The 56979-nt window shown below is 71.7% G+C and carries 51 protein-coding genes and 1 pseudogene; 28 read left to right on the top strand and 24 right to left on the bottom strand.

Features of this window, described 5'->3' with window-relative positions:
• Window positions 1-118 precede the first annotated feature (118 nt).
• The 7 genes from AB0F72_RS30945 (at window position 119) to AB0F72_RS30915 (ending at window position 9506) form a co-directional block, all read left to right on the top strand.
• Window positions 119-1783 (top strand): WxL domain-containing protein, encoded by a 1665-nt coding sequence (locus tag AB0F72_RS30945; RefSeq protein ID WP_360438466.1) that lies wholly within the window; start codon window positions 119-121, stop codon window positions 1781-1783.
• A gap of 76 nt (window positions 1784-1859) precedes the next feature.
• On the top strand, window positions 1860-2831 hold the full coding sequence (locus AB0F72_RS30940; protein WP_360438463.1) for a DUF916 domain-containing protein: 972 nt from the start codon (window positions 1860-1862) through the stop codon (window positions 2829-2831).
• Window positions 2828-3907, top strand: a complete 1080-nt coding sequence (locus AB0F72_RS30935) for a hypothetical protein (protein WP_360438460.1) — start codon at window positions 2828-2830, stop codon at window positions 3905-3907. Before AB0F72_RS30940 ends, AB0F72_RS30935 begins: the two co-directional genes overlap by 4 nt.
• A complete protein-coding gene (locus tag AB0F72_RS30930) occupies window positions 3904-5238 on the top strand; it encodes an ABC transporter substrate-binding protein (protein ID WP_360438457.1) in 1335 nt (444 codons plus the stop codon). Before AB0F72_RS30935 ends, AB0F72_RS30930 begins: the two co-directional genes overlap by 4 nt.
• Before the next feature lie 4 nt (window positions 5239-5242).
• Window positions 5243-5959, top strand: coding sequence for an ABC transporter ATP-binding protein (locus AB0F72_RS30925; RefSeq protein WP_360438454.1), 717 nt, complete (start codon window positions 5243-5245; stop codon window positions 5957-5959).
• A complete protein-coding gene (locus tag AB0F72_RS30920; protein ID WP_360438451.1) occupies window positions 5956-8802 on the top strand; it encodes an ATP-binding cassette domain-containing protein in 2847 nt (948 codons plus the stop codon). The genes AB0F72_RS30925 and AB0F72_RS30920 overlap by 4 nt, the downstream gene beginning before the upstream one ends.
• Before the next feature lie 23 nt (window positions 8803-8825).
• Window positions 8826-9506, top strand: a complete 681-nt coding sequence (locus AB0F72_RS30915) for a neocarzinostatin apoprotein domain-containing protein (protein WP_360438448.1) — start codon at window positions 8826-8828, stop codon at window positions 9504-9506.
• A gap of 619 nt (window positions 9507-10125) precedes the next feature.
• On the opposite strand, the gene AB0F72_RS30910 is transcribed toward AB0F72_RS30915, so the two are convergent.
• From AB0F72_RS30910 to AB0F72_RS30870, 9 genes are all read right to left on the bottom strand, one after another.
• The gene (locus tag AB0F72_RS30910; RefSeq protein WP_360438445.1) at window positions 10126-10869 is read right to left on the bottom strand and encodes an arylmalonate decarboxylase; all 744 of its coding nucleotides are present in this window, start codon (window positions 10867-10869) and stop codon (window positions 10126-10128) included.
• Window positions 10866-11519, bottom strand: a complete 654-nt coding sequence (locus tag AB0F72_RS30905; protein WP_360438442.1) for a hypothetical protein — start codon at window positions 11517-11519, stop codon at window positions 10866-10868. Before AB0F72_RS30905 ends, AB0F72_RS30910 begins: the two co-directional genes overlap by 4 nt.
• Window positions 11519-12277, bottom strand: coding sequence for an SDR family oxidoreductase (locus AB0F72_RS30900; protein WP_360438439.1), 759 nt, complete (start codon window positions 12275-12277; stop codon window positions 11519-11521). The genes AB0F72_RS30905 and AB0F72_RS30900 overlap by 1 nt, the downstream gene beginning before the upstream one ends.
• Window positions 12274-13197 (bottom strand): hypothetical protein, encoded by a 924-nt coding sequence (locus AB0F72_RS30895; RefSeq protein WP_360438436.1) that lies wholly within the window; start codon window positions 13195-13197, stop codon window positions 12274-12276. Before AB0F72_RS30895 ends, AB0F72_RS30900 begins: the two co-directional genes overlap by 4 nt.
• The gene (locus tag AB0F72_RS30890; protein WP_360438433.1) at window positions 13197-13886 is read right to left on the bottom strand and encodes a hypothetical protein; all 690 of its coding nucleotides are present in this window, start codon (window positions 13884-13886) and stop codon (window positions 13197-13199) included. The genes AB0F72_RS30895 and AB0F72_RS30890 overlap by 1 nt, the downstream gene beginning before the upstream one ends.
• Window positions 13883-15082 carry an aromatic ring-hydroxylating dioxygenase subunit alpha gene (locus AB0F72_RS30885; protein WP_360438430.1) on the bottom strand — a complete coding sequence of 400 codons (1200 nt, stop codon included), beginning with the start codon at window positions 15080-15082 and terminating at the stop codon, window positions 13883-13885. Before AB0F72_RS30885 ends, AB0F72_RS30890 begins: the two co-directional genes overlap by 4 nt.
• A gap of 5 nt (window positions 15083-15087) precedes the next feature.
• Window positions 15088-16044 (bottom strand): dienelactone hydrolase family protein, encoded by a 957-nt coding sequence (locus AB0F72_RS30880; RefSeq protein WP_360438428.1) that lies wholly within the window; start codon window positions 16042-16044, stop codon window positions 15088-15090.
• A complete protein-coding gene (locus AB0F72_RS30875; protein WP_360438425.1) occupies window positions 16044-16853 on the bottom strand; it encodes an oxidoreductase in 810 nt (269 codons plus the stop codon). The genes AB0F72_RS30880 and AB0F72_RS30875 overlap by 1 nt, the downstream gene beginning before the upstream one ends.
• Before the next feature lie 120 nt (window positions 16854-16973).
• The gene (locus AB0F72_RS30870) at window positions 16974-18539 is read right to left on the bottom strand and encodes a nitrilase-related carbon-nitrogen hydrolase (protein WP_360438422.1); all 1566 of its coding nucleotides are present in this window, start codon (window positions 18537-18539) and stop codon (window positions 16974-16976) included.
• Between the two features lie 104 nt (window positions 18540-18643).
• Between AB0F72_RS30870 and AB0F72_RS30865 the strand changes: the two genes are divergently transcribed.
• From AB0F72_RS30865 to AB0F72_RS30855, 3 genes are read left to right on the top strand one after another with little or no spacing between them, the layout of a single operon-like run.
• Entirely contained in the window at window positions 18644-18922 is a 279-nt protein-coding gene (locus AB0F72_RS30865) for a Dabb family protein (protein WP_360438616.1), read from the top strand.
• A 58-nt stretch (window positions 18923-18980) separates the two neighbouring features.
• Entirely contained in the window at window positions 18981-19625 is a 645-nt protein-coding gene (locus AB0F72_RS30860) for a hypothetical protein (RefSeq protein ID WP_360438419.1), read from the top strand.
• A 4-nt stretch (window positions 19626-19629) separates the two neighbouring features.
• Complete coding sequence (locus AB0F72_RS30855) at window positions 19630-20295, top strand: hypothetical protein (RefSeq protein ID WP_360438416.1); 666 nt, start codon at window positions 19630-19632, stop codon at window positions 20293-20295.
• Between the two features lie 1105 nt (window positions 20296-21400).
• On the opposite strand, the gene AB0F72_RS30850 is transcribed toward AB0F72_RS30855, so the two are convergent.
• The 6 genes from AB0F72_RS30850 to AB0F72_RS30825 are packed head-to-tail and all read right to left on the bottom strand — an operon-like array spanning window position 21401 to window position 28564.
• Complete coding sequence (locus AB0F72_RS30850; RefSeq protein WP_360438413.1) at window positions 21401-22807, bottom strand: aldehyde dehydrogenase family protein; 1407 nt, start codon at window positions 22805-22807, stop codon at window positions 21401-21403.
• On the bottom strand, window positions 22804-23958 hold the full coding sequence (locus AB0F72_RS30845) for an NAD(P)/FAD-dependent oxidoreductase (protein ID WP_360438410.1): 1155 nt from the start codon (window positions 23956-23958) through the stop codon (window positions 22804-22806). Before AB0F72_RS30845 ends, AB0F72_RS30850 begins: the two co-directional genes overlap by 4 nt.
• Window positions 23955-24827, bottom strand: a complete 873-nt coding sequence (locus AB0F72_RS30840) for an isocitrate lyase/phosphoenolpyruvate mutase family protein (protein WP_360438407.1) — start codon at window positions 24825-24827, stop codon at window positions 23955-23957. The genes AB0F72_RS30845 and AB0F72_RS30840 overlap by 4 nt, the downstream gene beginning before the upstream one ends.
• Window positions 24824-26257 carry an aldehyde dehydrogenase family protein gene (locus AB0F72_RS30835; protein ID WP_360438404.1) on the bottom strand — a complete coding sequence of 478 codons (1434 nt, stop codon included), beginning with the start codon at window positions 26255-26257 and terminating at the stop codon, window positions 24824-24826. Before AB0F72_RS30835 ends, AB0F72_RS30840 begins: the two co-directional genes overlap by 4 nt.
• Complete coding sequence (locus AB0F72_RS30830) at window positions 26254-27540, bottom strand: acyl-CoA dehydrogenase family protein (RefSeq protein ID WP_360438401.1); 1287 nt, start codon at window positions 27538-27540, stop codon at window positions 26254-26256. Before AB0F72_RS30830 ends, AB0F72_RS30835 begins: the two co-directional genes overlap by 4 nt.
• A 4-nt stretch (window positions 27541-27544) precedes the next feature.
• Window positions 27545-28564, bottom strand: coding sequence for a flavin reductase (locus AB0F72_RS30825; protein WP_360438398.1), 1020 nt, complete (start codon window positions 28562-28564; stop codon window positions 27545-27547).
• Window positions 28565-28748: 184 nt separating this feature from the next.
• Here AB0F72_RS30825 and AB0F72_RS30820 point away from each other — a divergent pair, with 184 nt between their 5' ends.
• Entirely contained in the window at window positions 28749-29570 is an 822-nt protein-coding gene (locus AB0F72_RS30820) for an IclR family transcriptional regulator (RefSeq protein WP_360438395.1), read from the top strand.
• 109 nt (window positions 29571-29679) lie between these two features.
• Here AB0F72_RS30820 and AB0F72_RS30815 read toward each other — a convergent pair whose 3' ends face one another.
• Window positions 29680-30375: a hypothetical protein gene (locus AB0F72_RS30815; protein WP_360438392.1), complete on the bottom strand. Its 696-nt coding sequence runs from the start codon at window positions 30373-30375 to the stop codon at window positions 29680-29682.
• A 53-nt stretch (window positions 30376-30428) separates the two neighbouring features.
• Here AB0F72_RS30815 and AB0F72_RS30810 point away from each other — a divergent pair, with 53 nt between their 5' ends.
• The 13 genes and pseudogenes from AB0F72_RS30810 (at window position 30429) to AB0F72_RS30750 (ending at window position 42595) form a co-directional block, all read left to right on the top strand.
• Complete coding sequence (locus AB0F72_RS30810) at window positions 30429-30896, top strand: MaoC family dehydratase (RefSeq protein ID WP_360438389.1); 468 nt, start codon at window positions 30429-30431, stop codon at window positions 30894-30896.
• Window positions 30886-31896 carry an LLM class flavin-dependent oxidoreductase gene (locus tag AB0F72_RS30805; protein ID WP_360438386.1) on the top strand — a complete coding sequence of 337 codons (1011 nt, stop codon included), beginning with the start codon at window positions 30886-30888 and terminating at the stop codon, window positions 31894-31896. Before AB0F72_RS30810 ends, AB0F72_RS30805 begins: the two co-directional genes overlap by 11 nt.
• On the top strand, window positions 31893-33092 hold the full coding sequence (locus AB0F72_RS30800; protein WP_360438383.1) for a CoA transferase: 1200 nt from the start codon (window positions 31893-31895) through the stop codon (window positions 33090-33092). The genes AB0F72_RS30805 and AB0F72_RS30800 overlap by 4 nt, the downstream gene beginning before the upstream one ends.
• The gene (locus AB0F72_RS30795; protein ID WP_360438380.1) at window positions 33089-34363 is read left to right on the top strand and encodes an MmgE/PrpD family protein; all 1275 of its coding nucleotides are present in this window, start codon (window positions 33089-33091) and stop codon (window positions 34361-34363) included. Before AB0F72_RS30800 ends, AB0F72_RS30795 begins: the two co-directional genes overlap by 4 nt.
• Window positions 34360-35331 carry a RidA family protein gene (locus AB0F72_RS30790; protein ID WP_360438377.1) on the top strand — a complete coding sequence of 324 codons (972 nt, stop codon included), beginning with the start codon at window positions 34360-34362 and terminating at the stop codon, window positions 35329-35331. Before AB0F72_RS30795 ends, AB0F72_RS30790 begins: the two co-directional genes overlap by 4 nt.
• Complete coding sequence (locus AB0F72_RS30785; protein ID WP_360438374.1) at window positions 35328-35786, top strand: MaoC family dehydratase N-terminal domain-containing protein; 459 nt, start codon at window positions 35328-35330, stop codon at window positions 35784-35786. The genes AB0F72_RS30790 and AB0F72_RS30785 overlap by 4 nt, the downstream gene beginning before the upstream one ends.
• Window positions 35773-36153 carry a MaoC/PaaZ C-terminal domain-containing protein gene (locus AB0F72_RS30780; protein WP_360438371.1) on the top strand — a complete coding sequence of 127 codons (381 nt, stop codon included), beginning with the start codon at window positions 35773-35775 and terminating at the stop codon, window positions 36151-36153. The genes AB0F72_RS30785 and AB0F72_RS30780 overlap by 14 nt, the downstream gene beginning before the upstream one ends.
• A complete protein-coding gene (locus tag AB0F72_RS30775; RefSeq protein ID WP_360438368.1) occupies window positions 36150-37265 on the top strand; it encodes a thiolase in 1116 nt (371 codons plus the stop codon). Before AB0F72_RS30780 ends, AB0F72_RS30775 begins: the two co-directional genes overlap by 4 nt.
• Window positions 37262-37591: an OB-fold domain-containing protein gene (locus tag AB0F72_RS30770; RefSeq protein ID WP_360438365.1), complete on the top strand. Its 330-nt coding sequence runs from the start codon at window positions 37262-37264 to the stop codon at window positions 37589-37591. The genes AB0F72_RS30775 and AB0F72_RS30770 overlap by 4 nt, the downstream gene beginning before the upstream one ends.
• Window positions 37592-37593: 2 nt before the next feature.
• Window positions 37594-38757, top strand: coding sequence for an acyl-CoA dehydrogenase family protein (locus AB0F72_RS30765; RefSeq protein ID WP_360438362.1), 1164 nt, complete (start codon window positions 37594-37596; stop codon window positions 38755-38757).
• Complete coding sequence (locus AB0F72_RS30760) at window positions 38754-39638, top strand: CoA ester lyase (protein ID WP_360438359.1); 885 nt, start codon at window positions 38754-38756, stop codon at window positions 39636-39638. The genes AB0F72_RS30765 and AB0F72_RS30760 overlap by 4 nt, the downstream gene beginning before the upstream one ends.
• A 207-nt stretch (window positions 39639-39845) precedes the next feature.
• A pseudogene (locus AB0F72_RS30755) lies at window positions 39846-39929 on the top strand (pentapeptide repeat-containing protein); the annotation flags it as partial.
• Between the two features lie 101 nt (window positions 39930-40030).
• Window positions 40031-42595 (top strand): M14 family zinc carboxypeptidase, encoded by a 2565-nt coding sequence (locus tag AB0F72_RS30750; protein WP_360438356.1) that lies wholly within the window; start codon window positions 40031-40033, stop codon window positions 42593-42595.
• A gap of 71 nt (window positions 42596-42666) precedes the next feature.
• On the opposite strand, the gene AB0F72_RS30745 is transcribed toward AB0F72_RS30750, so the two are convergent.
• The 3 genes from AB0F72_RS30745 to AB0F72_RS30735 form a co-directional block, all read right to left on the bottom strand.
• Window positions 42667-43077 (bottom strand): RDD family protein, encoded by a 411-nt coding sequence (locus AB0F72_RS30745; RefSeq protein WP_360438353.1) that lies wholly within the window; start codon window positions 43075-43077, stop codon window positions 42667-42669.
• Between the two features lie 1173 nt (window positions 43078-44250).
• Window positions 44251-46257, bottom strand: coding sequence for an ABC transporter ATP-binding protein (locus AB0F72_RS30740; RefSeq protein WP_360438613.1), 2007 nt, complete (start codon window positions 46255-46257; stop codon window positions 44251-44253).
• A gap of 2 nt (window positions 46258-46259) precedes the next feature.
• Window positions 46260-48032 (bottom strand): ABC transporter ATP-binding protein, encoded by a 1773-nt coding sequence (locus AB0F72_RS30735; RefSeq protein ID WP_360438350.1) that lies wholly within the window; start codon window positions 48030-48032, stop codon window positions 46260-46262.
• 65 nt (window positions 48033-48097) lie between these two features.
• Between AB0F72_RS30735 and AB0F72_RS30730 the strand changes: the two genes are divergently transcribed.
• The gene (locus tag AB0F72_RS30730) at window positions 48098-48994 is read left to right on the top strand and encodes a lamin tail domain-containing protein (RefSeq protein ID WP_360438347.1); all 897 of its coding nucleotides are present in this window, start codon (window positions 48098-48100) and stop codon (window positions 48992-48994) included.
• Here the strand turns inward: AB0F72_RS30730 and AB0F72_RS30725 are convergent.
• The 5 genes from AB0F72_RS30725 to AB0F72_RS30705 form a co-directional block, all read right to left on the bottom strand.
• On the bottom strand, window positions 48985-49647 hold the full coding sequence (locus AB0F72_RS30725) for a thymidine kinase (RefSeq protein WP_360438344.1): 663 nt from the start codon (window positions 49645-49647) through the stop codon (window positions 48985-48987). The two genes, AB0F72_RS30730 and AB0F72_RS30725, sit on opposite strands and share 10 nt — an antisense overlap.
• 54 nt (window positions 49648-49701) lie before the next feature.
• Complete coding sequence (locus AB0F72_RS30720) at window positions 49702-51057, bottom strand: NAD(P)/FAD-dependent oxidoreductase (protein WP_360438340.1); 1356 nt, start codon at window positions 51055-51057, stop codon at window positions 49702-49704.
• Between the two features lie 192 nt (window positions 51058-51249).
• The gene (locus tag AB0F72_RS30715) at window positions 51250-52242 is read right to left on the bottom strand and encodes an FAD binding domain-containing protein (protein WP_360438337.1); all 993 of its coding nucleotides are present in this window, start codon (window positions 52240-52242) and stop codon (window positions 51250-51252) included.
• An 80-nt stretch (window positions 52243-52322) separates the two neighbouring features.
• The gene (locus AB0F72_RS30710) at window positions 52323-52754 is read right to left on the bottom strand and encodes a MarR family winged helix-turn-helix transcriptional regulator (protein ID WP_360438334.1); all 432 of its coding nucleotides are present in this window, start codon (window positions 52752-52754) and stop codon (window positions 52323-52325) included.
• Window positions 52755-52796: 42 nt separating this feature from the next.
• Window positions 52797-53642 (bottom strand): alpha/beta fold hydrolase, encoded by an 846-nt coding sequence (locus tag AB0F72_RS30705; RefSeq protein WP_360438331.1) that lies wholly within the window; start codon window positions 53640-53642, stop codon window positions 52797-52799.
• Between the two features lie 52 nt (window positions 53643-53694).
• Between AB0F72_RS30705 and AB0F72_RS30700 the strand changes: the two genes are divergently transcribed.
• From AB0F72_RS30700 to AB0F72_RS30690, 3 genes are read left to right on the top strand one after another with little or no spacing between them, the layout of a single operon-like run.
• Entirely contained in the window at window positions 53695-54027 is a 333-nt protein-coding gene (locus AB0F72_RS30700) for an L-rhamnose mutarotase (RefSeq protein ID WP_360438328.1), read from the top strand.
• A gap of 55 nt (window positions 54028-54082) precedes the next feature.
• Window positions 54083-56215, top strand: a complete 2133-nt coding sequence (locus tag AB0F72_RS30695; RefSeq protein ID WP_360438325.1) for a hypothetical protein — start codon at window positions 54083-54085, stop codon at window positions 56213-56215.
• A gap of 38 nt (window positions 56216-56253) precedes the next feature.
• Complete coding sequence (locus AB0F72_RS30690) at window positions 56254-56814, top strand: helix-turn-helix domain-containing protein (RefSeq protein WP_360438322.1); 561 nt, start codon at window positions 56254-56256, stop codon at window positions 56812-56814.
• Window positions 56815-56979 lie beyond the last annotated feature (165 nt).

Below are 56979 nucleotides of genomic sequence, written 5' to 3'. Positions count from 1 at the left end.
GAAAACAGCGTTTCCCTGTGGGAAACGGTTGGGGAACCGGATGTGTACCGCGCGCACGAGCGCCGCCGCCGGCAACGGCGGGGCGCGCCCATCTGACAGAGGGGACGCGGCAGCACCCATGAAACGCATCGTTCGAAGAGCCCTGGCCGTGGCGGCCGGGTCGGCGCTGGCCCTGGCCGGCGTCGTGGCCGTCCAGGCGCCGGCCGCCGCCTACGGGCCGACCGCCAACTCCCTCGGGTGCCGGATCTACTTCAGTGACGCCGGCACCGGATCCTCCCCGTCCGCATGGGCGGACACCTTCACCCTGACCACGAATCCGGCGTCGCCGAAGCCGGGTCAGAGCGTCACCGTGTCGCTCACCGCGGTGGAGGGCTCCACGAACGGCCCGGTTCCGCTCACCGCGGGCTCGGTGCCGGTGGCCGTGACGGTCGGGATCTCCGGAGCGCAGACCGGCACGATCACGCTCAACCAGTCCACCTACCCGGCGGGCGCTGTCGCGGCGTACGCCAAGCTCGGCGGCTTCACGGCGACCGGCTCGTTCGTCGCCGGCGCGCAGGGCGTCGTCGCCCTCACCGTCAAGCAGGTCAAGTTCGCCAACTCCACGGCGTCCACGTACTGCTCGAACTCCGGCGACCGGGACCACAAGGCCTCGCCGGTCGACACCACGATCGTGCACAACGCCACCGTCTTCGACGGCGGCGCGACGATCACGTCGATCACCGGCCAGACCGGCGTCACCGCGGCCCGGGCCACCAACACCATCACCTACTCGGTCACCGGGCTGGAGGCGAACGCCACGCTCACGGCGTCGCTGAAGGACAGCTCCGGTGGCGGCGCCGGCGAGGGCAGCGGCACCGGGTCCACCGGCGCCGGCGGCTCGGGCACCGGGACGCTCGTGGTGCCGGCGAGTCCCACGACCGGCACCCGGACCCTCGCGGTCACCGACGGCGCCAGCACCGTCCTGGTGTCCATCACGATCCTCGGCACGCCGACGGTCACCATCACGCCCTCGGGCGGCGGCGCCGGCACGGCGATCTCCGTCAAGGGCACCGACTGGGACCCGGGCAGCACGGTCACGGTCCGGGGATACCGGGCGCTCACCGGCGCTCCGCCACCTCCGCCGACCGGTGACGCGGCGGTCACCGCCACCGCGACGGCGACCGGCGGGATCAGCGCCGCCTTCACGGTCAACGACACCACCACCGCGTACATCGGTGCGGTGTCCGGCCGGCTCTTCGCCCTGGCGCCCTGGACCGCGTCCGCGGACGCCTGCACGGCGAAGGAGGGCACCGCGGCGACGGGTGACTGCGACCTCACGTACGAGCTCTCCGAGACCGTCACGGGCGGTTCGCTGTCGATGTCCCGGGGCACCGGCTCCAGCACGATCATCTTCACCGGTGTGACGCTGAACGGGTCGGCACAGACCGCGACCGGCTCGCTCAAGCCGATCAACGTCACCGACAACCGGGGCAGCACCCTCGGCTGGGAGCTCGCCGCGGCGGTCACCGACTTCACCGGCGTCCCCGGCGGCACCATCCCGGCCAGCGCGCTGACCTGGACGCCGGCCTGCGCCGACCACACCGGGGCCAGCAACGCGACGGCCGCGGTGGCGGGCTCGGCAGCCGTGCCGGTCAACGAGGCGACCCTGTGCGCAGGGCCGGCCAGCGCGGCCGGCACTGTCACCGGCGGCTCGTACGACGCGTCGGCCGAACTGTCCCTCGCGGTGCCGGCGATCCAGCTCGCCGGCACGTACACGGCGACGCTCACGCTCACGCTGAGCTGACCCGTGGCCTTCTGACAGTGGATGCGGGGCGGTGTGCCACCGCCCCGCATCCACCCCCTTGGAGAGGGAAGCACCAATGCGCAACCTCGCGGCCGCCCTGGTGATCGCCGTGCTGGTCCTGCTCATCCCGGCGCCCGCCGCCGCCACCGGCAACGGGGAATGGGCCGTCACGCCGACCCCGGCCAAGAACCCCGGCCCCACACCGCGGCTCTACTTCTTCCTGGATGCCAGGGCCGGTGAGCGGGTCTCCGAGTCGGTCCGGGTCACCAACCTGACTGCCACGCCGCGGTCGTTTCTGATCTACGGTGCGGACGCGTACAACACCGCCCGGAACGGCGGGTTCGCCATCCGGACCCGTACCGATGCTCGGAAAGATCTCGGCTCGTGGGTGAAGTCCCAGGTCAGCGCCGTCGAGGTGCCGGCGCGGACAAGCGCCGACATCCCGTTCACCATCACCGTGCCGGCCAACGCCACACCGGGCGACCACGTCGGCGGGATCGTCGCGATGGAGGCGTCGGCGAGCAGCACGGCACAGGCCGGCGGCGCCACCGTGAACATCCAGCGCGCCGTCGCGGCCCGCGTCTACCTGCGCGTCGCCGGCGCCGTCGTGCCCGGCCTCGGCGTGCCGGAACTCGACCTGAACGTCCGCGCGCCGCTGCTGCCTGCGATCACGGGCGGCGACCTGGAGTACACCGTCGCCAACGTCGGCAACGTCCACCTCGTGCCGTCGGCCACCGTGACCATGACCGGGCTGTTCGGCCACCGCATCACCGTCACCGGGGCCACCCCGGCCAGCGACATGATCCCCGGCGCGGAGGGCGCCTTCGCGATGAGGGCCGGCGGGATCTGGCCGCTCGACGTGGTCACCACCTCGGTGGCGGTCCGTGCCGAGGGCGGCGTCTTCGCCCGGCGCTCGGAACGCACGCTCGTCGTCTCCTGGACCGCCGTGCTGCTGCCGGCGCTGCTGATCACCGGCATCGTGCTGCTGGCCCGGCGGCGCCGCCGCGCCCGCGAGCTCCGCCCGCGCGGCCTGGTGGCCGCCCGATGACCAAGCCGGCCCTGGTCGTGGCCGCCGTCGCGCTCGCCGTGCTGGCGGCGGCGCCGGCCGTGGCCGCCGGCCGGGTCGCCACGCTCTCGGCAAACGTCGCGAAACCCGGCGAGACGGTCCGGGTCACCGGCCAGGGCTGGGTCGCCGGCACGCTGCTCCAGTTCGTCACGTGCGGCGAGGGCGGCCTGACCGGCTCGGCCGCCTGCGACACCCGGGCCGCGGTGGCCACCCCGGTCCGGGCGGACGGGACGTTCGTGGTCGACCTGCGGGCCGGCGCCCCGCCCAAGCCGTGCCCGTGCGTCGTGCACATCGCCGAGGTGCAGGGCAGCGCCCTGCCGGTCAACCTGCCGATCTCGATCACCGGGCATCCGGCCGGGACGATCCCGGCCACGGCTGCCGCCGCCCGGGAGCTGACCGTGCAGGAGTTCGCGCTCACCGGCGGCACCGCGGCGGCCTGGTTCGGCGCGCGGGACCGGCTGACGCTGACCTACACGGTCCGCAACCCCACCGCCGTCACCCTGACCAGCGCGACAGCGCAGATCCGGCTCGGCGGCGGTGGCGACGACAACATCTTTCACCAGGAGGTCGTCGCGGATCTCGGGCCGGGGCAGAGCCGGACCTTCACGGTCCCGGTGGAGCTGCCGCTCGCCGCCTTCGGCCAGTACGTGGTGAGCGCCGACGTCAGTGGCCTCGCTCCGGTCCGGGTGCGCCATGACGCGTACCCCTGGGGTCTGATTCTGATCAATGCTCTCGGTGTCGCGCTGATCGTCTGGGGACTGCTGCGGCGGCTCGGGCGGCGGCGTGCCCTGCGCGATCTGGACCCGGCGGACGCGCTGCTCCCCGCCGTGGTCCGGCTCGGCAGCCTCGGCGCCTACCTGGTCTTCGACGACGCGCCCGGCTCCCGGCGGCTGCACCGGCACGCCGGCGCCCAGCTCAGCCTGGACAACCTGCGCGCGCTCATCGGCGCGGGCGCCGGGCCCGGCACCGGCGACTCGGTGCTCGACCTGGACGCTCTCGGGCACGTGCTGGCCCGGCGGTACCCGCGCTCCATCTCACTGCTCGAGGAGAACGAATGACCCGCCGGAACCTCGACGGCCCCCTGCTGATGCGGCTCGGCGCGGTCCTGCTCGTCGCGGTCGTCGCCTACACGGGGTGCGGCGCCCTGATGCCCGGCGGCAACGGCGCCGCCCCGGCGTCGGCCTCCGGGACCGGACCGGGCGTCACCGAGGAGAGCGTCACTGTCGTCTTCATCGGCACCGATCTGACCAAGACCGCGTCGCTCACCGGGTTCGCCAACGCCGACGTCGGCAAACCCGCGGAGCAGGTCGAGGCGCTGGCCTCCTACGTGAACGCGAACGGCGGGATCGCCGGGCGCAGGCTGGAGGCGGTGTACCGGGAGTACGAGGCGAGCAACGACTCGCCGGCCGCCGAGACCACGCTGTGCAGCCAGATCACCCAGGACGACAAGGCGTTCGCGGTGGTGCTCACCGGCCAGCTGCAGTCCAACGCCCGGCCCTGTTACGCGCAGCGGCAGACGCTGATGCTCGACGCCACGCTGATCGCCAACGGCAAGTCGACGTTCGCCGAGCTGGCGCCCTATCTGTGGACGGCGTCGTTCCCGGAGTACGACGCGTTCGCGACGTCGTTCTTGTCCGTGCTGACGTCCCAGGGCTTCTTCGACGGGCGGGACCGGGCCGGGCTGGTGGCCGCGGACACCCCGGCCAACAAGGCGGTGTTCGACGACATCGTCACGCCTTTCGCCGCTGAATCGGGCATCGACGTCACGGTCTCCTGGATCGACACCACCTCGCTCGGCACGCTGAACTCCGGGCTCACCCAGGCGGCCGTCAACTTCCGGGGCAAGAGGATCGACCGGGTGTTCTTCCTCGGCGGCGCCCGGATAGCGCCGTTCTTTATGACGTCGGCCGCCGCGAACAGCTACACCGCGCGGTACGGGATCTCCACCTTCGACAGCCCCGGCTTCATGGTGTCCAACCCGGGGACGATCCCGCCCGCCGCGCTGAAGGGCATGGTCGGCGTCGGGTTCGCGCCCGGTTACGACGTGCCGGACAGCCAGATGGCGTTCCCGGGCAGCGAGGCCGAGAAGACCTGCCAGAAGATCTACGCGGACGCCGGGATCACGTTCCCGGCGCGGGAGAACGCGCGTGTCGCGTTCGCCTACTGCGACGCGGCGCTGCTTCTCCAGTCGGCCGCCGAGGACCTCGGTCCGAACCTCAACGCGACGGCCTGGGCCACGGCGGCGCGGTCCGCGGAGTTCGCGACGGCGACCGGACTGGGGGAGTTCGGCGGGGGCCACGCGGCCGGCACCGCGTACCGGGTGCTGAAGTTCGACTCCGGCTGTGGCTGCTTCACCTACGAGGGGCCGGTGACCAGCCTTGGACGGTGACGTCGTGCTCCGTGTCGACGGGCTCTCCGGCGGCTACGGCTCCATCCAGGTCCTCTTCGGCATCGACCTGACGGTCCGCGAGGGCGAGACCGTGGCGCTCTGCGGGCCCAACGGGGTCGGCAAGTCCACTCTGGTCCGGATGCTCAGCGGGCTGAGCCGGCCGCGAACCGGGACTGTCACGCTGCTCGGCCGGGACGTGACGGCGCTCCCCGGCCCGAAGCGGGTCAGGCTCGGCATGTCCACGGTGATCGGGCAGCAGGCGTTCGGATCGTTGTCGGTGCGCGACAACCTGAGGCTGCACGCGTACCCGAACGGCAAGGACGACGACCGGACCGGCGCCGTCGTCGACGGCGCCCTCGCCGTCTTCCCCCGCCTCGCCGCCCGCGCCGACCAGCCGGCCGCCAACCTCTCCGGCGGCGAACGGCAGATGCTCGTCCTCGCGAAGACCCTGATCCAGCGGCCCCGCCTGCTGCTGATCGACGAGTTCTCCCTCGGGCTCGCGCCGGTCGTCGTCGGCGGCCTGCTCGAACTCATCCGCCGCCTCGCCGCGGCCGGCGTCGCCACCCTGGTCATCGAGCAGTCGGTGAACGTCGCCATGGCGATCGCCGACCGGCTGCTCTTCATGGAACACGGCACGATCATCGCCGAGCACACCCCGGAAGAACTGCGCGCGACCCCCGATCTGGCGAGGCGCCTGGTGCTCGGAGGTCACGCCGGATGAGCTACTTCGGGTACGACCTCGGGTTCGACCGGCTCGCCGTCGGACTGTTCACCGGCCTCACCTACGGCCTGCTCGCGATCGGCATCGTGCTGGTCTACCGGTCCAGCAAGTTCGTCAACTTCGCCCACGGCGCGACAGGTGTCTTCGGCGCGGCGGTCCTCGCCCGGCTGACCGACGGCATCGCGTTCTGGCTGGCCTTCCCGCTCGCCATCGTGGTGGCCGGCGCGCTCGGCGCGGGCATCGAGATGTCGGTGGTCCGCCGCCTGCACGGCCGGCCCCGCGTGATCGGCATGATCGCCACCCTCGGCCTGGCCCAGTTCATCCTGGTCCTGGCCCTGCTCGTGGACCGGGACAGCTTCTCCGGCTCGACCTATCCGAAGCCGCCCGGCCTGCCCGCGTTCAGCATCGGCACCACCGCGGTCGGCTCCTCGCTCACCGCCATGCTCCTGCTCACCCCGGTGCTGCTCGCCGCGCTCGCGTTCTTCCTGCGCCGCACCAAGTACGGCATCGCCGTCCGGGCCGCCGCCGACCACCCCGACGCGGCCACCGTGAACGGCGTCCCCGCGCCCCTGATGACCAGCCTCGCCTGGGCGGTCGCGGGTGGCGTGGCCGCGTTCTCGGCGATCCTGCTGACACCCACCCAGGGCGTGCAGTCGATCGAATCGCTCGGCCCGCAACTGCTGCTGCGCGGCCTGGCCGGCGCGGTGATCGCCCGGATGACGTCGCTGCCGATCGCGTTCGGCGCCTCGATCGGCGTCGGCGTCCTCGAACAGGTGCTCCTGTCGAGAGAGAGCAGCGGATTCGTCGACGTGGTGCTCGGCCTCGCGATCCTCGTCGCGCTGCTGCGGCAGCGCTCCGGCGGGCGCAACAACGAGCAGAACGCGTCCTGGCCGCGCTGGGACGCCAGCCCGCCGCCCGGCGCGCGGATCGGCCTGGTGCTGCTCGCCGGGATCGGGGTCGGCCTGGCCTACGTGGTCAGCAACTCCACCGCCTCGATCCTCACCATGATCTGCGGGTACGCGCTGGTCGGCCTCTCCGTCATCCTGGTGACCGGCATCGCCGGCGAACTGTCGCTCGGCCAGTTCGCGTTCGCCGGCATCGGGGCGGCCGCCGCCATCCAGGTCGCCCAGCTCACCGGCAACATGCTCACCGGCGTCCTCGCCGGATGCGCGGCCGGCGCCCTCGCCTCCACCCTGGTCGGCATCCCGGCGCTGCGGCTGCGCGGCGTCGCCCTGGGCGTCACCACGCTCGCGTTCGCGCTCGCCACCAGCGGCTGGCTGCTGCGCCAGTCGTTCCTGCTCGGCGACGGGCTGACCACCCCGTACCCGATGTGGCGGGACTACGTGGTCAGCGTCGCCACCGACTACTACCTGTTCGCGCTGCTGATGCTCGCCATCGGGTGGGCCGTCACCGCGCGGCTGCGCCGCGGCGGCTTCGGCCGACTGCTGCTCGCGCTGCGGGACAACGAGGAGGCCGGGCGTGCGCTCACGGTGGCGGCGCCGGTCCGCAAACTTCAGGTGTACGGGGTAGCGGGCGCCCTGGCCGGACTCGGCGGCGTGGTGATCGGCTTCGGTCAGGCGCAGCTGAGCATCAACAGCTTCCCGGCGTCCGCCAGCATCGACGTGGTCGCGATCGCCGTGGTGGGCGGGTTGTCCCGCACCGGTGGCGCGCTGCTCGGCTCGATCGTCATCGTGGGGTTGCCGGCGCTGTTCCCGCTCGGGATCGCCGGGCAGGCGGTGCTCACGCTGGGCTGGCTGCTCGTGGTGATCTTCCTGCCCGAGGGGCTGGGTGGGTTGCTGGCGGGGCTGGCGGGGCTGGCGGGGCTGGCGGGGCTGGCGGGGCGGATGCCCGCTTTCCCGGTGGGGCGGATGTCTGCTTTGTCGGTGGGGCGGCGGCGGTCGCGGGCGGCTGTCGGGGACGGGGATTCTGCTGGTGGCGGCGGTGCTTCGGGCGTACCCCCGCAAGCGGGGCCTGAGCCGGCGCCGGATCTCCTGGCCGGGCCCGCGCGGCCGGGGCAGTGGCGGGTGCGTCATCTGCCGGCCGAGCGCCTCGCGCCGATGATCGGGACGGCGCCGCTGCTGGAGGTGGCCGGGGTCCGGCGGTCGTTCGGCGGTGTCAAGGCCGTGCAGGACGCCACGTTCACGATCACTGAGGGTGAGATCGTCGGCATCATCGGGCCGAACGGCGCCGGTAAGACGACGCTCTTCGAGATCCTCGCGGGTTTCACCTCCGCCGACGGTGGCATGGTGCGCTACCAGGGACGGGACATCACCGGCTGGACCCCGGAGCGGCGTGCTCGCGACGGGCTGGTGCGATCGTTCCAGGACGCGCGGCTCTTCCCGGCACTCACCGTGTGTGAGGCTTTGATGGTCGCCGGAGAGAAGCGCATCCCGTCGAGTCTCGTGATCGACGTCCTGGGCGACCCGCGTCCCTCCCGGGCGAAGGCCGCGCGTGCCCTCGCGGCGCTGCGCGCGATGGGGCTCGAGGACCTCGCCGATCGGACGGTCGGCGAGCTCTCCACCGGCACCCGGCGGATCGTGGAGCTCTGCTGCCTGCTCACCCTCGAACCCCGGCTGCTGCTGCTCGACGAGCCGTCGTCCGGGCTCACCCAGGCCGACGGCGTCGCGCTCGGCGAGCTGATGCTGCGGGTCCGCGGCGAACTCGGCACCACCGTGCTGGTCATCGAGCACGACCTGCCCCTGCTGTCCCGGGTCGCCGACCGGCTGATCGCGATGGACGCCGGAACCGTCATCGCGGCCGGTCCGCCCGACGAGGTGCGCTCGCACCCCGCCGTCGTCCTGTCCTATCTCGGCACCGACGAGGCCGCCGTGGCTCGTTCCTGATCGTTTCTTCTGGGAGGTATGTCGTGCTTGTCAAGCGTCTCGCCGCCGCGACGGCCGCTGGGCTTCTCTGTGCCGCTGCGACGCTGTTCCTGGTGTCCGGCCCGGCAGCGGCCAAGGCGACCCTGAAAGTCTCGAAGACCACCGGGCTCAAGGACGGCGACTCGATCACCGTCAGCGGCACCGGGTTCACCAAGAATCTGACCGACCTCGCCCTCGGCCAGTGCGTCAAGAACCCGAAGGGCCCGAGCGACTGCAACCTGGCCGGCGGCGCGGTCTTCGCCAAGACCGACGGCAGCGGCAAGACCGGCACGGTGACCCTCAAGGTGGCGAAGTCGTTCAGCGGCAAGGACTGCGGAACCGGCGGCTGCGTGATCGCCGCGCAGCTGCTGCCGTCCAGCCACGACGCCGCCACGGTGACGGCCAACGCGGTGTCCGTGAAGATCACCTTCGGTGGTGGCGGTGGAGGCACGACGGCGACAACCAAGCCGGCGACGACCACCCAAACGGCGACCACCAGGCCGGCGTCCAGCACGTCGACCGCTGCCGCCGCGGCGACCACCGCTGACGACGAGGCGCTGCCGAAGACCGGCCCGGGCCTGGAGTGGGCCACCGTCGTACTGATCGGAACCGGTCTGCTGCTGCCCGGCTTCGGTCTGCTGGCGATGCTCCCGGCCCGCCGCCGCCGGATGGCCGGGTTCCGGTAGTCGTCCCTCCGGGATCCAGGGGCGGTTCAGGGGTGTGGGGCCGGCTTTGCGCGGGGCAGGTCCCACACCTCCGATCCGTTGCCGCCAGGCGATCTGCTTCCGTCCGCCGCGAACCGGCGCTTGCAGCGGGGCCGCGCGCGTTTCTCGCAGATCTGGCCGGACGCAACCTACCGGGCGATCGGCCCCAGAGACTCCGCAGCGGCGGGTGCCGGTGCGAGAGGGATGACGGCGGGACACGGCGGCCCGATCGAGGGTTGTCAGGCCGCACGATGACGTCGGGCAGCGGCAATCAGGCCGCACGCTGACGTCGGGCAGCGGCAATCAGGTCGCACGATGACGTTGCGTGCGACCTGGTCACTGCTATCGCGTGGGTGAGGACGCACGTAGCGCGATTGTGCGACCTGGTCACGCCCGCTGCCGATCACGCCTGCTGCCGATCACGCCTGCTGCCGATCATCCCTGCACCACCGCCGGCGGCTCCGCCGAGGGTTCCTGCGCTGGCTACGGCTCGGGCCCGTGAGCCGTCGTGGTGGGCACCAGTCGCCAAGATCGCGGTCGAGCCGGCTGCGGCGCGGAGAGCCGGTCAGTAGTCGCGGAGCCGGCTGCGGCGGAGAGCCGGTCAGTAGTCGCGGAGCAGGCTGCCGGCTCCGTACACCTTGTCCTTGATGCCGTTCTCGCGCAGCGCCATCCACCACGTCGCCGCGTTGATGGCGATCACCGGCTTGCCCAGCCACCGCTCGGCCTCGTCCGCGAGCCGGACCATGGAGAGGTTCGTGCCGCACTGGACGATCGCGTCGACGTCCGGCCGGTTCACGGTGAGGATCGCCGCGCGCAGATCGTCCTCTGTCACATGCGCGATCGACACCGCCGTCGGGCACTTGAGGCCCTCGATGGCGGTCACCTCGAAGCCGATCTCGCCGAAGAAGCGGACCACGTTGGCGTCACCCACCGGCTGGTACGGCGTGACCACGCCGATCTTCCGGGCGCCGTAGAGCTTCAGCGCCCGCTCGCACGCCTCCGCGCCGGTGGCCACGTCGAGGCCGGTGATCTCCTTGATCTGGGCGACGAATTCGCGGTTGCCCTCCACGCCACCCCAGAACGTCTCCGCGGACATGCCCATCACCATGTAGTCGGGTTCGCAGGTGAGCACCCGCTCGCAGGCGAAGCCGATCTCGGCGCGGATCTGGACGAGGAGGTTCTCGAAGTTCGCGTCGTCGGAGAGGTCCTGGTTGCGGATGTGGATCCGGGAGAAGTGCGCTGTCACGCCGGGCACCGTCATGGCGTAGAAGTCCGGTTCGACGATGGTGTTCGTCGACGGGGCGATGACGCCGAACTTGCGGCGCCAGCCGAGGGCGTCGGTCATGACGATTCTCCAACCGTGACGGGACTGCGATCAGAAGAGAAGGCGCGGAGGGTGAGCCAGGCGGCGATCAGCAGCGCGGCCTGGGCGGACGTGTTGATGCCCTGCTCCAGCCACTGGAAGGCGACGGTGTGGTGACTGTCCGAACCGCGCAGCGGCACCAGCCCCATGACCAGCACCAGGCCGAGGACGTAGAGGGAGACGGCCCACCACTGCTGGTAGCGGGCCGCGATGATCGCGCCGAGGACGCTGACCGCTGTCACCCCGAGCGTGGCCGCCACGAACAGCGGGTTGAGGCTCCGCGCGACGATCGAGCCCGCCGCGCAGAGGCCGAGGGCAAGAGCGAAAGGCCAGGCCTGGGTACGTCTCCCGCGCCGCACCGTGACCGCGAGCGCCCAGGCGAGCAGTGTGGCGCCGCCCGCCATCAGCGGGAACAGCGCCTGCTCGAACAGTTTCCAGTCGCCCGCGCCGGCCGCGTAGCCGAGCTTCCACACGCATTTGGCGATGCCGCCCGCGCCGATCAGCATCGCGCCCGCCAGTCCGGCCCGGCGGGCCCGCGGGGTGGGTGCGGTCCGGCTGAGCAGCGCGAATCCGGCGGTGCCGAAGATGACCGGCACGAAGTCCTCGAGCGCCAGCACGATCGGGTAATCCATCAGGAGTTCCCGAACAGGTCGCGCTTGGTGAAGGCGGCGGTCGCGAACCGGTACGCCGCCTTGCGGTTGGTCAGCCAGGCCACCCGGCCGCCGTTCCTCGTGCCGGCGAGGACCTTGCGAGCCAGCCACGGGGTGACCGTCTCGACCCGGTCGGCGAGGATGTTGAAGATCTTCTTCGCCTTCTCCAGTTCGGCCGGCTCGTAGTCGCGGGTGAGCAGGTCGGTGACGACCATGCCGGGGGAGAGGAGCCCGACCTTCACGGGCGTGCCGGCCAGTTCCTTGGCCATCGCGAGCGTGGCGTAGGTGAGGCCGCGTTTGGTCGCCCCGTACGGCATCAGGCCGGCCACGATCTGGCCGTTGGAGCCGAGCCCTTCCATGTTCCAGAGCGCGCCGTGGCCCTGCGCCAGCATCGCGTCGAGGACGACGGCGCTGGCCTGCAGCGTTCCGCGGAGGTTGACGTCCACGACGGCGTCGATCTCGGCGGGGTCGAGCCGCCAGAGTGGTTTGCGGGAGTTCGACAATCCGGCGTTGTTGATCCAGATATCGACTTTTCCGTATTTATCCACTGAGGCGTCCCACAGCTTGCGGACGTCGGCCCGATCGGTCACGTCGGCGACGATCCCCAGTGCGTCCCCGATGACGGACGAGTCCGGGATTGATCGTCCGCAATAGGCCACCTGCGCCCCTTCGGCGAGAAACGCCCGCACCAGCCCCTGACCGATGCCGCGCGTCCCACCGGTCACCACGACGACGGTCATGATTGCCACTCCAGCAGTCCGTGCAGCACCGAGTCGAGGCTGCCGCCGTCGAAGAGCTCGTAGACGACCGCCAGCCGGGTCCCCGCCGACATCCCCGGTGACGCGTCGATCGAGAACTCCCGGCCCTTGATCTTCCAGACGTCGGTGAGGTGCACGGACTGGAACGACGCCCGCCCGAAACCGATCGCGTTGCCCCACGCCTCGGGTCCCTCGAAGAACAGCCGGTTGCCGTCCCGGCGGGTCTCCACGGTGAACGAGCGGTCCAGCCCGGCGCCCGGCCAGCTGATCGTGCGACGGGTGCGCAGCAGGTCGATCGGTTCGAGGGCGATCGACGCCGAGACCGTACCCCGCAATTTTTGATCCGATCCCCACAGCTCGAGCTCGCCGGTGAAAGCGCCGGCCTCCTTGGTGGGCAGGATGTACGGGACCGGGCCGTTCCGCGTCTCCGCCTCGATCAGCGCGGAGACCCGGGACGGCGTCCGTGTGTAGACCCCGTTGAAGCACCCCACCACGGCCCAGCCCTGGTGGAGCACCGACGAGTAGACCTGGGTCTCGCCGTCCGGGAGCACCTGGTTCCAGGTGTTCAGGTCCACCTGCCAGCCCGGGCCGTAATAGTGCGAGTCCACAAAACCGCCGTAGGGCTGCCCGGTCCCGAAGAAGTCCGGGCCGGTGTAGACCCGGTTCCGATCGGAGTCGACGACGCCGAAGGAGAACGGCGCGCCGAGGCGGAACTGTCCCGCGAGCGGGCCGCCACCGATCAGACCCCCGTCCATCCGGTACGTGGTGACGCCGTCCACGAAGTCCGAGGACCGGCGGATCTCCTCGAAGCCGCACCAGGTCCCGGTGGCGTCGAAGAGCGAGGGCCGCCCGTGCCACTCGCCGGCGATCCGTTTCTGCCAGACGCTGGGTTCCTCCGGCATCAGTTGCTCACCAGCTCACGGCGTACCGATTCGCTCTGTTCCGCGCCGAGAAGGCGGACGGTCTGCTTCCAGACCGGGTCGATCTCCGGGCTGAACAGCAGGGTCCGGTGGGCGGCGTCGCGCTCGGCGGTGCCCTCGGCCTTGACGCCGCTCTCGACCAGGGCGGCCCAGTGGCCGGCGTAGGCGTCGACCGCTTCGCCGATGCCCCGGAAAGCCTCGGCGGTGGCCCGGTTCACCAGCATCCACGGCGACATGAGCGCGTATTGGCGCGGGGTCAGGTGCGCTGGCGTGAGCCCGTCCCGCCCGGAGACCTCCTGGTAGACGGGGGTCAGCGGCTCGTAGACCTGATCCAGATAGGGCAGCGACGTCGCCAGGTCGATCCGCGGGATCAGATCGAGGTGGAACGCGTAGTTCTCCCCGTTCGCCACCGAGTCCAGCGTGAAGTGCGGGACGCCGGACGACGGCGCGGTGAACGCGAAGATCATGTGGCTGTCCAGGCCGATCGGCGGGACGACCAGGCTGACGTTGACCACCTTGACGACCGGGCCCTCGCCCCGCCAGACGCGGATACGCCCGACCGGGTCCGGGCTCATCGCCGAGGTCAGCGCGCGGTCCTCGGCGAGCGTCAGCGGGAACCGGTCGAGGATCGCGGCGAGGGTGCTGTCGGAAAGGGCGCCGGGCAGGCTCACTGGGTCTCCTCGGATTCGTCCTGGCCCATCAGCCGGGCGGCGGCCACCGTCGGATGCTCGCCCCGGGCCTTGTGCACCCAGGCGCGGGCCAGCTCCGGGCTCTCCCGCCGGGCCGGCGAGGGGATCACGGTGGCCGTGCGCCTCGGCACGTCACCGGTGATGAAGTCCTCCTCGTTGAGCAGCCAGCCCTTGTCCGCGAGCTCCTGCCGGCGCCGCCGGTACTCGACAGCGATGATGTCGCTCCTGATGTGCAGCTCGGCGCCGAGGTCGAACGGCAGCAGCTCGGGCCGCACCTTGTCGACCACCGCGGCGTCCTCGTAGAAGATCCGCAGGGTCCGGTTGACCGCGTCCTTGTCGGCCCACTTGCCGGTGAAGAAGGTGCGCAGCGCGACCCATTTGACAAGGGTGTGCGTCTCGTCGATCGGGATGTTGGTGTCGTAGATGACCATGTCGCCGATCGGCAGCCGCACGTGCAGCTTGATCATGTTGGGCAGCATCCAGCCGGCCGACGTGGTGACCGGCGGGCGCTTCTTCAGGTCGTTGCCGAGCAGCCGGCCGAACTTGCCCCAGAGGCCGGACGGCTTCGGCGGGTGCAGGTCGACAGTGGCGAACGCGGACCATTCGTCCGGGTGCTCCACCTCGTAGTCCGGCACCTGCGGCATGTCCGGGTTGCCGAACCGGCCGGCGTGCACGAACGGCGCGTGCGCGATGTCGCAGCCGTTCTCCAGGATCCGCTCGTAGTTGGCGTTCCAGAGGAACTCGCCGGTCACGACCCGGAACTTGCCACCGTTCTCCACGAGGTCGTCGAACTCCGGCCAGACCGGCATCGGCGGGCGCTCCTCCTCCGGGAGATCGCCCATGAAGACCCAGACAAAACCATATTTCTCCTGTACGGGGTACGAGTCGACCCGTGCCTTCTTCGGAATCCCGCGCCCGGGCAGGTTCGCCGGGATCTTCGTGCACGCCCCGTCCGGCTCGTACTCCCAGCCGTGATACGGGCAGACGATCTTGTCATCGTTGAGCCAGCCGCCGGAGAGCGCCGCGCCCCGGTGCACGCAGAGGTCGCTCAGCGCCACCACCCGGCCCTGCCGGGGCGTGCGGTAGACGACGAGGTGCTGACCGAGGACGGTGATGCGGTCCGGCTTGGTGGTGACCTTGTCGGAGAACTCCACCGCGTACCAGAAGTTCTTGAGCATGGCAGTTACCTCCGCCGGATCCCGGCGATGTCGGGGGACTGAAGGGCCTTGTCGAGCGCGTCGCGGGAAGCGCCGCGCAGGTGGATGTCGAGGAACGCCGCGGTGACGTCGGCCAGGGCCGCCCGGGTGGCGGCCGGATCGGTGGAGTGCGGCAGGTCGAGGAAGGCCCGGGCGGCGGTCTCGTCGACCGGGTGCACGATCCCGAAGTGGTTCGCGCCGGCGAACGTGACCTGCACGGTGTCACCGCCGGCGTCGGGGAGGGCCTCGTCGAACGTCCGGCTGATCGGGTCCCGTTTGATCGAGGACTCGCCGTACCGGTCGGCGGAGCCGTTGATGACGCCGTCGTTCTCGCCGTTCATCAGCAGGACCGGGCAGTCGACCTGGGCCGGGAGCACGGTGCCGGCCGGCCAGCCGAGCATCGTGGCGACCATGGTGTGCGTGCCGTACGCGGCGACCGCTTTGACGCTCGGGAAGAAGCGGGCGCTCTGCAGGATGACGGTGCCGCCCGCCGAGTGCCCGATGAGCCCGACGTTGCCGAGGTCGAGGAGGCCGGCGACGGGTCCGGTCATCTCCGCCAGGGCCGTCAGGATCGCGGGGACCGATGGCGTCGTCGCCCGTGTGCCGTAGGCGTCGGGCCGGGCCGCCGCCAGCTCGACCCCGGGGGTGATGCCCCGCAGGCCTCCGAACAGCTCACCCACCCAGTCGTAGGTGACCGCCACATATCCGCGCGAGGCGAGCTCGGCCGCGAGCCATCGGTAGGCCTCCTGGCCCACGTTGACCCCGGAGACGATCACCGCGACCGGATAGGGCGCGCCGTCCGGGTCGGCCGGGAACACCCCGGACAGCCGCTCGGCGTCCGACCCCGTCGGTTTCGCCGGGTAGTAGACCCGGATGTGTGCCGTGTCGAAGGGTTTCTCCGCACCCGGAATCGTGGTGGCCCACCAGATCGAGCGGACTCCCATCACCGCACCCCGGGCCGCGGCAGCACCCGGTCGCCGCCCCACAGGGCCCGGACCAGCTTGTTCGTGGTCTCCTCGCCGAAGAACCGGACGCCCATCACGTTCGCCGGATCCCGTTCGGCGATGTTGCGGCGAATCGTCTCGTCGGTGGCGGCCAGCGCGGCCCGTTCCCCGGCGGGGACCGGCGTGGCCTCGTCGACCCACCGCAGCCACCGGTCGACGTGTGCGTGTGCCCGCGCTGAGACGATCTCCAGGTTGCGCTGCGAGCGCTCGAACGAGTAGCAGTACGCGGTCGGCGACAGGCTGGCCCGGATGAACCCGGCCCGGCTCACGAAGTACTCGAACTGCGGGTCCGCCCGCAGTTCCAGCCACTCCTCGTCCAGCGGCGCGTAGTAGGAATCGAAATAGGAGGCGTCCTCGACCATGTTCGTCCGGGGCACCGAGTCCAGGTAGAACCACCCGCCCGGCCAGACCAGCAGCGCGATCCCGAGGTGCGGCACCTTCACCTGCGGGCCGAGCCACGCGGTCAGGTGCAGGTTGGCGAAGCTGGCGCCGGGGTTGCCGATCCAGGAGTGGACCATCCAGTCGATCTCCGGCCCGGCGTACGCCTCCAGCGACCCGCCCGGCCCGTCGGGATAGGCGCCGTACGCCTGCAGGTCCACGGTGGACGGGTCGCGGGTGAGCTCGAACCGGGCGTCGATCTTCGCTTTCAGGTCGGCGAGGAGCTGCCGGTAATAGGTGAACGTGTCGTGCACGTCGACGACCGGCGAGCCGTCGACCATGTCCTCCACGTGCTGGATCGTCTCGGCCACTATGAGGCTCCTTCTGCGGTTATCCGGATCAGTGCGTGGGTTATCGGATCAGCGCGTCGGTCATCGGATCAGCGCGTCGGTCATCGGATCAGTGCGTCGGTTATCGGATCAGTGCGTCGGTTATCGGATCAGCGCGTCCACGAGCCGCCAGGGACGGCCGTCGACAAGGTCGGTGTTCCGCGAGACCTGGCGGTTAGCGGCCTGCGCGGGGTGGACGACGGCGTCGCCGGTGGGGGCGCCGGCGGCCACGTCGTAGCGGATCGGCGTGGAGATGCGACCGGTGAACGGCCCCTCCCACCGCGTCCAGAGCGTGAAGTCGGGCGTCATCGCGAAGATCGCGGCCGGTTGGTCGAGCGGCGTCGCGACGACGAGGTTGAGGCGGTTCTCGGCGGCGCGCTCGGGCAGCCCCAGCGACAGCTCCCACGGCTCCTGCGCCCGGTAGGGCACCGCCACCACGTCCGCGTCCAGGAGCGCGGCCAGCCGGAACGTCTCCGGGTAGAGCGCGTCGGCCCCGGCCACGATCGCGAGCCGTCCCCACTCCAGGTCGACCGGGACGATCGCGGAGCCGGTCGCGCCCGGACCGTGCAGCCGTGGCTGGCGTGCCACGATCCCGGTCTCGTCGATCAGGAGGCCGCCGGTGTCGTCGGCGGTCACCGCGTGCGCCCCGGTGCCGGCCAGCGCCGCGGCGATCGCCGCGGGCCGGCCCACGTCCGCCGGCAGGACGACGAGGCGGGCTTTCGCCGCCGCGCCGGCCAGGTGCGAAACCCGCCGGACGACCGCGACGTCCAGCGTGGGCGCCCCCGGTGGCCGTTGCCGCCCGACCGGCTCGGCGGCGATCGGGCCGTACAGCGACGGGCGGCGGCCGGCCAGGATGTCGGTGCCGTCCGGGCGGCGCTTGTCGTCGGCGAGCGACGGGTCGATGTCGGCGACCACGACGGCCTCACCGGTGCGCGGCGCCTTGGCGACCACCGTGCCGTCCGGCGCGACGATCTGGCTCTCGCCCGCGCCGTGCAGCCACTCCGGCGGCACGCCGAGGCGTTCCGCGATGGCCGGCAGCTGGTCGCGGGGCAGGAGCGGGCCGACCTTGTTGGCGGCCACCACCCACACCTTGTTCTCCGCGGCGCGCACCGGGATGTGCAGATCGGCCTCGTCCAGCGCGAAGCTGTTCAGACTGTTCAGCAGCACCTGGGCGCCGCGCAGCGCGAGTCCGCGGGTCACTTCGTTGATCACGCCTTCCATGCAGGCGTACATGCCGAGGCGGCCGAGCGGGGTGTCGAGCACCGGGCCGACCGTGGGCGCCGGCTCCAGGAAGTCGTTCTCCGCGCCCATCAGGGTCTGCTTGTCGCACGACCCGGCGACCTCACCCGACGGGTCGATCAGGAAGTTCGTGCCCCCGGTACGGCCATCGGCGTACCCATGAGTGACGTTGATCTTGATCCAGATGCCGTGCCGGCGGGCGCGGTCCGCGATGGCGGTCAGGAACTCGTCGCCCGGCCGGGTGGCGAGCTCGTGGGCCTGCGCGCGCGACGCGTACCACGACAGGTGGTTGGCGAACTCGGGCAGGACCACGAGCTGGGCTTTCTGCTCCGCGGCGGCGTCGATGACGCGCAGGCAGGCGGCCAGATTCGCAGCGATGTCCTGACCGGCTTCGATCTGGGCTGCGGCGACGCGAACAACACCGGGCATCCGGTTCCCCCTAGCGAAACGGCGTTTCCCAAAACTACACTTGGAAGCCGCATTCGCAACAGGGGTTTCTTGATGGTCAAGAGATTTGGGGGCTCGACTTGTTGGTGCACATCGTGGTGATGAGGTTCGCCGATGAGGGCGATGCTGCCAAGGCCAAGTTGCGTTTGGAAGAGCTGGCCGGTGTCGTTCCCGAGATCCGCTCGCTACGGGCAGATCTCGACGAGCTGCGGACCGAGGTCTCCTGGGACCTGCATCTGCGCACCACCCACCACGACGAGGCGGATCTGCGGGCCTATCAGGCGCACCCGGCGCATCAGGAGCTGGGCGCGTGGTTGCGCCCTCTGCTCACCGCCCGCGCCGTCGTCGACTACACCCAACCCTGAGGGGTACGGCCTGCGGATTTCCCCGAATCGCCAGGTGACGGGTGGTTACCGTGAGCGCATGACAAGGATCTCCCGCGCGTCGCGTCTGTCGCTGGCGGTGATGGTGGCCCTGGGAGTCGCCGTTCCGGCGACACCGGGTCAGGCGGTCACGGACCCCTTCGACGAGCTGCCCACCTCGGAAGAGATGAAACGGGCCCTGATCACTCCCGAGGAGATCGCGCCGGCCTACCAGCAGAGCACGCAAGGCGGAGGGCGCGACACCGTCTACCTGACCACGGCGGAGGCCTGCGCCCGGAACGCCACCAACGGGCACCTGGTCGACTACGTCATGCAGGACTTCAAGCACTACCAGGGACCGACCATCATCGAGCAGAGGGTCGCGGCGGTCGGGTCCGAGCAGGCCCTCGACATGATCGCCGCCTACGTCGGGATGGTGCGGAAATGCCCCAGCAGGAGGGTGGGCCCCGGGATGCTGACCATCTCCCGGTGGAAAGGTCCCCGGCTGGGTGACGCCTCGGTCGGCCTGCTCTACGAACGCACCGGCTCCACCGGCCAGCTCGTCGACCGGGACATCACGGTCCTTGTCGCGCACGGCGCTGTCGTCCTCACCATGCAACACCTGAACAACCAGAACAGCGGGGACGAGGCCAACTTCCGGAGCACGCTGCTCGCGGCCGCCGCCAAGCTCGACGAGATCGGATAACGGCATGTCAACCCGCGCGTACGGCATTCCGGCCGCAGTGGCCTCCGCGCTCATGATCGGGTTCCCGGGGGTAGTGGTCAGCGCATCCGCGGCCGCATCGGCGCCGGCCGTCGCGGCGGCATCCGCCGACGAGCCCACCGTCGAGGAGATGAGAGATGCGCTCCTCGGCCCTGCGGACATGCCCGGCGGCTACACCGGGACGGATTACACCGGCACCTATTCCGGGGTGGCCAGCGCCTGTGACGAGCTCTACCTGGGCACTGTCGACAACGTCGTGCGTACCTTCACGCACACCGGGCGGTCCCTGGACCTGAGTGAGGAGATCGCCGCGGTCGGGTACGACCGATCCTCCGAGGTTGTCGACGCCTGGGCCGCGATCCCCGACGACTGTCCGGACAAGCAGTACTCATCGGGGTACTGGAACACCTCACGGTGGCCGCTCCCGAGCCTGGGTGACGCCTCGGTCGGCCTGGTCTCCGAGGTGCGGAACGACGACGAACTGCTCAGCCGGGTGACCACGGCCATGATCGCGTACGGGGACGTGGTGGTTCATCTCAAACTGGATCAGAACGTCACCAGGGACAAGACACCGTTCCGGCGTACCGACGCCGAGTTCCGCAGAATCGTCCGGGCCGCCGTCGCGAAGATCGAGGAAAGCGGCATCGGCTGACGGCCTCAGCGCCTGGTTCTCGGCTGGCGGCTGGTTCTCGGCTGGCGGCTGGCGTTCTGCGACTCGCGTCCTCGGGGCTGTGGATCGTGGAAGTGCCGATGTCGGCCGGCGGCCAGTGTTCACAGAACGGACTTCTGAGTGCACCAACAGCCAGCCGGGCGAGACGAGCTGGCTTCCAGTGCCGACCTTGCTGGCTGATCGAGGAGCCGTCGTCCGGTAGGGACGTGAGGTGGCGCCGCCCGGTAGGGACGTGAGGTGGCGCCGCCCGGTAGGGACGTGAGGTGGCGCCGCCCGGTTGTCGATCGTGGAGCGGTGCGGGCGAGCTGGCGCGCAGTGCTCTCGGAACAGGCCTACGGCAACACTGGTGACCAGCTCGTGTTGCCCGGCTGGCTGGCAGTGTTCTCGCCGCCCCGTCGGGACAGCACCGAGCGCCAGCCGGACCGCGCGCTTCCACGATCCACCAGCCGAGGACAGCACTGACGACCAGCTGGTCCAGCTGGTCGTCAGTGCGCTCGGCTGCGGCAATGTTCCGAGGTGCGTCATCACCGCTGCAGGGCCCGCCGGAAACCAGGGGCCGGGCCGCCCGTCAGCACGAACGGTTGTCACTCAGCGTGCCGGCATCCACGGTCAACCCCGCGCTGCGCGGAAACCCGCGGACGCCCCAGGCCCTGCAGAATGACGCAAACCCCCAGCGCTCCACGGTCGGCGGCGACTGACCGTGACGCGCGGCCGCATCGGCGCACTACCGGGCGGCGGGTATCAGCCAACAGGGTCAGTGCTGCCGGCAGCGGTCGACGGCAGCACTGGGAACCAGCTGGACCAGCTGGACCAGCTGGACCAGCTGGTCACCAGCGCTACGACCGGTCTCCGTCGGAGATCACGCGCCTGGGAGCCCTGACGACCAGCCGGACCAGCTGGCTCGCAGCGCTCGGGCGGGTGCGGCGGCCGCCCTCTCACCGGCGCCGCACACCCGGTCCCGGTCCGCGGGGTCTGATCACCCGGTGGACAGGCCGCGGCGGGGTGGGCCGGCCTCACCCGGTGGACAGGCCGCAGCGGGGTGGGCCGGCCTCACCCGGTGGACAGGCCGCAGCGGGTGGGCCGGGCCTCACCCGGTGGGGTAGGCGGACGGCCCGCCCGCGGCTGCGGTCGCGCCTGGGCGGAACGCGGCCGGCGCGTGGATCACGCAGGTCTGGACGTACTCGGTGAGGCCCTCGGTCGCGTACTCCCGGCCCCAGCCGGACCGCTTCACCCCGCCGAACGGGGCGCGCAGGCTCATCCCGGTGCGGTTGTGCGTGTTGACGAACGTGAAGCCGGCCTCGAACCGCCGGGCGAACGCGAACGCGCGCTCCTCGTCCGTGCTCCACACCGAGGCGCCGAGGCCGAGGTCGCCGGCGTTCGCCCAGGCCAGCACGGTCCTCTCGTCGGGGTACCCGAGGACCGGCACGACCGGCGCGAACTGCTCCCGGGTGACCAGTGGCGAGTCCGGATCGGGGCCGGCCACCAGGGTGGGCCGCACGAAGTAGCCGGTGGCCGGGTCCGCCTCGAAGCGGCCCAGCGCGATCGCGCCGGGCGGGATGAGCGCGTCCGCCGCACGCTGCGCGGCGGCGGAGATCACCGGGCCCATCGTGACGCCGGGGGCGAGCGGGTCGCCGGTCGTCAGGACCCGGCCCGCGGCGCTCGTGTACGCGTCGATGAACTCCCCGAGACGCGACTGCGGCACGTAGAGCCGTTTCGCCGCCATGCACACCTGCCCGCTGGTGGCGAAACTCGCCATCACCAGCCGGTCCATGGCGTCGTCGTCGAACGAGGCGTCGTCGAGCAGGACGGCCGGATCGTTGCCGCCGAGCTCCATCACGGTCGGGGTGAGCCGGTCGCCGGCGAGCGCCGCGACAACCCGCCCGCCGGCCGCCCCGCCGGTGAACGCCACCTTGCGGACCAGCTCGTGCCCGACCAGCGCCGCGCCGGTCTCCGCGCCGCCGTGCACGGCCCGGATCGGCGCGTCGAACAGGGCGATCACCCGGTCGACGGTGAGCGGCGCCAGCGGCGAGGGCTTGACCACGACCGCGTTGCCGGCGGCCAGGGCCGGTCCGATCTTCAGCATGGCGAGGATGACCGGGGCGTTCCACGGCGTGACCGCGGCGACGACGCCGAACGGTCTGCGCTGCTCCACGAGCCGGCCCAGGTCGTCGTCGAGCACGCGGTCCCCGTACACCTCGGGCGCGTGCTGGACCACCCACCGCAGGTAGCGGACCGCGAAGCCCAGCTCTCCCCGGCAGTCACCCAGCACCTTGCCGGACTCGCGGGCCAGCAGCGTGGCCAGCTCCTCGATCGCGTCCTCGATCGCCGCCGAGGCGCGCGTCAGCGCGGCGAGCCGATCGGTGAGCGGCCGGGCCGCCCAGGTGCGCTGCTCGGCGTCGGCCCAGCGCACCACGTGGCCGACCGCGTCCGGCGAGCTCTCCCGGACCGATCCGACGATCTCGGTGAACCGGGCCGGGTTCTCCCGCGCGATCATGCCGCCACCGGGCGCAGTGAGGCGATCATCGAGCTGCGGAGCAGTGACGCGCGGGCCTTGACCGGGTCGGCGGCGATGGCGCGCAGCGCGTCCAGGTGGGCGGCGCGGGCGTCCGGGTCGGTGGCGCGCAGCCGCTCGTAGTTCTGGTGCGAGACGCTCTGCACGTATTCCAGGGCGATCCGGCGGCGGCCCGCGGCGACCTCCCCGATCGCCGTGTCGTCGCCGGTCGCGATCGCGTCCGCGTAGGCGATCGCGTCGTGGATGCCGGAGTTCATGCCGAGGCCGCCGAGCGGGTTGTTGACGTGCGCCGCGTCGCCGGCGAGCAGCACCCGGCCGGTCCGGAACGACGTGGCGACCCGCTGGTGGACGCGGTACATGCTGGCGTGCGCGATCCGCCACGGCCGGCCCGGATCGACGACGCCGCGCAGCCGGGTGTCCAGGCGGGCGTACTCCTCCGCGTCGGGCGTGCCGACCGGCGTGGGCAGCAGCACCCGCCAGTGGTCCGGGGTGCGCAGCAGCACGCACCACTCGACCGGGTCGAAGACGTAGTTGACAGCGGCCAGGTCGTCGAGCCAGCCGGTGAGCTCCTCGTCGACCGAGGCGACAAGGAACCGTTCCGGATAGGTGATGCCGTCGAACGTGACGCCGGTGGCCTTGCGGACCGCCGAGTGGGCGCCGTCCGCGCCGATCAGCCAGTCGCCCTCGACCGTGCGCCCGTCGGTGCTCACGGCGACGACGCTCTCCGGGTTGCGGACCAGCTCGGCGACCGGCCACCCGAACCGGACCTCGCAACCGTCGTGCCGCAGCAGGTGGTCCACCACCAGCGGGGTGAGCTTGGACTGCTCGCACTGCAGCCGATAGGGGTAGCGGGTGTCCCCGGCGAGCACCGCGAGGTCGAGCGTCGCGACCAGCCCGGCCCGCCGGTCGCGGTAGGCGAAGGTCGGCGAGACCAGCCCGATCGCCTGCAACTCGGCACCGACCCCGAGGTCGTCGAGCATCTCCAGGGTGGGCGGGTGGAAGGTCGAGGCGCGGGACTCGGCGGCCAGCTCGGCACCGGCTTCCAGGACGGTCACCGCGAAGCCACGCCGGGCCAGGGCGAGGGCCGCGGTGAGCCCGACCGGCCCGGCGCCGGCGACCAGGATGCGTGTCACGTGTGTGCTCCCCGGGGGACGTAGTGGGCGTCGAGGTCGAGGGCCTCGTCCTGGCCGACCAGCGCGGTGAAGCCGGACCACGGCATCCGGTCGACCGACGCGGCGGTGCCCTCCGCGGCGATGGCCCGGTAGGCGAGCGACGCGGCGCGCATGGCGGCCAGCAGCGCGGCGACCGGGTGCAGGACGAGACGGACACCGGCGGCGGCGAGCTCGTCGTCGGTCACCGCAGGCCGGTCGCCGCCGGCTTCCGACCGATTGACGACGATGGGTACGCCGGGAAGCGCCCGATGGATCTCGTGCAGCTCGCCGAGATCGTCGACGCCCTCCGGGAAGACCGCGTCCGCCCCGGCGTCGGCGTACTGCTGGAGGCGCCCGATCGTCTCGGCGAGCCCGTGACCGGCGTAGGCGTCGGTCCGCGCGACGAGCGCGAGGTGCGGCACGTGATCGGCCAGTGCGGAGATCTTGGCGGCGGCGAGGCTGGCATCGACCACCTCCTTGCCGGCCAGGTGCCCGCAGCGTTTCGGGTTGACCTGGTCTTCGAGGTGCAGGCCGGAGATGCCGGCCCGGGCGTACGCGAGACCGGTCCAGACGGCGTGCAGCGGATTGCCGTACCCGGTGTCCGCGTCGGCCAGCAGCGGCACCCCGGTCAGTGCGGGGATGAGCGTGGCGGCCCGCTCGGCGATCTGCGTGCCGTGCACGTATCCGAGGTCGGGCCGGCCCAGCGCGACCGCCGCGACGGCCGCGCCGGACAGGTGCACGCCGCGGTGCCCGGCCCGGACCGCGAGCGCCGCGGTGACCGGGTCGTAGACGCCGGGCATGTGGGTGACCGTCTTCTGTGCGAGCAACGCCCGCAGGGCGGTCGCTGTCATGCGCGCGAATGCAGCGCGAAGCCGCCCTCGACGCCCACGACCCGCGGGTTGGTGAAGAAGAGCAGGGTCTCGGCCGTGCCCTCGGCGGAGTACCCGGAGATGCCCCAGGCAGGGCGCGGGGTGAACAGGTGCAGACTCATGATCGAGGAGCCGTTGACCTTCACCTCGCCGGCCCGGACCCGCCGCGCGGTCTCCAGCGCTCTGCTCTCGTCCGTGCCGATGACGTAGCCCTCGAGGCCGTAGCGCGTGCCGTTGGCGAGTGCGATCGCCTCGTCGAGATCGCGGTAGCCGTGCACCGCCGCGACCGGACCGAAGATCTCGCCGGTGGTCCTCGCCGGGTCCGCGCCGGTCACTAGCGAGGGGGCCAGGGTGTTGCCGGGTCCTTCCAGATCGGCCTCGTGCACGGTGCCGCCGAGCTCGTCGCGAGCCTTGATCACTGTCGCTCGGTGACCGGAATGGATCAGCGGGCCGTAATCGGTGGCCTCGTCGGCCGGGTCGCCGGTCCGCAGCATCTCGACGCGTTCGAGGATCTTGGCGGTCAGCGGCTGTTCGCGGCCGGCCGGGACGATCAGGCGGCCGAGCGCCCGGCACCACTGCCCGTTCAGCGTGGTGAGCAGGTCGGCGGCGGCGCGGGCGGCGGCGTCCTCGTTGGCGTCCGGCATCACGATCAGCGCGTTGTTGCCGCCGAGCTCCAGCTGGACGGGTTTGATGTCGTAGGCGCAGGCGGCGGCGACCGCCCGCCCGCCGCCGAGACCGCCGGTGAACGAGACGGCCCGGATCCGCGGGTCGCCGACGATCCGGGCGCCGACGTCGGCGCCGCCGTGCAGAAGCTGGAAGAGCGCGGGCGGGGCACCGGCCTCGCGCAGCGCCTCGTGGATCGCGACGGCGAGCCGCTCGGTGCCGGACGGCGCGTAATCGCTGGGCTTGAGGATCGTCGGGCAGCCGGCCGCGAGGGCGTTGGCGACCTTGTGCGCCGCCATCGGCGCCGGGGCGTTCCACGGCACCAGGCAGGCGGCCGGCCCCCAGGGCAGGCGCTCGACGAGCACCTCGCGGCCGTCCTCGCGGGTGGTGGTGCTGGTCAGCAGGCCGGCTCGGAGCTGGCCGGCGGCGAGCGCGAACGCGCCGGCCAGGATCATGCCGAGCGGGGTGGTCTGCCGGATCGGCACCCCCGTGGCCTTCGCCTCCAGGGCGACGATCTCCCCGGCGGCGCCGGCGACAGCGGCCGCGACCTTCTCCAGGATCTCCGCTCTCTCACCGGGATCCGCGTCCCAGCCGCCCAGCGCGTCGGCGGCCGCGAGGGCGGCCTCCACCCGCTCCGGTGACGAACCGAGGGCCGGCCCGATCACGTCACCGGTGGCGGGGTTCTCCAGCTGGATGCCGGTTTCCGTGACGCAGGCCTGCCACGATCCGCCGACGAGGTCACTCGTCATGAGGCCACGCTCGCGAAGAGCTGGTTCGCCTTGTTGCTGGTGATCACCGAGGCGGCCTCCAGACGCCCCCGTTCCGGCGGGAACGTCATGACCAGGCCCATCGCCAGGTCCCGCAGCGCGCGGCCGACCACGCCGTTCATCGTGGCGCCGGACGTCCCGGACGCCTTGAACGCGCCGAGCGCCACGTCGAACGCGGCCTGGCAGATCGAGCCCTTGGCGATGCGCCACTGCGCGTACACCTCGGACTTGGTGGCGATGGGCGGCTCGACCGTCTCCAGCAGCAGCTGCCGGCGCAGCCACAGGTACGCGCGCTCCAGCGATTCCGTCATGTCGCCGATGATCACCTGGTGCATCGGCGACTCGGCGACCGGCCGTCCGGTGTCGGCGAATGTCTTCGTGGTGAGCCGCTCCAGGGTGTCGTCGTAGACGCCCTGCGCCGCGCCCACGTAGACCGCGGTGATCGCGAGCTGGTTGCCGACGAAGCTGCCCCGGCTGCACTGCAGCATCTTCACGAACGCGCCGGGGACCGTGAGCGAGTCCTCCTGCGGGATGAAGACGCTGGTCAGCTTGATGCCGTGGTTGGCCGAGCCGCGCATGCCGAGCCCGTCCCAGAACGGGCGCTCGGTGACGCCCGGCGCCTGCCGGGGAACCAGGAACATGACCAGGCCCTCGGCCGTGTCGTAGCCGTCCAGCCGGGCGGTGACCAGGTAGTAGTCGGCGATGCCGGTGGCGCAGCCGAACGACTTCTCGCCGGTGAGCTCCCAGCCGGCGACGCCGTCGCGGGTGGCCGGCACGGCGGTGGTGGCGATCGCGATGTTCGCGCCGCTGCTCTTCACCGATTCGCTGGCGAAGTTCGCCAGCCAGGTGCCGCCGGACATCAGGCGCAGCACCCGCTCGGCGAAGGCCCTGACGACCGGGACCTCCTCGCCGGTGAAGAGGCCGGCCTCGATCGCCTCCAGGGGCAGCAGGCCGCGGGAGGCCGAGGTGTTGTGGAAGAAGAAGGCGAGCGCGGTGGACGGGCAGGCGCTGCCCATCGCGTACGTCGCGGCGGCGAGGTCGCGCAGCGTGCCGCCGAGACCGCCGTACTCCTCGGGGACGATCAGCCCGAGCAGCCCGGCCTCGCGGAGCACGTCGATGTGCTCGCGCGGGAAGGCGCCGTCGGCGTCGGCCTGTTCGGCCTTGGCGCGCAGTGCCGGCAGGACCTGCTCGACGAGGGCCGCGCGGGACTTCTCCTCGACGGTCATGTCGTCGACGAGCTTCTCGCCGATGAGTCGGTCGGCCATGCTGTCACTCCCTGATCTGGGCGAGGTCGGCGTCGCTGGGCCGCTGATCGATGGGCCCGGCCACCTCGAGTTGGCGGGACAGGTGGAGCAGGTCGTCCAGCGGCAGGCCGGACGAGCCGGCGCCGGAGGCGATCACGTCGAAGTGCGAGACGCCGTTCTTCATCGCGACGAGCGCGTTGACCAGGGCGAGCCGGTTGTGCCCGGCGAGGCGGACCCGCAGCACGGCCGGGCGGACCAGGACGCTCGCGTCCTGGAGGATCCGGGCGACCTGCAGCGGCGAGGCCGGAGTGACGTCCGACTCGGCACAGCCGATCTCGTCGCAGCCGAGCGCGCGCAGGGCGGCGACGGTGGCGAGCACCTCGTCCTCGCGGTCCGGGTCGAACGCGTCGGTGACGTACCCGACGACGCGGTCACCGGCCTTCTTCGCCGCGATGACCCGCTCCGGCGTCGGCAGGTTGTCGCGCCCGGCGGCGAAGAACTCGAACCGGAGGCCGTCGGGGGGAGAGGCGGTGTCGCGGACCTGGACGGTGTCCGGCAGCGGCTGGGCGACCTGACCCCAGTTCCGGGAGTGGAACAGCAGCGGCGAGATGATCCGGGGCAGCGCGGCCTCGGTCACCTCGCCGACGAAGATGGTGTGGTCACCGCCCGGGTACGCGTGCGCGACCCGGCAGTCCAGCCAGGCCACCGCGTCGTTGAGCACGGGACAGCCGTTCGGCGTGATGGTCCAGTCCAGCCCGGCGAACCGGTCGCTGATGCCGCGCTCCTGACCGGCGAACCGGCGTCCGATGTGCGCCTGATCCTTGCCGAGGAAGCTGAGGGCGAACTTGCCCGCCTGGCCGAGGAGCGCCCGGCTGGGCAGATGGTTGCCGAGGCAGACCGACACGAGCGGGGGATCGAGGCTCACCGAGGAGAATGAACTGGCGGTCATCCCGTGCATGCCGCCCGGGCCGGCCGTGGTCACCACGCAAACGCCGCTGGGCCACTGCCCGAGCACGGATCGGAACGTCGTGCTGTCGACCGGCACTTCGTGCTCCTCTTTGCTCGCCGTTTCGCCTTGGGAAACGGTGTTACACCGAACGTAACGAGGGGCGGGGGATGCTGTCAACATCGGTCGGGCCGGCGTCCGGGTGGTACAGCGTTTCGCGGTGCGAAATGGCAGGCTAGGCTTCGGCCAAGTTTGTTCCGTTCCTGTTCCGGGGGGATTTCCAGTGCCGAGCCGAACCGTGCCGCCGGCCTCGCCGGGCGCGGCCGAGGACGAGGGCCAGTCGCGTTCCATCGCCGCCGTCGAGCGCGCCATGGACGTCCTGCTCTACTTCGGGCGCACCGATCAACCGGATCTCGGCGTCACCGAGATCGCCACCGCGCTGGGCCTGACCAAGGCCGCGGTGCACCGCATCCTCACCGCGCTGCGCAGCCGCGAGCTGATCACCGTGGACCCGGCCACCCGGAGGTACGCGCTGGGTCACGCCGCGGTCGCGCTCGGCCGGGCCTACCTCGCCCGCACCGACGTGCGCGCGATGGCCGCGCCGGAGCTCAAGCACCTCTCCGCGCGCACCCAGGAGACGGCCACCCTGTCGCTGCGGCGCGGCGACACCCGGCTCTACGTCGACCAGGTCGTGCCGGACCAGGAGCTGCGGCTCGAGGTGAGCCTCGGCATCCCGTTCCCGCTCAACGCGGGCGCCTCGTCGAAGGCGTTCCTCGCGTTCCTGCCGGACTTCGAGCTGGAGGCCTACCTCTCCCGGCACCCCCTCGAGGCGGTCACCGACAAGACCATCACCGACCCGGCCAAGCTGCGCAAGGACCTGGCAGCGGTCCGCAAGCGGGGGTACGCGACCTCGCTCGGTGAACGCCAGGCCGGCGCCGCGTCGATCGCCGCCCCGATCTTCGACCACGACGCCCGGGTGGTCGCCGTGATCAGCCTGGCCGGGCCGGCGCTCCGCTTCAAGCCGGAGAGCGACGCCGCCGCGGTGGCCGACCTCCGGGAGGCGGCCGCCCGCATCTCCGCCCAGCTCGGCTACCAGTCCGCCTGAGGCCGCGTGTGGATTTCGGGTGCGGAGCGCGCCCCAACTCCACACGCCGTCCGTGCGTCCGGTTGCGTGTGGAGTTCAGGTGCGGAGCGCGCCCGAAATCCACACGCGGTCAGAGGTTCGCCAGGGGTTTGGCGACGCCGAGCAGGCCGGCCAGCAGGACCGAACCCCAGATCGCCCAGACGTAGGGGAGGCAACCGTTCACGCTGCTCCGGACGGTTGCCTCCGCCCCGGCGTCGGCGGACCCGGCCAGCACCGTGCCGAACGCCGGTCCGAACGGCTTGAGCGTGCGGCGGATGCCCAGTCCGGCCGCGATCGCGATCGCGTAGAGCAGCACCTTCGCGCCGAGCCACAGCGGGTTGGTGGTCACCCCGAACGGCTCCGGGACGATCAGGGTGAACAGTCCCGCCCCGGCCATGCCGGCGATCACCGCGATCCGGATCGCGTAGTCCACCCGGCGGACCAGGGGGTGCTTGCCCGGCTCATGGTGGTCGGTCCACATCAGCCACACCCAGACGAACGCCGCGATCCACAGCGGCACCAGCAGCCACCAGGGCAGCAGCGTGATCCCCCAGAGCGAGCCGCCGTGCGCGTCGAGCGAGATCAGCGTGAGGCCGCTGGGCAGGAAAAGGATGAGGCAGATCTTCGGCCCGAGGTCCAGCCCGGACATGATCTTCAAGGCGGTCAGTCGTGCGGCCGGGGTCAGATCGGGGTTGATCACGTAGCGGCTGGAGTAGAAGACGCCGAGGTCCCCGCCGAGCCAGAAGACCATGAGCACGATGTGCAGGTAGAGGAACGCTTCGAGCATGGCGTAGATGGAAACACCTTTCCACTGTGCGAAACAAGTGCTAGCTTCGCCCAATGCTCGGCCGCTATTACGAAGACTTCACCGTCGGTGACACGTACCGCCACCCGCTCGGCCGCACCATCTCCGAGACCGACAACACGTGGTTCACGCTCCTGACGCTGAACACCAACCAGAGCCACTTCAACGCCGACTACGCGGCCGGTACGCCGTACCGGAAGCTGCTGGTGAACTCGACGCTCACCGTCGCGATCGTCACCGGGCTCTCGGTCCCGGACGTCAGTCAGCACGCCTTCGCGAACCTGGGCTGGGAACAGATCACGATGCCGCACCCGGTCTTCGTCGGCGACACCATCTACGCCAGGTCCACCGTTCTCGACCTGCGTGAGTCGAAGTCGCGGCCGTACGCCGGGATCGTCAAGGTCTTCACGACCGGTTTCAACCAGGACGGCGTCGACGTCATCACCTGGACCCGGACGATGCTCACCTACAAACGCGGGCAGGGACCCTCCAGTGCGCCTTGACCTGCAGCCCTGGGGCGAGACGATGACCGAGCTGGTGGTCGCCGCCCGGGCTGCCGAGGCGGCCGGCGCCGGCGTGGTCTGGGCGCCGGAACTGCACCGCAGCGCGTTCACCACGGCTGCCGCCCTGGCCACCGGCACCAGCAAGGTGGCCGGCGGCGAGGCCCGGGTCGGTGTCGGCACCGGGATCGCCCTGGCGTTCGCCCGGTCCGCGATGCTCACCGCGATCGCCGCGGCCGACCTCGACGAGCTCGCCGAGGGCCGGTTCCGGCTCGGCCTCGGCACCGGCGTGGCCCGGCTCAACCAGGACTGGCACGGGGTGCCGTTCGAGCGCCCGCTGCCCCGGCTCCGGGACACCGTGGAGATCGTCCGGAAGGTCCTCGCGGGCGGCGACCCGATCACCCACGAGGGCGTCCGGTCGATCCGGGTGCGGGGGTGGCGCCGGCCGTACCCGCCGGTCCGCGAGCACATCCCGATCTACCTGGCCGGTGTCGGGCCGGCGATGGTCGCCCTCGCGGCGGAGGCCGCCGACGGCTGGATCGCCCACGAGCTGTGCCCGCCGGCCGACCTGCGCGACCGCGTCCTGCCGATCCTGCGGACCGCGCGCCGGGACGGCTTCGACGTGGTGGCGGCGGCCTGCTGCTCGGTCGACGACGACCCGCGCGAGGCCCGCCGCCGGGCCGCCAACGTCGTCGGCTTCTACGCCTCGGTCCGCTCCTACGCGGAGACCTTCACGGCCGCCGGATTCGGGCCGGTGTGCGCGGCGGCCGGCACGGCGTTGCGCGACGGCCGCCCGGCCGACGACCTCGGCGACCTGGTCCCGGACGAGATGGTGGACGCCTACACGATCGCCGGCACGCCCGACCAGTGCCGCTCCGGGATCGCCCGATACGAGGGCCTGGCCGGTGCGCTCAAACTGTCCGCGCCCTCCTACGGCCTGCCGGCCGAGGTGACCCGGCACGCGCAGGATCGACTGCTCGACCTGGTGGGGAGCCTGGCATGAGACCACTCGAGGACATCCGGATCATCGCCGTCGAGCAGTACGGCGCGGGACCGTTCGGCTCGATGCACCTGGCCGACCTCGGCGCCGACGTCATCAAGATCGAGGATCCGGGCACCGGCGGCGACGTCGGCCGGTACGTGCCGCCGTACGCCGACGGCGAGGACTCGCTCTTCTTCGAGACGTTCAACCGGAACAAGCGGTCGCTCTCGCTCGACCTCGCCACCCCGGCCGGCCGCGAGGTCTTCGAGGACCTGGTCGCGCACGCCGACGCGGTCTACTCCAACCTGCGCGGCGACGTGCCCGCGAAGATCGGCATCACCTACGACCAGCTCCGGCACGTCAACCCGAGCGTCGTGTGCTGCTCGCTGACCGGCTTCGGGATGACCGGGCCGCGCGCCGGGCAGCCCGGGTACGACTACATCCTGCAGGGCCTGGCCGGCTGGATGGACCTGACCGGCGAGCCGGGCGGGCCGCCCGCCAAGTCCGGGCTGTCGATCGTGGACTACTCGGGCGGGTTCGTCGCCGCGATCGCGCTGCTCGCCGGCGTGCACGCGGCCCGCCGGGACGGCCGTGGCATGGACTGCGACCTGAGCCTGTTCGACACCGCGATCGGGATGCTCACCTACCCGGCCACCTGGCATCTCAACGCCGGGTTCGCCCCGGAGCGCACCCGGTACTCGGCGCACCCGTCGCTCGTGCCGTTCCAGCTCTTCCCGACCGCCGACGGCTGGGTGGTGGTGGGCTGCGCCAAGGAGAAGTTCTGGCAGCGCCTGGTCACCGTGCTGGACACCGACGCCCTGCGCGAGCCGCGGTTCGCCACGTTCGCCGGCCGCCGGGAGCACGCGGCCGAGCTGCTGCCGCTGCTGGAGGGCATCTTCGCGACCCGGGCGACAGCCGGCTGGCTGGCCTGCCTTTCACCGGCGGGCATCCCGTGCGGCCCGGTCAACGACGTGCCGGCCGCCCTGCGTGATCCGCACACCCTGGCCCGCGACCTGATCGTGGAGACCGAGCACCCCCGCTACGGCACCGTGCGCCAGGTGGCTTCGCCGGTCCGGGTCGGCGATCAGCCGCCGGCTCATCGCCGGGCGCCCCGGCGGGGAGAGGATCTGGGGTACGTGTCCGAGCTGCTCGGCTATGCACCGGAACGGATCGGGGAACTCCGTGCGGCGGGCGCCTTCGGCCGGGAGGGTTCGTGACCGTCCCGGCCGCTGTCACGCTGGCCGGGTGGGTCGCCGGGCTCACCCGCGACGACCTGCCGGACCCGGTCGTCGCGGCGGCCCGCGAGCACCTCACCGACGCCGTGGGATGCGCCGTCGCGGGCATCCGCCGAGCCGCCGCCGACCCCGCGCTCACCGTCGCGCGCGGGCTCGGCGGCCCACCGGAGGCACGCCTGTTCACCGGGGAACGGCTGAGCGCCGTCGCCGCGGCGTTCGGCAACGCGGTCGCCGTGCACGCGCTCGACTTCGACGACACGCACGCCGGCGGATTGGTGCATGCGAGCGCGGTGACCGTACCCGTGGCCCTGGCAATCGGGGAACAGACCGCGGCGCGCGGCAGTGAGATGATCACCGCCCTGGTCGCGGGTCTCGAGGTGGTCTGCCGGCTCGGCGCCGCCGCGCCGCACGGCTTCCACGCCCGGGGCCTGCACGCCACCGCGATCTGCGGACCGGTCGCGGCGGCCGTCACGGCCGGGAAGCTGCTCGGGCTGGACGCCGCGACGCTGACCAGCGCGATCGGCATCGCGGCCAGCGGCGCGAGCGGGCTGCTGGAGTTCCTGCACAGCCCGGCCGGCACCAAACAGCTGCACCCGGGCACCGCGGTGGCGAACGGCATCATGGCGGCGCGGCTCGCCGCGGCCGGCGCGGGCGGACCGGCCGGCGCCCTGGACGGCGCCTACGGGCTGTTCCGCGCCCTCGCCGGCCGGGAACCGGACCTCGGCGCGCTGGTCGGCGGGCTGGGCGAGCGCTGGGAGACCACCCGGATCGGGATCAAGCCCTATCCGGCCTGCCAGCTCACCCACGCCTCGATCGACGCGGCCGGCGAGTTCACCGGCAGCGTCCCGGCCGCGCTGACCGTCACGCTGCACCCGGACGCCGTGCCGATCGTCGCCGGACCGGAGAAGCGGCGGCCGCGCAGCGCCTACGAGGCCAAGTTCAGCGTCTACTGGTGCGTCGCCGCGATGATCGTGGACGGCTGGGTGGACCTGGACACGTTCACCGACCTGGACCGCCCGGACGTGCTCGGCCTGGCCGCGCGGATCGCCGTGGTGGCCGCCGATCCCGGCGTCGTCGCGGCCGACGCCCCCGGCATCGTCGACGGGGACGGCCGGGTGTCCCGGGTGGAGCGCTCGACCGGCGGGGGAGCGCGGACCAAGGCCGCCGCGAACCTCGGGCCCGGTTTCCCATCAGTCCTCGCGGCCACCGACCCGGTCGCGTTGCTGGACGCTGTCGAAGGGTGCCTGACGTGACCGTGTATCTGCCGGCGGTGCCCGGCTACCCGCTGCTGGAGTCCGCGCTGGCCTCGGCTGGGCTCACCGTGGGTGACATCGTCCACGTGACCGAGTACGTGACGCTCGGCTCGCTGACGCTGGAGTCGGAGCGGGCCGGCGCTCTCGGGGATCACCGGGTGCCGGTGTCCCGGGTCCCGGTCGAGGCGATCTACGGCACCGGCGCGGCCTACGCGGTCGGCGTCATCGCCCATCCCGGTGGTGGTGAGCTGCTCGAATCCGGCGACGACGCGCTGCGGGTCGCCGGGCGGGCCGTCTATCTGCCCAGCGTGCACACCACCGAGGGCGAGTTCCGCGAGCAGTACCGGTGGTGCCTGGAACGGATCGCCGAGCTCGTCGCCGTCGCCGGGCTGGACATGGGCGCGCTGGTCCGGACCGTCGACTACACGGCCACCGCCACCCGCGCGGAGTATCCGCGGTGCGGCCGGCCCCGCAAGGACCTGCTGCCGGGCCCGGTGCACCCCGGCGCGGCCGGGATCCTGGTCGACGTGCCGGTCGCCCGGGGCGCGCGGGTCGCCCTGGACGCGGTGGCCGCCACCGGCGAGCTGACCGTGCTCAATCCCGGCTGGGCGCGGTACGACACGCTCACCTACCAGCCGGCGGTCCGGGCCGGCGACACGATCTATCTCGCCGGGTTCGGCGCGCTCGACCCGGTCACCCAGGTCGCGCTGCACGAGGGTGACCTGGCCGCGCAGACCGCGTTCGTCTACGCGAGCATCGAGACCGTCCTGGCCGAGGCGGGCGCGACCGGGGAGCACGTGACGGCGCTCGTCGAGTACCTGACGCCGGCCGCGGCCGGCTCCTACGCCGCCACCCGTGCGCTGCGGGAGAAACACTTCCCGAACGCGGCGGTCACCTCGGTGGTCTGCTCGGCGCTGCTGCGGCCCGAGTTCCTGCTGGAGACCGTGCCCACGGCGGTGCTGCCGTGACGCTGCTGACCGACGCGCTGACGGCCCGGATCGGCGAGGAGGCCGTCTACACCGCGCCCGAGCCGCTGGGCCGGGCCGCGATCCGGTACTTCGCGCTCGCCACCGGCGACACCGACCCGGCGCACCTGGCCGGCGACGTCGCGCCGCCCACGCTGATCTGCGAGACGAACCAGTACGCGAACCTGCCGCGGGACGCCGACGGGTACGCCGGGCACGGCTGGCACCTCGACGTGCCGGGCACGCGCCTGGTCCGGGGCGGGAACTCCTACCGGTTCGAGCGGCCGGTCCTGCCGACCACCGTCGTCACCGCCCGCTGGAAGCTCGCCGGCATCACCGAGCGGGTCACCGGCGGCGGCAAGCGGATGCTCGTGGTCACCTCGGTCGCCACCTACACCGACCAGCACGATCTGGTGCTCGCCGTGAACGAGGAGTCGCTGATCCATGTCGAGCGATGAGCTGCTGTTCGTCCGCCGCATCGAGCTGCCGGACATGATCGCTTATGCCGGGGCGACGTGGGACTGGCACCGGCTGCACTACGACACCGATTTCCTGCGGGAGCGCGGCCTGGCTAAGCCGGTCGTGGACGGGCAGGTCTTCGGGGCATACCTCGCGATCGCGCTCCGGGACTGGTTCGGCGCGGAGGCGGTGATCAGCGCGCTGTCGTTCCGCTTCAAGAGCCTCGTCTTCGCGGGGGAGACGATCCGCTGCGTGGGCTCTCCGGTGCGGTCCGGCTCCACGATCGAGGTTGACCTGCGTGTCGAGGTGGTCGAGGACGGTCGGATCGCTGTCGCCCCGGCCTCGGCGACGCTGACCCGGCCATGACCGGCGTCGCGATCGCCGGCGCGGCCGAGTGCGATCTCGGCAGGACCGGCAAGTCCATCCTCGAACTCCAGACCCAGGCCGTCACCCGGGCCCTGGCCGACGCGGGACTGACCCTGGCCGACGTCGACGGGATCGCCACGAACGGCATCTCCCGTTTCTCGGCGACCCAGCTCGCGGACTATCTGGGACTGTGGCCGGCGTGGAGCGACTCCAGCTTCGCGGGCGGCGCGGTCTTCGAGATGTACGTGGCACGGGCCGTCCAGGCGATCACGTCGGGGCAGTGCTCGACGGTCGTCATCTCGTACGCCAGCAATCAGCGCACCGCACGCAGCCGGAAGCTGACCGGGATCTACGAGGAGGGGACGCCGGAGGCGGCCTTCGAGGAGCCCTACCGTCCGCTCTATCCGATTTCGTACTACGCCATGGTCGCGCAGCGGTACCTGCACACCTATGGTCTGTCCCGGGCCGATCTGGCCGCCGTGGCGGTGGCCGCCCGGGAGCGCGCCCTGCTGAACCCGGCGGCGTGGACCTACGGCACGGGGCCGCTCACCGTCGACGAGGTGCTGTCGGCGCCGCTCATCTCGACGCCGCTCGGCGCGCTGGACTGCTGCCTGGTCACCGACGGCGGCGGCGCGGTGGTGCTGACCTCCCTGGACCGCGCGCGGGATCTGCGCAAGCCGCCGGTCGAGGTGCTCGGGTACGGCGAGGCGCTCACCCATACCGGGATGGCGACCGCCGCCGACCTGCTGCGGACCGGGGCGATCGCCTCCGGTCAGCGGGCGTTCGCGCGGGCCGGGTTGACGCCGTCCGACGTCGACGTGGTGCAGCTGTACGACTCGTTCACGATCGCGGTGCCGCTCGGGCTGGAAGCCCTCGGGTTCGCCGAGCCGGGTTCCGGTCTCGGCGTGACGGTGCCGCACAACACGCAGGGCGGCGGGCTCGCCTACTGCCACCCCGGGCAGTTCGGGGTGCTGCTGCTGGTGGAGGCGGTGCGGCAGCTGCGCGGGGAATGCGGCGCGCGGCAGGTGCCCGGGGCGTCGGTGGCGCTCGCGCACGGCACCGGCGGGATCTTCTCCAGCCACGCCACCGTCCTGCTGGGGGTGGACAGGTGACGCTCGTTCTCCAGTACTGCCGGGCCTGCCGGAGATATCAATATTATCCGCGGCCGATCTGCGTCTCGTGCGGCGGCGACGACCTCTGGTCCGTGGAGGCCGCCGGGACCGGCACCGTGGACAGCTTCACTGTCGTGCATCGCGCGGACGAGCCGTACACGCTCGCCCGGGTCCGCCTCACCGAGGGCCCGATCATTCTCACCCACCTGATCGACAACCCCGCGCCGCACTGCGACCAGCCGGTCCGGCTGACGTGGCGGGACGGGCTGGCCGTCTTCCTGCCTTCCGCCCCTCCTTCCGTTCCTCCTTCCGTCTCTCCGGAGTGATCATGGATTTCGAGCTTTCCGACGAGCAGCGGATGTTCCGCGACGTGCTGCGTGACTTCGTCGACCGGGAGATCCGCCCGGTCGCGAGTGAGTGGGAGGCGTCCGGCCGGTACCCCACCGAGATCGTCGAGACGATGCGCTCGCTCGGTCTCTTCGGTCTCACCGTGCCCGAGGAGTACGGGGGTCTCGGCGCCGACATGGTGAGTTTCGCGCTGACCTTCGAGGAGATCGCCAAGGGGTGGATGGGGATCGCCGGGATCCTCGGCAGTCACTCGCTGTCCTGCTGGCTCATCGCGCGGCACGGTACCGGCGACCAGAAGAACCGGTACCTGCCGGATCTGGCCACCGGCAAGAGGCGAACCGGCATCGCGCTCACCGAACCCGACGCCGGCACCGATCTCCAGGGCATCAGCACGACCGCGGTCCGGGACGGCGACCACTACGTGCTGAACGGCCGGAAGACGTGGATCACCAACGCCCGTCACGCGGATCCGCTGCCGGTGCTCTGCAAGACCGACCAGTCGGCGTCACCCGCGCATCGCGGCATGTCGGTGATCCTCGTCGAGGCCGGCACGCCCGGCTTCACCGTCGAGCGGGACCTGCCGAAACTCGGCTACAAGGGCACCGAGTCCTGCGAGGTCCTGCTCGACGACGTGCGGGTGCCGGCGACCCAGCTGCTCGGCGGCGTCGAAGGGCACGGCATGCAGCAGGTGCTCTCCGGCCTGGAGACCGGCCGGATCAACGTGGCGGCCCGCGCGCTCGGCATCGCACAGGCCGCCTATGACGAGGCGCTGCGCTACGCCGGTCAGCGGCACGCGTTCGGCAGGCCGATCGGCGGCTTCCAGGCCGTCCAACTCAAGATCGCCGAGATGGCGGCGCAGGTCCAGGCCGCCCGGCTGCTCGTCTACTGGGCCGCTTCGCGCGCCGACGGCGGCCACCGCGTGGACATGGAAGCCGGCATGGCGAAGGCGTTCGCCTCCGAGGCGGCCGTGTCCTGCGCGCTCACCTCGATGCAGGTGCACGGCGGTTACGGGTACTCCACGGAGTACGTGGTGGAACGCCTCTACCGGGACGCCCCGCTCATGATGATCGGCGAAGGAACCAACGACATCCAGCGCGTGGTGATCGCCCGCGCGCTGCTCGCCGGGACGGCGACGATCGGATGAGATCCTTCCTGTACGTGCCCGGCAACCGCCCGCGGATGCTGGAGTCCGCGCTGAGCCGCGGCGCCGACGCCGTCATCGTGGACCTGGAGGACGCGGTCCCCCCGGCGGAGAAGCCGGCCACGCGCGCTGCGGTCGCCGCCTGGCTCGCGTCCCGGGAGCCCGGCGCGCCCGTCTTCGTCCGGGTGAACTCCGGTCCGGACGGTGTGGAGGACGCCCGCGCGGTGGTGACGGCGGCCGCGCGGGCGTCCTCCGCTTCCCCGGCGCGACCCTCCGGGCTGCTGCCGGCGGAGGGCTCGGCGTTGCGCGGGCTGGTCGTGGCGAAGGCCGATCAGGACCAGCTGGCGGCCCTCGCCGGCGTGCTGGATGCCCTTGATCCGGCGGGCGGGCTGGGACTCGTACCCTTGCTGGAAACGCCGCGGGCCCTCCTGGCCGCGGCTGCCATCGCGAGCGCGCCGCGGGTCACCAGACTGCAGATCGGCGAAGCCGATCTGGCGGCAGAGCTGGGGGTCACTCCGGGCGAGGACGAACGGGAGCTTCTTCTCGTACGCTCAGCCGTGGTGCTCGCCTCCGCCGCCGCCGGGATCGAACCGCCCGCCGCAGCGGTCACCACGGATTTCCGCGATCTGGAGTCCCTGCGCCGCAGCACGCTGGCGCTGAAGCGGCTCGGGTTCCGCGGCCGGGCCTGCATCCACCCGGCCCAGATCCCGGTGGTCCACGAGGTCTTCACCCCGTCGCCGGACGAGGTGGCGCAGGCGCGCGACCTGGTCCGGCGTTTCGAGGCGGCCGGTGGCGGGGTGTGCCTGGACGCCCGAGGCCGCATGGTCGACCTGGCAGTGGTCCGCGACGCCCGCCGCACCCTGGACGCCGCCCCCAGCGTGTGAAGTTCGGGCGCGCTCCGCACCTCAATTTCCCACGCAGGTCGTCCCCGGCGCAGTGTGTGGAGTTGGGGCGCGCTCCGCACCTGAAGTTCACACGCAGCTTGGCCCGCGGAAGTCCACACGGGGGTGGGGTGCTGTTCGGGACTCCCGGCGGCTGAGAGATCGGGAATTGGCCGTGGGCACCCGGCCGGTGGCGGAACTATGTGACCGGGGGCGGTATTGACCGGGGCGGTGCTGACCGGGGCGGTGCTGACCGGGGCGACGGCGCGCGCTTCGAGCGCGGGCTCGATGTGATCTTGCGGTAACTCGGTTAAGAACAAGAATCGTCCGCATAGATCATTGCGCATCCGTCGTCGCTCCGGGGAGGGTCAGGGGGATCCCAACGGAGGTGCTTTGTGGAGTTGTCACGAACGCTTGCCGGATTCGGCACGGCGCTGCTGACCGCGGCGCTGCTCGCCGATCCTGCTGCTGCCGCCGCACCGGGCGACCCGAACAAGGGCCAGGCGAGCAGGGACTTCGGCAACGGTCCGGAACGTAATGAGGTCGCCGCGCTCGAGAGCGCGTCGGCGCGAAGCTTGTCGATCACCGGTGCGGAGATCACTGGTGCGGAGATCGCCGGCGCGGGCACGGGGACCGGCGGCTGGAGACCGGGGAAGCGGGGTTATCCACGCCAGAACACGCTCAGCGTCTACCCCGAGAACCCGGATGATCGGTCGATCAAGCTGGGGCTCATTCCGTACCATGCGATCGCGCCGAAATTGAACGCCCTGCAGAAGGCCTCCGACAAGGTCTCCGCCGAGGTGATCGGGAAGTCGGCCGGAGGCCGCGATCTTTATCTGGTCACGGTGACCGCGCCGGAGTCGGCCGCGGAGGCGGCCCGGCAGGACCGCTGGAAGGCGCTGATCGAGGACAACCCGTGGGCGGCCAAGCGGGATAAGTCCCTGAAATCCGGATACAAAACGCCGGTCTGGATCAACGCCAACATCCACGGCAACGAGTGGGAGGGCACCGACGGCGCTCTCCGCGTGATCGAGAGACTGGCCACGGCCACCGACGCGAAGACGATCGACTTCCTCCGGAAGAGCCGCGTCTACGTGACGGTCACGAACAACCCGGACGGCCGGATCGCCGGCACCCGGGCCAACGGCGCCGGCTTCGACATCAACCGTGACCACGCCACCAGCTCGCAGCCCGAGTCCCGCGCGGTCCGCGACGTGGTGATCGGCACGCAGCCGTTCGTGATGCTCGACGAGCACGGGTACACCGGCACCACGCTGATCGAGCCGGCCACCCCGCCGCACGGGCAGAACTACGAGTACGACCTCTACATCAAGCACGCGCTGCCGAACGCGCTCGGCATGGAGGCGGCGATCCAGAAACTCGGGTACGCCGAGACCACCCGCGCCGACATCCCGTTCCGGGACTACGCGCCGGGCGACTGGGACGACTGGCCGCCGATCTTCACCCCGATGTACGCGATCTACCAGGGCGCGGTCGCCCACACCGTGGAGTTCCCGCTGCGGGTGAACAACGCCGACTACACCGCCCTGCCGGTCGAGGAACTGCGCCGCCGCTCGGCGATCAACACGGACGTCGCGGCCGCGACCATCGAGGCCGCGCTCAGCTACGCGGACACCAACAAGTCGTCGCTGCTCGCCGGCCAGATCGAACAGTTCCGCCGGGGCTGGGAGGGTGCGCCGTCACCGGTGATCCCGGACGGTTTCGTGGAGGGCTTCGGGCCGGAGGACCGCTACTCGACCACGTTCCCGCGCGCCTACGTGATCCCGGCCGGGACGCCCGCCGCGACCCGCCTGGTCAACCACCTGATCGCGAACGACGTGCGGATCACCAAGGCGCGTCACGGCTTCTCGCTGAACGGTCGCCGGTACGCGGCCGGCACCTACCTGGTCGACATGCGTCAGCCGAAGCGCGGTCTCGCCAATGTGCTCCTTGAGGCCGGGCGGGACATCTCGGACCTCGTACCCCAAATGTATGATATTTCGGGATGGAGTCACGGTCTGCTCTGGGGCGCCACCGTCGACATCAGCCGCCACGCCTTCCCCCGCGTGGCGACGTCACGGGTCACGCAGGCGACGCTGGCCGGCTCGGTGGACGCCCGCAAGGGCAGCGCGCTGCAGCTCACGCTGAAGGACGGCAACGACGTCCGTGCCGTCAACGAGCTGCTCGCGCAGGGGATCAAGCTGCGTCGCACCGGTGCGGCCACCGTCGTGGTCCCGGCCGAGGCGCGGCCCGAGGCCACCGCGCTGGCCCGATCCTTGGGGGTACGGTTCACCGCGGCGCCCAAGAGCCCGGCCGGTGAGGTCTTCGACCAGCCCGTCATCGCCGGCGCCGTCTCGGCCGACGAGCTGTTCGCGCTCAAGGAGATGGGCTTCGCGGTCCGGACCGTCTCGACCGCCCTGCTCAACGCCGGCGCCGGCCTGAGCGACGTGGACACCCTGATCGTCTCGTCCGGCCTGTCGTACACCGGGCTGAACGCGACCGGCCGCGCCACGGTCGACGCGTTCCTCGCCCGGGGTGGCGGCGTGGTCACCCGCGGCGCGACCGGTGCCAATTTCAACGCCGCCGCGAAACTGCTGCCGGCCGTGGCGACGGCCGGACGCGGTGACGCGAACGGCGTGGTGAACGTGGTGAACACCGGCCCGGTCGTCGGGGCGGGCTCGCTGCCGCACTCGTTCGTCTACTCGCCGATCTGGTTCACCGGCGCCGGTGTCACGGTGGAGCAGCGGTACGGCGCCGATCCGCTGGTCGCCGGGCACTGGCAGCCGACCGCGGCCGGCACGAACGGGCCCGCCCAGGCCGCCGGTCAGGCCGCTGTGGTCTCCGGGACCACGGCGGGCGGCGGCAACGCGGTGCTGTTCGGCACCGAGCCGCTGTTCCGCGCACACCCGAAGGGTTTGTACGCCCAGTACGCCCGAGCCCTGTTCTGGACAGCGGGGTAGCGGTTGTCCGGCCCGATCGTGGACAGTTCGCCGAACTGTCCACGATCGGGGTCGAACTGTCCACGATCGGGTCAGCGCTTCACGACGACCGAGTTCACCATCCGGTCGTGGAGGGCACGGTGCTGGTCGCGGTCGCCGAGGGCGAAGAAGCCGTCGATCCAGGCGAACGCGGTGAGCGTCACCACGTTCAGCGCGAGCTTCAGGCACATCTCGCGTACCGCCATCCGCCGCCGCCCGAACGGCAGGCCGGTGACGCTGTCCGTCACCACGTGCCCGAGCAGCCGTTTCGCCGGGGTCTGACCGGCCGGCCAGGTGACCAGCGCCCAGGCCAGCCAGCCGACGCCGAGCATGACGAGCATCAGCAGCACGTCGAGCAGCGCCGCCGCCACCCGTCGTCCCGGCGTGACCGGCTGGCGGACGCGAACGAAGCCGTCCGTGATCGGCGGCGCCCACCCGTAGGGCATCTGGTGGGGATCGCTCATCGATGCGCCCTTCGTCGGTCGAGGTTGCCCACCTTCGTGCAGCCTCGCAGACACGGCAATCCACCGCCGGGGTGGTAACCCGTTCGAGCAGCCAGCTGGTCCGGCTGGACCAGCTGGTGCTGAGTGTTGTGCGCTGGTGTCCGGCTGGTCCGGCTGGTGCTCAGTGCTGACCCCGCTGGCTAATTAAGAAAGCCCTGCTACCAGCAGATATTCGACCTCGGCCCCGCGCCGCCGCGTGCCCCGCCACCCCGCGCCAGCGTCCTGCGGCTGGCTCCTCGCACCTGGCACCTCCCGCCTCGCACCTCCCGCCTCGCCGATCTTGGAACCCGCCGCCCCGGCCGTAGCCCACACCTGTGATCAAGCCCGGATAACCGCTCTGGCCTACGGCTGGCGCCACCCGGCCGTAGCTCAGGCATGTGATCAAGCCCGGGTAACCGCTCTGGCCTACGGCTGGCGCCACCCGGCCGTAGCTCAGGCATGTGATCAAGCCCGGGTAACCGCTCTGGCCTACGGCCGGCGCCACCCGGCCGTAGCTCGCTGGCTACTAGCGGCCGCACCCACGTTTCCGCCGGTGAACGACATCCCTAATTAACCAGCAAGGTCAGCACTGACCTTGCTGGTTGATCGAGGGGGAGCCGTCGCCCGGTAGGGACGTGAGGTGGCGCCGCCCGGTTGTCGATCGTGGAGCGGTGCGGGCGGGCTGGCGCTCAGTGTTCTCGGCACAGGCGTCCGGCAGCACTGGCGACCAGCTCGCCCGGGCCGGCTGGTGCTCAGTGCTCCTGCACAGCGGCTCTGGCAGCACTGAGCACCAGCTGGCCCTTGGCTTTCCAAGATCCACGACGGGTGATGCCGCGGGACATGGGAGGTGGCTGGGTGGCTGGGCGGTGAGGGAAGCGTCGGGGGCGGGCGGCGCGGTGGGAGTGCTGGGGCACGGGCGGCGCGGTGGGAGTGCTGGGGCACGGGCGGCGCGGTGGGAGTGCTTGGGCGGGGGCGGCGCGGCGGGAGTGCTGGGGCGCGGGCGCGCGGGAGCTCTGGGCACGGGCGGCGCGGCGGGAGTGCTGGGGCACGGGCGGCGCGGCGGGAGTGCTGGGGCGCGGCGGGAGTGTTGGAGGGCGGCCGGGAGGGTGACGGGACGCCGGGGCCGGCGGTGGGATGCGCCGGCGGAAGGGGCCGTCAGGTGGCGGGGGAGCGCGGGACCGGTGGGGTTGTGGTTGGGGACTGGCTGTCGCGCGTACCGGATGCGGAGGGTGAGTGGCTCTCCCAGGTGGAGTACATCGCTGCGTAGCGGCCGGAGGCTGCGAGCAGGTCGTTGTGTGAGCCGGACTCGATGATGCCGCCGTTGTCGACCACGATGATGCGGTCGGCGCGGACGGCGGTGGAGAGGCGGTGGGCGACCAGGATCGCGGTGCGGCCCTCGAGGAGTCGCTGGATCGCGGCTTCGACGCGCAGTTCGGAGCGGAGGTCCAGGCTGGAGGTCGCCTCGTCGAGCACGACGACCCGTGGCTCGGCGACGAAGACCCTGGCCAGGGCGATGAGCTGGCGTTCGCCGGAGGAGACGGACTGGCCTCGCTCGTGCAGGACGGTGTGCAGGCCGTCGGGGGAGCGGGACAGCAGCTCGGTCAGGCCGACCGCCTCGATCGCGGCCATGACCTGCGCGTCCGTGGCCTCGGGGCGGGCGAAGGCGATGTTGTCCCGCAGGGTTCCGGCGAACAGGAACGGCTCCTGCGGGACGACGCCGACCTGGCGGTGCAGCGATTCCAGGGTGACGTCGCGCAGGTCGTGGCCGTCGATCAGCACGCTCCCGTGCGACGGGTCGTAGAGGCGGGCCACCAGTTTCGCCAGGGTCGACTTGCCGGCGCCGGTCGGGCCGACGCACGCGACGGTCTCTCCCGGTGAGATGCGGAGGCTCACGTCGCGCAATACCGGCCGGTCGTCGAAATAACCGAACGTGACGCCGCGCAGCTCGATCTCGCCGTCGATCGGTGGCAGGGCGACAGCTGATGATTTTTCGTGAACTGTCGGGCTTGTGCCGAGCAGGCCCCGCAACTTGCCCAGCGCCGCCCGCGCCTGCTGATAGTTCGTGTAGAGCTGCACCAACTGCTGGACGGGCTGGAAGAACGCGTTCAGATAGAGCACGAACGCGGTCAGCTCGCCGATCGTGAGGGTGCCGCGCAGCACCATCCGTCCGCCGATCAGCAGCAGCGCCGCCAGGCCGAGCAGCCCGATCACCGACGTGCCCGGCCCGTAGATCGCGTTGATCTTCCCGGTGTGGTCGTTGGCGTCCCGGTACGCGCCGACCACGTCCCGGTGCTCGACCACGTTGCGGTCCTGCTGGTTGTGCGCGGTGATCACCCGTACGCCGTAGAGGCTCTCGGAGAGATGCGAGAAGAGCGACGCGATGGTGTCCCGCTGACGGTTGTAGCCGACGTCGGCGGCCCGCCGGAACCAGAGCGAGAGCAGCAGCAGCGGCGGGATCACGAGCAGCAGCGTGATCGCGGTGAGCATCGCGTTGTAGTGGATCAGGACCGCCGTCACCACGATCATGGTGAGGCCGTGGATGAGGAACTGGGCGAACCCCTCCTGGAGCAGCTGTTGCAGCGCCTCCACGTCGGAGGTCATCCGGGTCATCGTGACGCCGGCCTTCTCCTTCGTGTAGAAGTCCAGACTGAGCCGTTGCAGGTGGGCGAAGACGCGGACGCGCAGGTCACGCATGGCGTACGCGGCGAGGCGGCCGCTCTGCCGGATCCGGATGCCGGACGCCAGCGCGGTCAGCCCGACGGAGAGCAGGAACGCGCCCGCCGCGGCGATGAGGATCTCGGCGTTCCCGGCGGAGATTCCATTGTCGATACCGATCTGTACGAGGAGCGGCCCGGACTGGAGCAGCAGCGCCTCCACCACGACGGCGACCGCGGCCGTGACCAGCAGACCCGGGCGGCCGGACAGCAGCGACCACAGGCTGAGCCATGCGCTGTCCGGCCGCTGGCTGAACGACTCGTCCGGCGCCGGGCGCGCGGGCTCGGAGGCCTCCAGCGCGGTGACGCCGGCGGCCAGCTCGGGCGGGATCCCGGCGAACGGGTTGCTCGCGCCGCCGCCACGCCGGCCGGCCCCGGTGCCGCCCATCCCGCCGATCGCCCCGGAGCCGGGACCCCCGCCGGGCCCGCCGAAACCGCCGCCGAACATGCTCACGCGTGAACCTCCTGCGCGGCCAGAACCTGCCGATATTTCGGGGAATGTGCCAGGAGGCCGGCGTGGGTGCCGTCGGCCACCACCCGGCCGTCGTCGATCAGCACCACCCGCTCGGCGAGCCCGATCGTCGCCAGCCGGTGCGCCACCACGATCGTCGTCCGGCCCGCCATCAGCCCGCGCAGCGACGCGTGGATCTCGTGCTCCACGCGGACGTCCACGGCGCTCGTCGCGTCGTCCAGGATCAGCACCGGCGGGTTGAGCAGCAGCGCCCGGGCGATCGCCACCCGCTGCCGCTGCCCGCCGGAGAGCGTGTAGCCACGTTCGCCGACCACGGTGTCGTACCCGTCGGGCAGCTGACTGATGAACTCGTCGGCGCCGGCTGCCCGGGCCGCGGCCTCCACCTCGTCGCGGCTCGCGCCGGGCCGGCCGAACGCGATGTTCTCGTGCAGCGACACCGAGAAGAGGAACGGCTCGTCCGGCACGATCCCGATCCGGTCCCGCAGTGTGCTGAGCCGGTAGTCCCGGACGTCCTGGCCGTCGAGAAGCACCCGCCCGCCGCCGGCGTCGTAGAAGCGGGCGGTCAGCTTGCCGACAGTGGATTTGCCGGACCCGGTGGCGCCGACCAGCGCGACGGTCTCGCCGGGTGCGATGTGCAGGTCGAGGCCCCGGAGCGCGACAGTGCCGTCGGGGTACGAGAAGTGGACGCCCTCGAAGCGCAGGTCACCCCGCGGCGGCGGCGAAGGCGGCGTCTCGGATTTTTCGGAAATGTCGGGCGGGGTGTCCACGATCTCGTAGATCCGCTGAGCCGACGCCGCCGCCCGCTGACCCATCATGATGATCATGCCGAGCATCCGGAACGGCGGCTGGAGCATCAGCACATAGGAGTTGAACGCCACGATCGTGCCGATCGTCGCGTGCCCGTCCAGCACCATCAGCCCGCCGACCAGCAACACCAGCGCGAGCCCGACCCGGGACAGGTTGTCCATCGCGGGCATCCACCGGCTGCGGATCCGCGCGTCGGTGGTGTACGCCCACCGCACCCCGTCGGCCGCCGCCGCGAGACTGTTGATCTGCCGCTGCTCGGCCGCGAACGCCTTGACGATCCGGACGCCCTGGATGTTCTCGTCGACCACCGTCGCGACCCCGGCCAAGCGGGACTGGATCAGCCAGGAGACCGGGAATACCGCCTTGCGCATCCGGACACCGAGAACCGCGATCACCGGCATGGCCGCCATCGCCACCACGGCCAGCGGCGCGTTGATCGACAGCATCAGGGCGAACGCGATCCCGGCGATCATGCACTGCACCAGGATCGACGGGCCGAACGCCAGGTACATCTGCACGGCCCGGATGTCGCTCGTCGCGCGGGACATCAGCTCGCCGGACTGGACCCGGTCGTAGAAGCCGTACGACATCCGCATCAGGTGGTTGAAGACGATGTTCCGCAGGTCGTACTCGAGCTCGTAGGCGGTCCGCAGGAGGTACAACCGGGCCAGGAAGTTGATGACGCCCTGCACGACCGCCAGAATCGCGATGAGGACCACGTACCGGTTGAGGCTCGCGGTGCGGTCGACGAGCGCCGTGTCGATGCCGATGCGGACCAGGTCGGGGATCTGCACCTGCACGATCAGCCCGATGAAGGAGAGCGTCAGCGACGTGATCAGCAACGCCCGGTGCGCGCGGACCAGTGGCCAGGCCCGCCGTAGCCAGGTCTTTGCCGGATCGGGATCGATGCCGGCCCGGGGGGCCCGGCGTGGCGGGGAGGTCACGATGATTAGCCTAGCTAACGACCGGGTTTTCTCAAGCCGTCACACGCCCGGCCGATGAGCACGGCATGCTGCGCCGACTCGCCACCCTCGCCGTGACCGCCACGCTCGGTGTCGCCGGGTTCGCCGCCCCGGCACGGGCGGCCACCCTGACCTGGACCGGCACCGTCGACTGGGTGGCCGACGGCGACACCCTCCGGGTCGACCTGCACGGCGACGGCACGAGCGCGCTGAAGTCGATCCGGCTGATCGGCATCCAGGCGATGGAGCAGACCCGGTACTCGCCGACCCCGTCGAAGCGGCGCGGCGAGTGCCACGCCCTGGCCGCGACCGCGCGGGTCGAGCAGCTGGTCAAGGCCGGCGGCGGCAAGGTGCGGCTGACCGCGCTGAAGGCCTCCAGCAAAAGCGGCGAGCGCCCGCTCCGCTCGGCCGCCGTGAAGATCAACGGGAAGTGGCAGGACATCGGCCAGGACCTGGTACGCCGGGGTCTCGCGCTCTGGCTGCCGTTCTCCGGGGAGTGGACCTGGGACCAGCGGTATCTGGCCGCGGCCAAGGCGGCCGCCAAGGAGCGCCGCGGGCTCTACGACACCGACAGTTGCGGCGCCGGCCCGGCCGCGTCACTGTCCCTCACCGTGAATCCCGATCCGGCCGGCACCGACGCCGTGAACCTCAACGGGGAATACTTTCTACTGAAAAATCAGGCCAAGACCGGCGTCAACCTCGCCGGCTGGTGGGTGCGCGACTCCGCCTACCGCCGCTACACGTTCGCCAAGGGCACCACGATCCCGGCCGGCGGCACGATCACCGTCCACGTCGGCAAGGGCACGAACACCGCCACCGACAAGTACTGGGGCCTCACCGGGCCGATCTTCACGAACGTGGACCCGGCGAACCACGGTTACGGCGACGGCGGCTACCTCTTCGACCCGCAGGGCGATCTGCGGGCCTGGCAGATCTACCCCTGAGGGCCGGCGTTCCCTTCCCGCCAGTGCCGCCGGCACAGCACCCGATAGGTGACCTCGGCGGCCGCGTCGATGTCCCCGACCGCCACCTGGGCGCCGGACCGCGCCACCCGGCCGTCCTCGATCCGGGCGTTCTGCCGCCCCGGCCGCCCGCACCAGCACGTCACCTCGACCTGCAGCGACACGATCCGGTCGGCCAGCTCCAGGAGTCGCTGCGAACCGGGGAAGAGCCGGGACATGAAGTCCGTCGAGATCGCGTAGCAGTCCACGTCGACGTGCAGCTCGTCCACCGCGAGGGCGAGCTGCTCGACCTGCTCGGGCCGCAGGAACTGGGCCTCGTCGACGATCACGAACCCGCCGGCCGGCACCTGCGCCTCGATCAGCGTCACCAGGTCCGCCCCGTCGGTCACCTCGATCGCGTCGGCCATCACGCCGAGCCGGGAGGAGAGCACCCCCGACCCGGCGCGATCCATGCTGGTGAGCAGCACGCCGGGCCGCCCGGCCTGCCGCCGGTTGTACGCGTTCTGCAACGCCAGAGTCGACTTGCCCGCACCCATGCTCCCGTGGAAGAGCGTGAGCTCGTGGAAGACCGGCGCCAGGGCCCGCTGCCTCGGCACGACGGCGGGTTGCTGGACCGAGGACGTGACCGGCACCACGAATGAACCTTCCTCAAGATTGCGGGGGCCGGTACACGCTACCTGTCCCTCGCCTCACGCCACAGGCGGGCGCGTTTCTTCGGCCTCACGCCTGAAGGGGTCCCCGTACAAACGGAGTGCCCGCCGGGCGAACGCCTGCTGCTGGGTGGCCACTCGTTCCGACCTGCCCCGGCCCAGGAAGCTGACCGCCCAGTGCAGCACCGCCGTGACCCGGTTCTTGAAGCCGACCAGGTAGAAAAGGTGCACAGCGACCCACACCACCCAGGCCGGGAACCCGGAGAGGTGCAGCTTGCCGATGCTGGCCACCGCCGAGAACCGGGAGATCGTCGCGAGGCTGCCCTTGTCGAAGTACTTGAACGGCTGCTTGTCCGGTTTGCCGGTCAGGCGCCGCTTGATCTGGTCGGCCGCGTGCCGCCCGCTCTGGATCGCCACCTGCGCGACACCGGGCAGCGGCCGGCCGTCCTCGCCGGCCAGGTTCATCATGTCGCCGAGCACGAAGATCTCCGGGTGCCCGGGAATCGTGGTGTCCTTCTCCACGAACACGCGACCGGCCCGGTCGGTCTTCGCGCCGGTCGCGTCGGCCAGCTTGGTGGCGAGCGTCGGGGCGGCCACGCCGGCCGCCCACACCTTGGTCATCGTGGGGATGCGCTCGGCGCCGCGCTCGGACTCGACCTCGATGCCGGTGGTGTCCACGCCGACCACCTTGGTGTTCAGCATGACCTCGACGCCGAGCTTCTCCAGCTGCTTGCGCGCGCGCCCGGACAGCCGGTCGCCGAACGTGTTGAGCACCGCGCCGACCGCGTCGACCAGGATGATCCGGGATTTGGTGGTGTCGATGTGCCGGTACTGCGACGGCAGCGTCCGGTGCGCCAGCTCGGCGATCTGCCCGGCCATCTCGGTGCCGGTCGGCCCGGCGCCGACCACCACGAACGTGAGCCACCGCTCCTTGTCCGCCGGATCGGTCTGCAGGTCGGCCACCTCGAACGCCCCGAAGATCCGGGCGCGCAGCTCCAGCGCGTCGTCGATGCTCTTCATGCCGGGCGCGTACTCGGCGAATTCGTCGTTGCCGAAGTACGACTGCGACGCGCCGGCGGCCACGATCAGCGTGTCGTATCCCACCGTGTAGTCGATCCCCGGCCCGCTGACCGAGACGACCTTGTTCTCGACGTCCACGTCCTGCACCCAGCCGAGCCGGACGTCCACGTTCTTCTGCCGCTTGAGCACCTCCCGGATCGGCGGCGCGATCTCACCTTCCGACAGGATGCCGGTGGCCACCTGGTAGAGCAGCGGCTGGAAGAGGTGATAGGCCGTCCCGTTGATCAGGGTGATGTCAACGTCCGCCCGGCGCAGGGCCTTGATGGCGAAGAGGCCCCCGAATCCGGCCCCGACAACCACGACACGATGACGCATGCTCACTCCTCGCGATAGGGCACCCACGTCCACACTGGTATGCCCACGCGCGCAGCGGAAGTCACTTGATCTCTGCTTTTCCCCACACCCCGATCTATGGGTACGCTCCAAACCCCCGAACAACCGCAGCTCAGACGCCCCGAGCAGCCGCGCGGCCGCGCGACGTCCGTCCCGGCCGCAGCGCGGCTCTCGCTACCGGTGCGCCCGCACGCCCAGACCGTCCCGGGCCTGACTGAGCGCCCGCCGGGCCAGGGTCCGGAACGCGCGCTGCCGGACGAGCCGGTCCGGGCCGGTGCCGGGGACGTCCACGTCGGCCGCGGCCTCGGCGGCGGCGCTGATCGCGGCATCCGAGAGCGGGCCGTGGAGCAGGACCTTCTCGGCGGCGCGCGCCCGCACCGGGCAGGGGCCGGCGTTGACCAGCCCGATCGCTGCCGCGCTGACGACGCTTTCGGTCACGGTGATCGCGGTGATGGCGGCCGCCTGCGGGAAGATCGTGGTGCGGCGGTCCTCGGCGTACCCGATGCCGGTCCCGGCGGGCAGCACCCGCAGGCGGGCCTCGGTCAGCATCTCGTCCGGCCGCCGGGCGGTCGTGAACGGCCCGGTGAAGAAGCTCTCGGCGGGCAGGGTCCGGCTGCCGTCACGGCCGGTCAGGGTCATCCGCGCGTCCAGCATCATCGCCACGACCGGCCACTCGGCGGCCGGATGGGCGAACGCGAAGCTGCCCAGCATGGTGCCGCGCGCCCGGATCGGCGGGTGCCCGATGTGGCACACCACGGCCCGCAGCAGGTCGCCGAGCGGCCCGGTGACCTGGTCCGACTCGAACGTGCGGTGCCGCACGAGCGGTCCCACCCGCAGCGATCCGCCGCTCTCGGCGAGCGTGTCCAGCCCGGGCACCCGGTTGATGTCGACCACCCGCCGGACCGCCGCCTCCCGGTCCGCCTCCCGGCGGACCGCCGCCTCCCGGTCCTCCGCCCGGCGGACGGCCGCCTCCCGGTCCGCCGCCCGGCGGACGGCCGCCTCCCGGTCCTCCGCCCGCGGGATCGGGTCCCGCAGGACCGGGCCTTGTAGAACCGGGCCCCGCAGGACCAGGCTCTGCCCGCCGGCGAGGACCGACCCGGCGCCGTCCGCGAGGGCGTCGAGAACCTCGTCCATCCCGGTCGCGCCGATGTACTCGAAGGCCGTCACTGCCCCTCCCCGTCTTCCCCGGACGCCGTCACATTCTGCGGGTCCGGGGGGCCGAACGGGAAAGGCCGCACTCGATCGGGTTACGGTTCGTCGGGCGTGAGGGTGGCGGCGTGCGCGAGCCAGCGAGCCACCACTCGCAGTTCCTCGGCGCTGAACCCGCCGGTGAGATGACCGTTGAGATCGCGGACCACGGTCCGGGCGATGCCCGCCGCGGCGCGGCCCGCCGGCGTCAGCGTGAGGCGGACCGCGCGCGCATCCGCCTGATCCGGGAACTTCTCGATAAATCCGGATTTCTCGAGTCGGCTGATCAGGCCGCTCATCCCCGACGGCGACGCACACAGCGCGGCTGTCACGTCGCCCACCAGGGCCTTGTCGTTCGCGGCCAGATAGAAGAGGACGCCGGCGCCGGCCGCCCCGATGCCGGAGTCACCGGCCCGCCCGTCGATCCACCGCCGGACCGCCCGCTCAGCGGTCATCATCTCGAAGACGAGCCGTGGCTCAGGCGAACTCACCGCCCCACCCCTTCTCCGGCCGTTGCTCCGGCCGCTTCCTCCTCAGCGCACCTGCTTCTGCAGCCAGGTGAGCAGCTCCGGCCACAGCGTGTCACGCACGCCCCGGCGCAGGAAGCCATGGTGGCCGATCGTGGCGACATCACCGTCGGCGGGGGAGTAGGTACGGCGTTCCACCCGCGCCGCCGTGAGGTGCCCGGTCAGCGTGTCGATCGCCTCCGGGGTGGCCCACTTGTCGTCGGTGAAGCCGATCGCCAGCACCGGTGGCGTGACGGTCGCCGCCCGCGCGGCCGCCCGCATCGAGGGATCGTCGAAGAAGTAGCCGTCCCGCCGCGCCCAGCTGCCCCACTGGGTCATCGCGGCCGCCGGGATGTCCTCGCCGAGGCCGAGGCGGCGAGCCGGCACGTAGCCGAGCACGGCCGCCAGCGCCGGCCCGAGCACGTGCAGCACGAGCCGCACCCGGCGGCGCTCGGCCGGGTCCGGGATGGCGCGGGCCGAGGCCGCGTGCGCCGCGATCAGCGCGAATCCGGAGAGCCCGGCGGTGCCGTACCCCAGCGCCAGCGCGTGCCCGCCGACGCTGTGCCCGACGGCGAGCAGCGGCAGGCCGGGGAACCGCGCGGCGGTCCACTCCGCCACGGCCGGCACGTCCTGCTCGATCCACTCCCGCATCCCGATGCGGCGGTTGGCGCGCGGTGATCCGGATCGGCCGGTGCCCCGGTAGTCGTACGTGACGGTGGCGACCCCGTTGTCGGCGAGATAGGTCGCGAAGTTCGTGTAGAACCTCTCGGGCGTCGCTGTCGCCGGGTGGATGACCAGGGCGGCGGCCGGTTCGTCGTCCGGCTCCCGCAGCGTCCCGGCGATCTGGCCGACCCGGATCTCAGTATTTCGCATGCGAACAATATAGGTCTAGAAACGTTTCAACTCACCCGCCATAATTCCCGGCATGACGCGTGTGTGCTTCACCCTGCAGGTCGACCCGGCGAAACTCGACGCCTACCGCGAGGCGCACGCCGCGGTGTGGCCGGACATGCTCCGGGCGCTCGCCGACACCGGCTGGCACGACTACCGACTGTTCCTGCGACCGGACGGCCTGCTCGTCGGCATCCTGGAGACCGAGGACTTCGCGGCGGCCCAGGAGGCGATGGCCCGTACCGAGGTGAACGCCCGCTGGCAGGCGGCGATGGCCGAATTCTTCCCGGCGCTCGGCGAGGCTCGCCCGGACCAGGGCATGGTCGTCCTCGATCAGGTCTTCCACCTGGAGGAGCAACTCCGCTGACCGGGCGCTGGCGGGGTTCACCTACGGTGGGTGCATCGTGGACTGAGAGGTGTCGATGCCCCGGATTCCTCGTTCGCTGCTGACGTTGAAAGGCGCGCTCGGGCTCGCGGCGGTCCTGCTGGCCGTGCTCATCGTGGTGCGGGTCCTGTTCGCCGGCGCCGACGGCGTCTACACGATCGTCCTGGTCGCCGGCTCGGCCACCGCCATCTACGGCGTCGGGTTCATGGTGGCGGCGGCCCGGCGGATCCTCGCCGCCGTGGCCGCCGCAGCCGATCCGGAGTCCCCGCTGCCCAGGTTCCTGGCCGATCCCGGGCGGGCCCAGCTGCTGGCGGTGCTGGCCCTGGTGATCCTGGTGGTGCACGCCGGCATTACCGGGTACGTCGGGGTGTGGACGATCCTGGTCGCCGTCCTGCTGGCCGCCGTCGCGGCGCTGCTCAGCGAGAACCTGCGGCTGGTCGCGCTGATCTGCGGCACCGCCGTGGTGTTCGCGATCGCCACCGTCTTCGTGGAGAACGCGCTCAGCGGCAGCGCCGAGGCGCGCGCCCTGGCCGTGTCGGTGGCCGCGGTGGTCCTGCCGGTGCTCGTGTCGGACAAGCTGACCGGCCTGATCAAGATGCCGAAGCTGAACGCCACCCACAACGTGGTCCTGGCCGTGCTCACGCTGACGCTCAGCTTCCTGGGCTGGACCCGCGAGGACTGGCTGCCCGGCGTGGTGCACAGCTGCTACACGCTGCCCACCTCGACGGGTGTCACGGTGATGCGGGCGACCGCCGACGGCTCCCGCTGTTACGGGCTGCTCGACACCGCCGACCCGGGCGTGTTCGCGCCGGCGGCGTTCGGCCGGGACCCGGTGACGGTCAAGCTGGAGCAGGCCATCCTCAAGAACAATCGCCCGCTGAAGAGGGGCGATCTGACCGTGGTGTGGATGGGCGCGCTCTCCTGCGACCCGATGCCCGGTCGCCCGGCGACGTGCGCGGACGGCCGGGACTACCCGTCCGAGCGGGACCAGCTGCGTGCCCTGCTCCTCGCACAGACGTACCTCGGGCACCTGCACGTCGTGATCGCCGACGCCACCCAGGACGTCCGGCACGCCGACGACATCGCCCAGATGATCATCGAGCGCCGGAAAGCGCTCGGCCCGCGTCTCGTGGTGATCGGCGGCGGTGACAGCCGGGACACCACCCAGCGGGCGATCAACCGGCTGCTCGACGCCGGCATCCCGTTCATCGCGCCGAACCTGCTCGCGGACCTCGGCGGTCCCGGCAAGCCGTTCGTGGACCGGCCCGGATACCTTCAGCTGGCCCCGGCGAACCTGGCGTACGCGAAGGACACCGTGACCCGCCTGCGCCAGCGCTTCCCGGACGGGTTCCGCCTCGACGTCTACGCCCAGCCGGCCCCGACCGACCTGTACACGACGTCGCTCGTCAACGACCTGCTCGCGGCCGTCCGGCAGGCGCCCGGCTCGACCGCGCGGCACGTCGCCACGCTCGACGGGGTCGGCTGCGACAAGGACACTGTCCTCTTCTTCGCCGACCGGTGGACCCGGTTCGCCGAGTTCGTCCAGCGGATCAAGGACGCCTGCGGGCACTCCCGGCCGAACCTCGTGATCGCGGACGGCTCGGTCGGCCGGTTCATGGCCAACTACCAGCTCCGCGCGGTCAGCAACGCGGACTGGCCGGTCGACTACTACGTCGGCGGTCCCGGCTGCTCGGACCTGAGCCCCGGCATGTACACCACGCTCCTCGCGCAGATGGACAAGTCCCGCGAGGTGCTCGGGCTGCGCCCCGGCGAGACCTTCGCGTGCGCCGACCGGGCCCCCGGCGCCCGGGACCGGCAACTGGTCGACGCCTGCACCCTGGATGCCGCGGTGAAATCGCAGAGCCAGCCGTGCCGCCCCAACGACCTGGGCAACTTCCTGATCCCGGCCTGGGACGCGGTGCTGCTCGCCGACGCCCTGCTGCCGCCCGACCCGGTGCCGCTCGCCCAGCTTCAGCTGGCCCCGACGACCCTCTCCACCGGTGTGCAGGCCATCGTGCAGGGGGGCCGGCTCGACAAGCCGACGGTGCCGGTGCTGCTCTGGCACGTGGACCCGCTCAACGACCCGAGCCGCATCTGGGAGCGCCCGAGCGACCAGCTGGAGCTGACCATCGACCCGACCGGCCCGGTGGTGGTCGGCAACGGCCGCTGACCGGGCCGCCCGGTCCGGTGGGCGGGTAGCTTGAGGGGGTGTCCGAGGCATATCCGACCACCGAGGAACGCATCGTCGCCGAGTTCGGCGACGGTCATGACGTGCAGGGGATAGCCCTGCGGTACGGCCGCACCGTCGAGCAGATCTACGCCGTGGTGGAGCGCGAGCTGAGCCAGGACCCGCCCACCCCGCAGCCGCCGCCGGGCCAGGACCCGCTCACCCCGCAGCCGCCGCTGGGCCAGGACCCGCTCACCCCGCAGCCGCCGTGGCCCTCCTACCCGCCGGGCCCCTACACCGCGCCGCCGAGCCCCTACAGCGCACCGCCCAGCCAATACGCTGCGCAGCCGGGTCACTATGCGCCGCAGCCGCCCGGCCAGTACCTCCCGCCGGCCTATCCGGTTCAGGGCTTCCCGCCGGCGCCGGGTTTTCCGGACGAGGACGCCGTCGTCGCCGAGTACAGCGAGGGCCACGACGTCGAAGCGATAGCCCGCAAACACGGCATCGCCGTCGACCGGATCTACGAGATCGTCCAGCGAGCCGTGTCGGCGGACCCGCAGTACCAACCCGCCGACCCCACGGTCTGGAAGCCGCCCGCCTAGTCCTCCCGGGCTCCCGCGGTCGCCCAGCAGAGATGAGGGCACACCGAAAGCGGTGCATGTGCTTGCATCCCTGCCCTGGAGCCTGTTGGTTTTTGGGGTTGGCTGCTCGTGGGCAGTGGCTGGTGATTCGGTTCGGGTGGGTGGTGGGCTGCCGCTGGGGCGGCC

The sequence above is a fragment of the Actinoplanes sp. NPDC023936 genome (assembly GCF_040639325.1).
Classification (GTDB): domain Bacteria; phylum Actinomycetota; class Actinomycetes; order Mycobacteriales; family Micromonosporaceae; genus Actinoplanes.
Note: the sequence above shows the minus strand (reverse complement) of the source record. Positions and strands in the feature narration are given on the sequence as shown.

What these genes read in the sequence shown, in the direction of transcription:
- AB0F72_RS30695 (WP_360438325.1), top strand. Translation starts at nt 54,083, where the DNA reads ATGCCCCGGATTCCTCGTTCGCTGCTGACGTTGAAAGGCGCGCTCGGG.
- AB0F72_RS30860 (WP_360438419.1), top strand. Translation starts at nt 18,981, where the DNA reads ATGACAAGGATCTCCCGCGCGTCGCGTCTGTCGCTGGCGGTGATGGTG.
- AB0F72_RS30775 (WP_360438368.1), top strand. Translation starts at nt 36,150, where the DNA reads ATGACCGGCGTCGCGATCGCCGGCGCGGCCGAGTGCGATCTCGGCAGG.
- AB0F72_RS30760 (WP_360438359.1), top strand. Translation starts at nt 38,754, where the DNA reads ATGAGATCCTTCCTGTACGTGCCCGGCAACCGCCCGCGGATGCTGGAG.
- AB0F72_RS30815 (WP_360438392.1), bottom strand. Translation starts at nt 30,375, where the DNA reads ATGCTCGAAGCGTTCCTCTACCTGCACATCGTGCTCATGGTCTTCTGG.
- AB0F72_RS30765 (WP_360438362.1), top strand. Translation starts at nt 37,594, where the DNA reads ATGGATTTCGAGCTTTCCGACGAGCAGCGGATGTTCCGCGACGTGCTG.
- AB0F72_RS30780 (WP_360438371.1), top strand. Translation starts at nt 35,773, where the DNA reads ATGTCGAGCGATGAGCTGCTGTTCGTCCGCCGCATCGAGCTGCCGGAC.
- AB0F72_RS30935 (WP_360438460.1), top strand. Translation starts at nt 2,828, where the DNA reads ATGACCAAGCCGGCCCTGGTCGTGGCCGCCGTCGCGCTCGCCGTGCTG.
- AB0F72_RS30850 (WP_360438413.1), bottom strand. Translation starts at nt 22,807, where the DNA reads ATGATCGCGCGGGAGAACCCGGCCCGGTTCACCGAGATCGTCGGATCG.
- AB0F72_RS30940 (WP_360438463.1), top strand. Translation starts at nt 1,860, where the DNA reads ATGCGCAACCTCGCGGCCGCCCTGGTGATCGCCGTGCTGGTCCTGCTC.
- AB0F72_RS30885 (WP_360438430.1), bottom strand. Translation starts at nt 15,082, where the DNA reads ATGCTCAAGAACTTCTGGTACGCGGTGGAGTTCTCCGACAAGGTCACC.
- AB0F72_RS30905 (WP_360438442.1), bottom strand. Translation starts at nt 11,519, where the DNA reads ATGGATTACCCGATCGTGCTGGCGCTCGAGGACTTCGTGCCGGTCATC.
- AB0F72_RS30740 (WP_360438613.1), bottom strand. Translation starts at nt 46,257, where the DNA reads ATGTTCGGCGGCGGTTTCGGCGGGCCCGGCGGGGGTCCCGGCTCCGGG.
- AB0F72_RS30745 (WP_360438353.1), bottom strand. Translation starts at nt 43,077, where the DNA reads ATGAGCGATCCCCACCAGATGCCCTACGGGTGGGCGCCGCCGATCACG.
- AB0F72_RS30810 (WP_360438389.1), top strand. Translation starts at nt 30,429, where the DNA reads ATGCTCGGCCGCTATTACGAAGACTTCACCGTCGGTGACACGTACCGC.
- AB0F72_RS30700 (WP_360438328.1), top strand. Translation starts at nt 53,695, where the DNA reads ATGACGCGTGTGTGCTTCACCCTGCAGGTCGACCCGGCGAAACTCGAC.
- AB0F72_RS30920 (WP_360438451.1), top strand. Translation starts at nt 5,956, where the DNA reads ATGAGCTACTTCGGGTACGACCTCGGGTTCGACCGGCTCGCCGTCGGA.
- AB0F72_RS30930 (WP_360438457.1), top strand. Translation starts at nt 3,904, where the DNA reads ATGACCCGCCGGAACCTCGACGGCCCCCTGCTGATGCGGCTCGGCGCG.
- AB0F72_RS30900 (WP_360438439.1), bottom strand. Translation starts at nt 12,277, where the DNA reads ATGACCGTCGTCGTGGTGACCGGTGGGACGCGCGGCATCGGTCAGGGG.
- AB0F72_RS30730 (WP_360438347.1), top strand. Translation starts at nt 48,098, where the DNA reads ATGCTGCGCCGACTCGCCACCCTCGCCGTGACCGCCACGCTCGGTGTC.
- AB0F72_RS30840 (WP_360438407.1), bottom strand. Translation starts at nt 24,827, where the DNA reads ATGACAGCGACCGCCCTGCGGGCGTTGCTCGCACAGAAGACGGTCACC.
- AB0F72_RS30870 (WP_360438422.1), bottom strand. Translation starts at nt 18,539, where the DNA reads ATGCCCGGTGTTGTTCGCGTCGCCGCAGCCCAGATCGAAGCCGGTCAG.
- AB0F72_RS30720 (WP_360438340.1), bottom strand. Translation starts at nt 51,057, where the DNA reads ATGCGTCATCGTGTCGTGGTTGTCGGGGCCGGATTCGGGGGCCTCTTC.
- AB0F72_RS30855 (WP_360438416.1), top strand. Translation starts at nt 19,630, where the DNA reads ATGTCAACCCGCGCGTACGGCATTCCGGCCGCAGTGGCCTCCGCGCTC.
- AB0F72_RS30895 (WP_360438436.1), bottom strand. Translation starts at nt 13,197, where the DNA reads ATGCCGGAGGAACCCAGCGTCTGGCAGAAACGGATCGCCGGCGAGTGG.
- AB0F72_RS30945 (WP_360438466.1), top strand. Translation starts at nt 119, where the DNA reads ATGAAACGCATCGTTCGAAGAGCCCTGGCCGTGGCGGCCGGGTCGGCG.
- AB0F72_RS30800 (WP_360438383.1), top strand. Translation starts at nt 31,893, where the DNA reads ATGAGACCACTCGAGGACATCCGGATCATCGCCGTCGAGCAGTACGGC.
- AB0F72_RS30835 (WP_360438404.1), bottom strand. Translation starts at nt 26,257, where the DNA reads ATGACGAGTGACCTCGTCGGCGGATCGTGGCAGGCCTGCGTCACGGAA.
- AB0F72_RS30705 (WP_360438331.1), bottom strand. Translation starts at nt 53,642, where the DNA reads ATGCGAAATACTGAGATCCGGGTCGGCCAGATCGCCGGGACGCTGCGG.
- AB0F72_RS30880 (WP_360438428.1), bottom strand. Translation starts at nt 16,044, where the DNA reads ATGGGAGTCCGCTCGATCTGGTGGGCCACCACGATTCCGGGTGCGGAG.
- AB0F72_RS30830 (WP_360438401.1), bottom strand. Translation starts at nt 27,540, where the DNA reads ATGGCCGACCGACTCATCGGCGAGAAGCTCGTCGACGACATGACCGTC.
- AB0F72_RS30910 (WP_360438445.1), bottom strand. Translation starts at nt 10,869, where the DNA reads ATGACCGACGCCCTCGGCTGGCGCCGCAAGTTCGGCGTCATCGCCCCG.